We start from the raw sequence: 55,628 nt of genomic DNA on the forward strand, positions 1-55,628 counted from the left end.
CCCAGCGCAGGGTGGGGTGACTGGGCAGGCGCCCACACGGCTGATGCGGAAGCGGCATCATCCCGCCACCGACCCAACGGAGCCCTCCATGGACCGTCGATCCACCTGTCTGGGACTATTGGCCCTTCCGCTGACCTTCCGCTCCGTCCGGGCCGCTGAGGCCAGCGGGGATCAAGAGGTCCTGGCCCTGCTGCGACGCGGCGGCGTCGTGCTGGCGCTTCGCCATGCACGCGCTCCCGGCACCTACGACCCACCGAACTTCCGGCTGGGAGATTGCAGCACCCAACGCAATCTCAACGAGGAGGGCCGTTCGCAAGCGCGGCGGCTGGGCGAGCACCTGCGGGCCCGGCAACTGCGTCCTTCCCGGGTGCGTACCAGCCCCTGGTGCCGCTGCGTGGATACCGCCGAGCTGGCCTTTGGCAGCGCCGAACCCTGGGCCGCCCTGGGCTCACCTGTCATTGGCACCGAGGCCACCAATGCCGCCTCACTCGCCCAGCTGCAGCAGGCGCTGGCCGAGGCGGCGCAGCGGCCCGGACAGTTCGAGGTCTGGGTGACCCACATGTTTGTGCTGGGAGCGCTGGCGGACGGGAATGTGTCGTCCGGCGAAGGCCTGGTACTGGCGCCTGGTGAGCGGGGTCAGACCAAAGTCCTGGGGCGTCTGACCGTGGCTGGGTGACGGATGGCTCCACGCCAGCATTCAGCGCCAAGGGTTCAGCGCCCATGGTTCAGCGCCGACGCTTGAGCCGTAGCGGCCCTGGCGAGCGCTTCGCCACCTCCGGCACAAACAGCTCCATCACCCGCAGCTGCATGCCATGACGGGTGAACACCGAATTGCGCGACCACTGCATCTGCGCTGGGGCCGGTTCCCCGACCGCCGCCAGCCACTGTCGCTGCATCTGTCGCCGTGTAGGACCGTGACGCGTGACACGACGCGGCTGGAGTTCACTGCGGTGGATGCGGGGATCTTCATACAGCAGATGCCCCAACGGACGGCTGCCCAGGCCCTTCACCGCTTTCCAGGGGCCTGCCAGCGCCGCCGCATGCACCGCCGACCGGGCCCACACCAGCGGCAGGCCATCCACCCGCAACAGCACCTCACGCACCACCGTGCAGCCGCGCCGGGGCAGGCCGAGTGCGGCCCGCTCCTGCGGCCGCAGCGGTGCCACGCACTGACGCAGCACCTGCACCTCAAACCGGATGCCGGTGGCGGCCAGACGCTTACTCAGGGAGCCCGGTGCGCGCAGCCACGCGCGCAGGCCCCAACGGTCAGCCAGCCCCATCCTGAGCGAACGTCAAGCGGTTCCCGAGGCGCGACCGAATTCGTCCCCCAGCTCCTGGGCTCGACGATGGGCCGCCAGGACGGCGCGCCGCACCGACTCGCCCACGCCCTCCGCCTCCAGCAAGGAGATGGCCGCATGGGTGGTGCCGCCCTTGGACGTCACCTTCTCCCGCAACTGTGCTGGCGGTTCACCGGCCTGCAGGGCCAGCGCCGCAGCGCCTGCACAGGTGGACAAGGCCAGCTCACGCGCCTGGGCCTCGTCCAGGCCCAGCGACTGAGCAGCCGCCACCATGTGTTCCACGAGATAAAAGAAATAGGCCGGACCGGAGCCCGACAGCGCGGTGACGGTGTCCAGGTCGGATTCCTTCCCGACCCACACGGTGCGGCCCGTGGGCCGCAGCAGCTCGTCCACCACGGCACGGTCCGCTTCGGACACGCCGGGCCCGGCAAACAGGCCGGTGATGCCCGCGCCGATCAGGGCGGGTGTGTTGGGCATGCCGCGCACCACACGCGCCCCTGCGGTGGCGGCGGCAATTGCATCGCTGCGCAGCCCCGCCATGATGGACAGCTGCAAGGCCCCTGCCACATGGGGCGCGACCGGCGAGGCGGCTTCCTGGAAGAGCTGCGGCTTGACCGCCCAGACCACGGTGCGGGCGCGTGCCAACGAGGCATCGGCCACCGGCAGGGCGGAGACACCGAACTCGGCACGGAGGCGGTCCCGCTGGGCGGCCATGGGCTCCACCACCAGCAGATCCTCGGCCGGATGACCCGCGCGGCGCAGGCCGCCCAGAATGGCGCTGGCCATGTTGCCACCACCGATGAATGCGATGCAGGAACTCATGGCCGGCAGTGTAGCCGTCAGGAGGCTCGGTCCATCGTCCGGGACATTGGCCGCGCCTGCAGCGCCGTGGTGAGGCTCACCCGGTGCAGCCCCATCAGCGCGCGCACCGACGGCATGCGGCTGCCCGGCACCATCGTGCCGCTCTGGATGGCATGGCGGTCGTGCGACGCCACTTGCGCATACAAGGGCGGCGCAGAGGTGGAGCCGCTGATCTCGCCGGGGAGCTTGGGAGCGGTGCCGAGGTTCATGCGGACATTCTGCGTCGACCGCGTGACCGGCGGCCGTAACAGGCCCGGCTGAATCGATGCAGAACAGCGCAGCCGATGGCGCTGTTATCAACAACAACAGGCGACGCTGTGCCTGTTCGGTGTTGGGGCCGGTGCCGACACTGGCTCGCATCTTTCAACGACACCGAGATTTCGAATGCGAGCCACCGCCCTGCTGCTGCAACCCTTCACCTGGTGGCGCCATTGGTTCCATACCGGCGTCGGCCGCCCCATGGCGCCAACATCACTGCCCTCGGTGCAGTGCCTGCGCTTGCTACCCGCCCAGGACCAGCTGCTCTGGTTGCCACAAGGGGCGGTGCTGCACCTGCATCACGGCCAGGCGCTGCTGACGGAATCGCCGCAGCGGGGGGACCCCTGGCCTGGCGCCAGACCTGGACGCTTCAGCGCGGCCAGGTCTGGGTGGCGGCACGCCCGGGCTGGCTGCGCCTTACGGCGGGCCCGGGCCGATGCGCGCTCAGTGCACGCCTGCCAGCAGGGCCGCATTGCCGCCCGCCGCTGCGGTATTGATGGTCAAGGTCTGCTCGGCGGCAAAGCGATAGAGCTGCCGCGGCTGACCGGCTTCGGCCGCCGGGATCACCGGCAGGATCGCCCCATCACGGCCCGCCAGCGCCCGCTGCACCGGCGCCAGCAGGGTCGCAGGCGCCACCACACCGGCCAGGCGGGCCGCATGCAGCACGGCCCCCAACTGATCCGCCGGCATCAGCACCACCGTGCCTGCGGCCACACCGCCGCGCAGCAGCGCGTCGCGGACTTCGCGGGCAACATCACCCTCGCCCACCACGGCCACCGCATTGCCGGCCACCAGTGCCGCTGCCAGCGAGCGGGCCAGCTCCACCGGCGACTGGCCCTGGGCCACGACCGCCAACACGCCGCGCCATGCAGGCGCAGTTCATTGCTTTCGCCGGTTGGGCCGGGCAGCGTCTGGTTGGCCAGCGCTGTGCGCGCATGGCGGGCGATGTCGCGCCAGGCATTGGCCACTTCCGGCCCCTGGCCTGCTGCGGCGCGCTCAAGCGCCGCCACACGCTGCTCCAGCGGGCGCGCCGCCCAGCTGTCATGCGCCTGGAACAGTGCTTCCAGATCCGCTCCGGCCGAGGGGGTGGCCAGTGCTGGCGCATCCTCCACCACCGGCGAGGCCACCACCGGCGCGGTGAAACGCATCAGGTAGTGCGGGCCACCGGCCTTGGGACCGGTGCCCGACATGCCTTCGCCGCCAAACGGCTGCACGCCCACCACTGCACCGATGATGTTGCGGTTCACATAGACGTTGCCGATGCGCGCCTCCGAGGCCAGGCGCAGGGCACGGCTGTCGATGCGCGTCTGGATGCCCAGCGTGAGCCCATACCCCAGCGCATTGATCTGGCGGACCACGCCCTCCACATCGCCGCTCCAACGCACCACATGCAGCACCGGACCGAAGATTTCCTTCTTCAGTTCCTGGATGCCCCCCAGTTCCACGGCGATTGGCGGCAGCAGGCGGGCACCGCCGTCGGCCACCGAGGCTTCAGCGATCACGCGGGCCTCGCGCTTGAGGCGCTGCACATCGCTGGAAATCGCCTGGAAGGCGTCCTGGTCGATCAGAGGGCCGACATCGGTGGCCAGATTGGCACTGTGCCCCACCCGCAGTTCCCGCACGGCACCACGCAGCATCTCAATCACACCGTCGGCCACCGCTTCATGCACCGCCAGCAGTCGCAAGGCGGAGCAGCGCTGGCCGGCACTGCGGAAGGCGGACTGCACCACGGCGTCGATCACCTGCTCCGGCAGCGCGGTGGAGTCGACGATCATCGCGTTCAGGCCTCCGGTTTCCGCGATCAGCGGGACAGTGCCGGCCCCGGGCTTGGACGCCAGTTGGCGGTTAATGATCTGCGCTACCTGGGTCGAGCCGGTGAAACAGACACCCGCCGTTGTTGCTGAAGCGACCAGACGCGCGCCCACCGTCTCGCCCTGGCCGTGCAACAGCGCCAGCGCATCGGCCGGCACCCCGGCGGCATGCAGCAGCGCCACGCATTCACGGGCCACCACCGGTGTCTGTTCAGCCGGCTTGGCCGCCACCGCGTTGCCTGCGGCCAGCGCGGCCACCACCTGGCCAGCGAAGATGGCCAGCGGGAAGTTCCACGGAGAGATGCAGACAAAGACCCCACGTCCGTTAAGCGCCACACCCTCAGCCACAAGGCGCTCGGCTTCATCGGCGTAGTAGCGCATGAAGTCGATGGCTTCGCGCACTTCGGAGATGGCATCCCCAAAACTCTTGTGCGCCTCCTTGACCAGCAGCGCGCAATAGGCCGGCAAGGCGGCTTGCAGGGCGTCGGCCGCCCGGCGCAACACAGCCGCGCGCTGGGACACCGGCGTGGCATTCCAGGCGGGGAACCCGCCCTTCAGGCGTTCCATGGCCGCATCCACGTCGGCTTCGGTGGCCTCCGCCATGGCAGGCACTTCGCAGCCCGCCAGCGCATCCAGCAGCGGCTGGCGATGCTGAGGAACGGCCAGGTCCAGACCGGAGGAATTCTCGCGGCCACGGCCGGTATCGTCCCGGTACAGGTCAAGCGGCCGGGGCAGGCTGGAACGCGGTTGGATCAGGGTGAGCGGCGAGGCCAGCAGATCTTCCGGGGCCACCTGCGGGTCGGCCAGCTGATGCACAAACGAGGAGTTGGCGCCGTTTTCCAGCAGACGACGCACCAGATAGGCCAGCAGGTCGCGATGCTCACCCACCGGGGCATACACGCGGCACGGGATGCTGCCGTCCTTCAGGACCTCACGGTACACACCCTCGCCCATGCCGTGCAGGCGCTGCATCTCGAATTTCGCGCCGAGGGCACGGGCCATCTGGAGGATGGCGGCAATGGTGCCGGCGTTGTGGCTGGCGAATTGGGGATAGATGACGTCGTGATGCGCCAGCAGCGCGTGGGCGCAGGCCAGGTAGGAGACATCGGTGTGCGGTTTGTGGGTGAAGACCGGGTAAGTGGGCAGGCCCTGCTCCTGCGCCCGCTTGATCTCGCCGTCCCAATAGGCGCCCTTGACCAGACGGACCATGAAGCGCAGCCCGTGCTTGCGAGCGATGGCGGCGACCTCGTCGACCACGGCACGGGCGCGGGTCTGGTAGGCCTGGACGGCCAGGCCGAAGCCGCGCCAATCGGGGAAATGGCTGGCGATGCGGGCGGCCAGGGCGTCCAGCAGTTCCAGCGACAGTTCCAGCCGGTCGACCTCTTCAGCATCGATGGTCAGGTTGATATTGGCCTGGGCGGCCTTTTCCACCAGTTGCCAGACCCGCGGCAGCAGCTCGGCGTAGACCCGCTCGCGTTGCAGCACTTCATAACGGGAGAACAGGGCCGAGAGCTTGATGGAGATGCCGTCGCTGCCTTCCGGCGACTCGGCACGGCGGCCACTGGCGATGGCGGCAATGGCCGCCAGATAGGACGCCTGATAGCGCTCGGCATCCCGTTCGGTGCGGGCGCCTTCACCCAGCATGTCGTAGGAGAAGCGCAGTTGGCGCTGCACCTTGCGGGCGGCGTCGGCTTCCGCCATGGCCTCCTGGATGTTGCGGCCCAGCACGAACTGGCGACCCAGCAGCTGGATGGCGCGCACGGTGGCGGCCACCACCGTCTGGGCGCCGAGACGCTTGAACAGCCCGCGATCGGATTCGGCATCCGGCAGGAACTTCTTGGACAGCGAGATGGCGCTGGCCGCCAGACCGGCCAGCATCTTGTGAGGACCTTCGGAGCTGCCGTCGAAGTCCGCCCGGCCAAGCTGGTCGGCGGTGAGCGCGATGGCGGTCTCGGCGTCCGGCACCCGCAGCAGCGCTTCGGCCAGACGCATCAGGGCCAGGCCCTCGGCGCTGGTGATGGGATATTCACGCAGCAGCGACTCCATCGCCCAGAACGGAGCCGGGTTGTTGCGAACCTGATGCACCCAGGGGCGCGCCTGATCGATCACCGAGGACCACGGAAGCTGCTGCAACTCGGCGGCCAGGGCGTGGACCAGCGGCAGTTCATCGCGGTAAGGGTCCGGCAGGCGTGAGACTTCCGGCGGCAGGGCAAAGGCGGTCATGAGAGGTCCTCTCGGGAGCGAGACTCGGGCAGATTAGTGAGTGGCGCTACTGTAGGCAGGCTCGGACTGGATTAAATTCGGTTCCACGCCCGCTTCCCCGACATTTATCCACCATGAACCCGCCCAACGACCTGGACAAGATTGACCTGCGCATTCTGCGCGTCCTGCAGCAGGATGGCCGCATCAGCAACCTGAAGCTGGCCGAGGAGGTGCATCTGTCGGCGACGGCGGTGCTGGAACGGGTGAAGCGCCTGACCCGGGAGGGCTACATCCTGGGCTATGAGGCGCGGCTGAATCCGGCCAAGCTGGGGGCGTCGATGCTGGTGTTCATCGAGATCCTGCTGGACCGGACGGTGCATGACGTGATGGACAACTTCCGGGCGGCGGTGCAGTCACGCCCGGAGATCCTGGAATGCCATCTGGTAGCGGGTGGGTTTGACTATCTGCTCAAGACGCGGGTGTCCGACATGGCGGCCTACCGCGAGTTCATCGGCACGTCGATCTGGACCCTTCCGGGGGTGCGGGAGACCCGCACCTATGCGGTGATGGAGGAGGTGAAACATACGACGGCGTTGCCGTTGTAGGGGCGTGCATGGCCCGTGGGTCCGGCGCAGCGCGTGATGTGATGGAAACGCAGGTGGGAGCATGGATATGAAACAGGGACCTCGAGAGGTCCCTGCGTTCAGATCAGCAGCTCATTGAAGAGGGCGGGATGCCGTGGATCGGGGCCCAGCTTTGCGCGCTGCAGCCACCAGCCCGGTCAGCCAGTCTTGGTGGCCATTGATCATGATGTTGGGCTTGCTGCTGGCCAGGGCCTTGGCCGGCTCACCTTTTTGACTCTCCTGCGTCAGGATGCGTACCCGGCCACCTGGCAAATCCTCCACCAGCCAGGCGTGGATCACGTCCAGCCGCTGTGGTGTGCCGGGCTCGCCGGCCCAGCCGTGCCACGCCACCCGTCCCGGTCGGCCCTTGCCCGGTGGCACGTACTCGGTGACCTGCGCCTCCACCGGGAAGCCAAAGGTCTTGAAGAAGAAGCGGTCGCCCTGCGCCAGCACCGGACCCTTGCCATCATAGAAACGCACATCGGCCGAGTTGGCGTAGTAGCTGGGCCAGCGAGTTGCATCCGCCAGCAGCGGCCAGACATCTGCAGCGCTGAGGCCGGCCACGATCACCTCGTTGGTCACGAAGTTGTCCGTCGTGCCAGGCACATAGCCTTCGGGCCACAGGATGGCGCTTTGCAGGTCCTTGGTCGTGTTCGGCTGCGCAGGGTGAGGGGCCACACAGGCGGTCAGCAGCAGTGCGGTCAAACCTGCCAACAGGCCGGAGATGAGTTTTGTAGCGTGTTTCATGGGGTGATTCACCATTCGACGACCAATTTGCCAAAGTGCCCGGCGCTCTCCTGGAAGCGGAAGGCCTGAGCCAGTTGCTCCAACGGGAAGCTGCGATCAATGACCGGACGGATATCGCCCTGCTCCAGCGCAGCGACATAGTCCTGCTGGTCACGGCGGCTGCCCACGATGAGGCCTTGCAGGCGGGCCTGCTTGGCCATCAGCACCGAGGTCGGCACCTCACCCTGGCGGCCGGTCAGCACGCCGATCAGCGCGATGTGTCCGCCCACCCGCACGGCCTGGATGGATTGCGCCAGCGTGCCGGGGCCGCCGATTTCCACCACATGGTCCACACCAACACCGCCGGTCAGCTCCAGCACCCGCTGGCCCCAGGCCGGCTCGCTGCGGTAGTTGATGACTTCATCCGCACCCAGCGCACGGGCACGCGCCAGCTTCTCGTCGGACGACGAGGTCAGGATGACACGGGCGCCCATGGCTTTGGCAATCTGTAGCGCAGCGATGGAGACACCACCAGTGCCCAGCACCAGCACGGTTGAGCCAGCCTTGAGCCCACCGTCCACCACCAGCGCACGCCAGGCGGTCAGCCCGGCGGTGGTGAGGGTGGCGGCTTCCGCATGGCTCCAGCCACGCGGCGCCTTGGTGAAGTCGGTCGCCGGGCGCACCGCCACCTCGGTGGCAAACCCGTCCACACCGTCCCCCGGCGTGCGACGGAAATGGCCCACGTCATGGAAGGGCAGACCGTCCAGCCACTGCGGGAAGAAGCAGGACACCACCGAGTCACCGACCTGGAACTCGGTCACGTCGGCACCCACGGCCTCGACCACGCCAGCAGCGTCCGACATCAGCACGCGGCCATCGTCGGCCGGGATGCTGCCATTGGCCACCAGCAGGTCATGGAAATTGAGCGAGGTGGCATGCACCGCCACCCGAATCTGGCCCGGCCCCGGCTGACCCGGATCGGCCAGCTCACGCAATTCCAGGCGATCCAGGCCGCCCGGCGCACGCACCACCATCGCCTTCATTGCGCACCCTTCTTGGCAGCACGGGCGGCAGCGACCAGGCCGTCCAGCCAGTCCTGGTGGCCGTTGATCATGGGATTGGGCTTGGCGGCATGCAGCGCGGCGGCCGGCTCACCCTTTTGGGTTTCCTGGGTCAGGACGCGCACCCGGCCACCGTCCAGGTCTTCCACCAGCCAGGCGTGATGCACGTCCAGGCGCTCGGCAGTGCCGACTTCGCCCGCCCAGCCATGCCAGGCCAGACGGCCGGGCTGGCCGGCAGCCGGCGCGACGTATTCATTGCACAGCGCCTCGACGGGGAAGCCGAAGGTCTCGAAGTAGAAGCGGTCGCCGTCGGCGAGCTGCGGGCCCTTGCCGTCGTGGAAGCGCACGTTGGCCGAGTTGGCGTAGTAGGTCGGCCAGTGGGCCGGCTGGGCCAGTAGCGGCCACACGTCAGCGGCGCTCAGGCCAGCGACGATGATTTCGTTGGAAGCGAAATTCTCGGTAAAGCCGGGGACATAGCCCTCGGGCCAGATGATGGCGTTCATGGTCATGGACAGACTCCTTGGTTCGCTGTGGCGGACGGATGCACGCGCTCCCATCGGCGGGAGCAAGCGCCGATCTGACGCGGGTCATTCGCAACAGCACAACCGAGATGGTCGGCTCGAGCCAAAAATAAATCCAATCGCGACGCCTTATCCTGCACATCAATCAAATTGATATGAGGAAGTTCGTCCAGCACATTTGAGATGACAGAGCTGGGCCGAGCTGTGTCGACACCGCGCCCAGCCTCCAAACGACAACTGGCTTTTTGACTGGGGTCGCCATAGGACTCGCCCCGATGGGCGGTGGCCGCGAGGCCCCCCGCCATCCGAACGCGCTGTCAGGAGCCCGCAGCGCGCAGCAGTCCTGCGCTCGCTGCCGGAATGAATCCGGGCTGGCGATAGCCGCCGAACTTCGCGCCGATGTCGTCCGCACTGCCGTGGAGCGTCAGATACAGCAGGTAGACCTGGTAATCCAACTGGCTGTTCGTGCTGACCTCCGCGTCCATGGTCGCCTGCGCCCGCGCGATGGCTTGACGTAGTTGCGCATGAAGGGTCGGTGCCACCCAACGCTGCGTGGTGGACACATCCGTCCCGTCGGTGCTGGGAGAGACCTCCGACAGCCACCGCCGAGCCTGCACCAGGGCCTGCGACAGGAAGCGCCGGGCATTGGGCCCGCTGGTCATGCCCACCGGCGCACCCGATGACATCGGGTCGGTGGTGGGCACCAGCCACAGGCTGACCTTCAGACCCTCGGTGTTGCCATTCAGGCCGAAGAACTTCTGCGCATTCACGAACTCGCCCGGGCGGTTGGAGATGAACAGGTTGTCCCGAGAGAAGCGCATCGCGTCCTGATAGGCCGTGCGATCGATGGTGTAGGACTGGTGGTCGCTGCCATCCACAAACACACCGTGCACCTCACGGGCCCGCTGCATCACCCATCCTGACGGCCCCCACCAGAACAAGGCCACATCCCCTGGCTTGATTTGCGGATCGAAGTTGGTCGTGGCAATGCGCTCGCCCGACGTAGCCGTAAAGCGCTGACCGTCAAAAACACGCCCCTCTTCGGCCATGCGCCGGGCGGTGTCGACCTCACCGCGCAGAACGCACACCGCACCGTCCGCGTGCCGGATGATGTCCTGCACCTGGACGCCCTCCTTGTAATCGGCCTCGATGGTGTCGGCAAACCGGTCGCCATCGGTGTCGTACAGGCGGACCTCCAGGCCGGCCACGATGCCCGTGGCGACCTCCAAGGCGGCAGCGTCATAGCTGGCGGCCGTCTTCTGCGCTCGAAAGCCGGCCTTCCAATGCCCCGTTGCAGGGTCATGGCTCAGCCAGTTGATCTGGTTCACCTGGTAGCCGTCGGGGGTGCGCTGCCGGAAGTCGGCTTCAGAGGCCGGAATCGGCAGACCATTGATGCTGAATCTGCCGGCCGCGATCACCGCGGCAACGCCCGCCGATGCCGAGCCTTGCTTGAAGTAGCGGTCGTAGCGGCCATCCGTGATGCGTGCGGCTTCCTGGCCCATATTGAGCACCACCGCGCGCAGCAGCGTGCCACCTGCACTGTCTGGCATGCTGGAAGCAGCCAAGCTGGTCGAGGACAGCCCTGCAGCCACGCACGCCATGGCAGCCCCTGCGAGCCATCTCCGGGTGCCCGACGCTGAGGCTGACGAGGTGTGGGTGTTCTGTTGATCCGGTGATTTCATCGCGCTGGACATCGGTTTCATGCGGACTGGCGAACGGCTGCTTCGGCCCAGTCAAACAAGGCTTCCAGGTCGTAATCGCCACTGTGGGGCCGCCCCCAGGGCAGGGCCAGGTCGACAGCGGCACCGCGTTGCCGGGCGGCGGCGGCCAGCAAGGTCGGCACCGCGAGCGAGGTGTCGCGGTCCACGCTGCCATGGCGGATACGCCAGTGCGATGAGACCTTGGCCCGCGCATCCAGCAGTTGCTGCATCGCGTCCATGGACTTCACCGTGCCGGCATCCGCCCGCGCGGCGCCGCTGACCGTGGAGTGGCGCAGCGAGTAGTCCGTGAAGTGGCGCTTGTCGATGCTCGCATCGCCAAAGAGCTGGTTCTCGCCCGTCTCCAGAGAGAAGCCGTCAAAGGCGGGTTGGGCCTTCATGCGGCCCACTGTCCGGGCGTAAGCACTGAAGTCCACCGACCGCACACGCCCGCCCTGAACCTGGAGCCAGGAGACGTCGGACAAGTCCCGGCCGCCATCCAGGACCTGCTGGGCGGAGGCCTGCAACAGCCCGGCAATGTGCTCGCGCAAGCGCCCCTGGCCATTGGTCTCCAGCGTGAGCGGGCTGCCATCCGGTGCCTTCAGGCCCAGAGCGTTGACATAAGCCACAAAAGCCTGGCGCATCTCGCCGGAGAGGGCCACCTGGGCATCGCTCAGCTGGCCAACCACCTCTTTGCGCTGGACCCTGAAATCCAGCATGGAGATGGCGATGTTGCGGAACTCTCGCAAGCCCTCGAACTGCCACTCGTAAGCCTCGTCCGCATGGGCGAGGTTGGTGATGGGGCAGAAGGCGGAAACGGCAAAGATGTCATCCCGGGTGGGCGCCGCGCCGAGCGCGCGCAGGTCCGCCTCGTAATCCGGGTGGTTGCCGCTGGCGCCCAGCAGGGCCGACAACGCGCCCCCGGCGCTGGTGCCATTAGAGACGATGCGATCGGTGTTGCCGGGCAGACGGTCGGCGTTGTGCCGCAGCCAGCGCACCGCCGCCTTCAGGTCCACGATGGCTGCCGGCGCCTTGCCGGTCCAGCGGCCATCGGCCGCCTGCAGGGTGCGACCTCGCGCGCCCGGCGCGGCCACCACGAAGCCGCGCGTCAAGGCCACGGCACTGGCGCTCGGTGCTGGCGTCTGGCCCGGTGGCCCAGGCATGCGGTTGATCAAGCCGCCCGGCTTGGCGGGCATGTAGCCACCCACGCCGTTGGGCAGGAAGATCGGCGCGGTGCGGGCCGTGAAGCCGCCCACACTGCCGCCCTGGAAGTAGGCCTCCGGAATGTAGAGATTCAGCGCCTGATAGTCAGGCTCAACAGCCTTGGCCACCGTCGGCAGACCCTCGTAGGCACGCACCCGGATGGTGTGCTCACCCACCTTGACCTCCTGGGTGGTGTAGCGCGTCAAGTCTGGGCGCAGGGCATCTTGCGTCGTGCTCGCGGCATGGGCGGTAGGTGCCGCGCTGACGGCCACGCCGGCCAGCAGGCTGAGGTTGAAATCACGACGATTCATCAGGTGTTCTCCCGGGCGCTCGGGCCCAGCTTGAGTTGTTGCATGAAGGTTTTGAAATGCGGGGCGAAGTCGGCAAACAGCGGATGGCCGCAGTGTTGCAGCATGACTTCGCTCCGGCCGGGTGACGTACCGTCTGGCAGGGTCAGATGCTCCGCCGTGATGCGGTAGCGATGCTGCTTCATGCTTTAGCCTCCAGTTGCTGAATGGTCGAGGCGGCATCGTCAATGAGGGCCGCGATGCGGCGGGTCAGCTCCGGGCTGACCTGGCCGTCGGCGAACCGTTGGTGCAAGACGGCTTTGAGGTTGCCCATGGCGCGCTCAATGTCCGGCGAGCGGCGCGCGACCATGCGTTCCCGGCCCTGCTGCAACCGCTCCTTTAGACCCTGCAGTTCCTCGCCCTGCTGGGCCAGTTGAGCCAAGCCCGCCGACGTGATCGTGTACTGCTTGCGACCGCCCTCCCCGTCCTGAATGGTGGCCCAGCCCATGTCGACGAGGTAGGTCAGCGTGGGGTAGATCACGCCCGGGCTTGGGCTGTAGTCCCCCCCCACCAGCGCCTCGATGTGCTTGATCAATTCATAGCCATAGCAGGGGCGCTCGGCCACCAGGCCCAGCGCCAGGAGCTTGATGGCCCCGTGCTCGAACATTCGCCCGCCACGGCCCGAGCCGTCGCCCGGCCCGCCGCCATGGCGGCCGACCCCCGCCGCCCGCGTGATGACCCCGCCCCCCCGGACGGCCACCGGGCAGACCATGCCGGGTCGGGACTTGCCCGTGGCCAGCATCCATCGCGCCACGGTGGCGCCCGGGGAGACCAAGAGAAAAATGCTTGCTGAACATCATGGCATTCAGGCTCGTTGAGATACATCTACGATATATCTCAAGTCTTGGTCTGTCCAAGCTTGAGACTCAAATTTGCCGAGCTTCACGCTCAGCAACGGAGATGTACGCGGTGTTCCCTGCAAGCTTGTTGATGGCCGTGGCGCTGGTCTTGCTGGCAGTTGTTGGGCGCTCGCAGCTCCGCCTGGGCTTGGCGCTCTACAGATGAGGCTGCCGCCTTAGGGTAGCAAGCTCATCGAGCTTCTCATGACGCTCAAGGCCATGAAGACGAAGGCGGTGGAGGTGTTCGGGCCATTCGTCGCACCATTTGACCGGACGCCGTTTCGCATGGAGTGCGCGCCCAGGACACCCACCTCAGCTGCCATGGGCGTCTTGGGCCGCTATCTGGTGCCGTTTCTGTCGACCACACCGAATTGGTTCCCTTCCGGGTCCAGGTAATGGACCCAGCGGGTGCCCAGATAGTCCCCGATTTCGCCGCAGGGCTGAACGCCCTGCTGAAGAAGCGCCGCCATGGCGGGCTCCAGTCGGTCCACGGCGAAGGAAAAACTGCTGGATTGCTGCGCGGGCGTCTTCTTTGTGGTGGAGGCAGAGCCGCCGGACCAGATCTCGAGGAGCGCTCCGCCGCCAATGCTGAAGATGTGACACCCCTCGTGCTTCTCGAGTGCCTGGAGACCGACCTGTCGCTCATAAAAGTTGGAGACGCGGGTGAGGTCTGCAACACGAAGCCCGACGTGGGCAATTCCATTTGGCTGAAGCATGGCGGGGATTGTTGTGCCATGACCGACTTGGGGCAAATCGGGCTGCAAACACAAGACCTCCGTGTGGACTTCAATCGCGCTGTTCACATGGGGGACCCGGAGTCCCTCTTCAGCCCACCCCAGCGAGGGCTGCCTGCGCGGAGCCAGGAAGCAGACAGTTGTGGACCTCAGCCACTGTCCGGCGCCTCTTGCGCCTGTCCACGTCATGCCGTCCCGCTTCTCTGCTCCCAGTCCGCGACGACCCGCCGTCCCGGCGCGTTCCCGTCACCCGGACCCCGCCCCCACGTCGGCCCCCACGCCAGCCCGCAGCACGGCCCCCGTACCGGGTTCGCCCCCGGCCGCTTCCATCCGCTCCGAAGCCCCGGCCCCATCGGACGGCGAATCCGGCAGCCATGGCTGGCTGGACTCCAGCTACCTGCTCCAGCGGGGCCTGGAGGTGCGTGAGATCACAGCACGCGAGTGGCTGACGCTGCTTCGCGCCAGTCCGCCACCGGAGACACCGCCCGGCGGTGCATCTCCTGACGCGTGTAGGGATGCTCCCGGCCCGACAAAGCCAGGCTGAGCGCCGTGACCCATTGGTGGGTGCGCGCCGGTGGCGTGAACCACGGGGCCGCAAACAGCAGGGCCACCATCAGGAGCGACAGGCGGGCGCTGCGACGCAACACACGCACCGAGGTTTCTCCGTCGGTGCCCGGCCGCGCCTCCCAGAGTGCAAACAAGGCCACCGCAGCCCCCAGGTCAAAGCCCAGCAAGGCCTCGGAGGCGGAATGGGCGCCCACCGGAAGCCGGGAATAGGCGATCAGCGCCGCCAGCCCCAGCGCCAGGCATAAGCCCAGCGCCCGCCAGCGTGCCGATCGCACGGCCTGCAGGCCCAACCAGGCCAGCAGCGGAAACACCGCCGAGGCACAGACGGCGTGCCCGGAAAAACCGGTGAAGTCCCAGGCCGCAATGCCCAGTTCCCACCCCATGAATGCGATCTTGGATAACAGCGTCAGGCCGAACACCAGCCCAAAGCCGATGACCCACCGCTTCACCACCACCCGCTGGCGCCGGCAGGCCCAGAGACCCGCCACGGCGACCGCCGCCAGCGGTAGCAGCAACTGGGCCTCACCCAGGCGCGTGAGCCCATGCCAGAACACAAGATTCGAAGAGCTCGCCAACACCATGAAGCGGCAACACCTGAAAGCAGTCAGACAAGACCGGGGGCTGGCGCCTCCCGTCTACGGAAGGCGCAGCTTAGCGCGTGGCGGCAGGTGCCTCCCACCTGATTCCGCACGCTGCCAATCAGGCCAATCAGGCCAATTGCAGCCGTTTCACCGGCGGACGGCGCAGCGCTTCCGGCGGCAGGGTCGGCACAAAACTCTCCGAAGGCATCGGGCGGCCATACAGCCAGCCCTGGGCCCAGTCGCAACCCTCCCGGCGCAACCATTCGGCCTGCTCTTCAGTCTCCACGCCTTCGGCCAGCACGTCCATCTGCAGGCTGCGCGCCAGCACAATGACGGTGCGGGCAATCGCCGCCACGTTGGGGTCGCTGCCCAGCTCGTTCACGAAGCTGCGGTCGATCTTGAGGGTGCTCACCGGCATGCGCTTCAGGTACGCCAGCGAGGAATAGCCGGTGCCGAAGTCATCGATGGCCACCCGCACACCACGGCGGGACAAGCGGCTCAGCAGGCTGATGGCCTGTTCCGCATCTTCCAGCAGCAGGCTTTCGGTCACCTCCAGCTCCAGCGCCTGAGGCGGGCAGCCGGTGTCGGAGAGGATGAAGTCCAGGGTGTCGATGAAATCCGGCTGGCGCAGCTGGCGGGCGGACACATTCACCGCCACCTGTTGCGGTTTGCCTTCCTGGCCCTGCCAACGCGCCACCTGCGCGCAGGCCTGCTCCAGGACCCAGCGGCCAATCGGCACGATCAAGCCGGTTTCTTCGGCCAGCGGGATGAAGTCGGCCGGAGAAATCGGCCCACGGGTCGGATGCCGCCAGCGCAGCAGCGCCTCCGCCCCGATCAGCGAGCCATCCGACAGCCTCACCTGCGGCTGGTACTCCAGGCGGAATTGCGCCGCTTCATTGGCCTGGCGCAGGGCATGGGTCAGTTCAAAGCGTTGCTGAACGGCCTGCGTCAATTCGGGCCGGTAGGACTGCACCGATCCACGTGCCTGCAACTTGGCCCGGCACATCGCCACTTCCGCATTGCGCAGCAGTTCGTCCACCTGGATGCCGTCCGCCGGGAACAGCGCCAGGCCGACGCTGGCACCCACGTTGAAGCGATGGTGGTCGATGAGGATGGGTTCATCCATCGCCTGGATCAGGCGGTCCCCCAGGCGCATGGCGGTTTCTTCATCCACCAGCCCGGACAGCACCACCACAAATTCGTCGGCCCCCACGCGGGCGACCGAGTCGGTCACACGCACCACGTTCACAAAGCGGGCCGCTGCGGTCAGCAACACCTGGTCGCCAGCGGCATGGCCGGCGATGTCGTTCACGTCCCGGAAGCCGTCCAGGTCGATGTAGAGCACCGCCACGCAAGTCTGATCGCGCTGCGCGGTGCCGATCTGGCGGGCAATGCGGTCTCGCAGCAGCGCCGCATTCGGCAGCCCGGTAAGGCTGTCATGCAGCGACTGGTGCAGCAGCTCCGCCTCGGTCATCTTGATCCGCGAGATATCGGTCAGCACACTGAGGTAGCTGAACTGCGAAGCCTGTCCAGGCCCGGCCGCATCCCCCGGCACCTTCACGAAGGTCGCCCACATCGGGATGCTGTCGCCATTGCTGTGCCGTTCGGTGACCTCGCCACTCCACTTGCCGTGCTGCTGCACCTGGGCCCACAGCTCTCGCAGCTTGTCCGGGTCCTGCTCGCCCTCGCGCAGCATCAGTGGGCGCCGGCCCAGCAGTGCCTCACGGGTCTGCCCGGTGATGGCGCACAGGGCGGGGTTCACGTCGCAGATGCGCAGCTCGGCATCCAGCATCATGATGCCCTCGCCGCAGTGTTCGTAGACGGTGGCGGCACGGCGGGCAGCCTCGGTGGCCAGCTGCAGCTCGGTCACATCGCGGGCGATGCCGATCTGGCCCAGCGTCTGCTCCTCGTCCCGTACCTCGGCGCTCAGCACATCCAGGCAGCGCGTATGCCCCTGTTCGTCGACACGCCAGTGGAGGATGCGCCCCGCATCACGATGGCTCTGCCACTGCGGCGGGCGGCGCAATTCTTCATCGCGCCGACCGAGCAATTCACCCTCGGTCATGCCGACCAGGCGCTCAAAGGCCGGGTTGCATCCTTCGTAGGCGCCGTCGGCATCCTTGAAATAGAGAGGGTCGGGGATGGCATTGAGCAGCGCGCCCAGCCGGGCCCTTTCGCGCCGCACCCGACGCAGTTCGTCGCGGCGGCGTTGAAGCCGCTGTCGCTGCTGGAAGAAGAGGCTGACCATCCAACCCAGGGCCACGCCTCCGACCACGCAGGTGGCACCCAGCCAGAATACGGCCCCCTCGGAGGCCAGCGCGGCCTGCACCGACGACAGGGGCGCGGCCATGGCCGGACTGGCCGCCCATGGCAGCAACATGCTCAAGACTGGTACCGGAATGGACACGGACCTGCTTCCCTAACGCTTCAGGCGAATACCCATGGTTCACCCATGTTTTATGAGCGGGAGACGCAGCCACGGCGCCGTCGCCCGCTGGGCTCGCGGGTAGCGGCCCCTCCCTCTTCTCACACGATGCCGAAGTATGGTCGGCGCAACGCGTGCTCTGGAACGCGCCGACGAACGCCGATGCCAGTCCCCGGCACGATTACACGTTTTACGTTTTCTTATGTCCTGCAACAGATCGGTTCCGCTGCCAATTCTGCTAATTGGACTGCGTACGTCGTGGAATGTGCGATTAACGCCCGCCTACTGGAATGCAAAGCTGGCCCCTTTTCTGAGCAGAAACCCGACCTTTACCGGTTCCGACGCAGCTTCATGCATACACTCGCGGTCTGTGTCCAGATTGATCTCGAACTTCACACACCTGTCATGACGCAACAAGCCTTAGCAACATCCCCGTCGTCCAATGCTCCGAACCGGATTTGGAGTAGGACGATGCGAATCAAGACCTGGGCCTGGGGCCTGAGCGTGGCCTCGATGGCCCTGCTGACCGCTTGCGGCGGCGGCGGCAGCAGCAGCGCCGACGTCCGTCTGCTCAACGCCAGCATCAGCTACTCATCGCTGGACATGGCGGTGGGCGAGGACGAGACCGTCGTCAACAGCGCCATCACCTACGCGAACGTGGGCTCGTATGCGAGTGTGAAGACCGACGACGCTGGCACCTACATCCAGAACTCGACCGTCGGCAGCACCCTGTATTCCACGACGCCTTCGCTGTCGTCCGGCACGAAGTACACGATGATCGCCTACGGCACCACTGGCGCCGTCAAGACAACCCTGCTGCAGGAAAACCAGGACGACCCCGATTCCGGCAAGTCCAAGTTCCTGATCCTGAACCTGGCGCCTGACGCCGGCGCACTGGACATCTACGAAACCTCCACGTCGGAAACCACGCTGAGCGATGCGGCCACCGTGGCCAGCAACATCGCCGCGGGCTCCGGCAGCGGCTATGCCTCGCTGAAGTCGGGCACCTACCGCTTCGTGGTGACCGCCGCTGGCGACAAGACCGACATTCGTCTGGAAATCCCGTCTCTGACACTGCCGGATGCCGGCGTGTCCGCCCTGATCCTGACCGGTTCCAACGGCGGCGTGCTGGTGAACGGCATGCAGCTGATCCAGAAGGGTGCTGTGACCAACTACGCCAACAGCACCGCCCGTGTGCGTCTGGTGTCGGGTCTGCCCACTGGCAACGCCATCACCGGCTCCGTGGGTAGCAACGCGCTGCTGAGCAACGCCAGCTCGCCCGCGATCGGTTCGTACGTCAAGGTGGCTTCGGGCTCGCAAGCCGTGGCCTTGTCGGTGAACGGTACTGCCATCGCCAGCAACAACGCCACCATCCAGGCCGGTTACGACTACACCATGCTGGTGTACGGTTCCACCAGCGCCCCGACGGTGACCATGCTGTCTGACGACAACAAGCTGCCCACCACCTCGACCTATGCGAAGGTGCGCCTGATCAACGGTCTGAGCAACAGCACCGCAGGTCTGAACCTGAACATCAACTATGCGGCCTACGCCTCGAACGTGACCGCCGGCGCCTCCTCGACCGCCCAGCAGATTGCTGCGGTCACCGACGCCCTGCTGACCGTGACGACCACGTCCACGACGCTGTTCACGCAGACGGACACCGACATCATCGCCAACAACGTCTACACGGTGTTTGTGCTGGGTGACGGTTCCGGCCAGGTCTCGGCATCGCTGCGCCGCGAGCGCTGATCGCTGAACCCTTAAAAAGATCCTCCCTGTTGGCCACGTCCTCGAAAGAGGCGTGGCCATTTTTTTGCGGGCAAGATGGCGGGATGGATCCGAGCCCGCTGCCGCCCGCGCCACCGCTGCCGCTTCCGACCGCCTTGCAACTGCGCCGTCTGCGCCAGTTGTGGCGGTCGGCCGGCTGGCCGTGCCAGGACATGCTGGAGCTGGAACTGCTGGCCGCCGGCTGGCTGGAACGGCAGCGGGACGGGCACGGGCGGGAGACGCTGCGGCTGACCGATCGCGGCATCACCGTGCTGCATGCGGGCTACCAGAAGAACCGTGCCCTGCGGGACCGGCATGAGACGCTGGTCGAGCGCATGGGGGTGGAACTGCAGCGGGCCGGGCGGATGGTTTGGCGCGGGCTGAGTCTGCGCGCGGGGCTGCCCCGGGAGGACGATCCGGAACGCATGCGCTGGGTCAATGCCATGCCCGACCTGTTTTCCGTCCGGAACACCACCGTCGAGGACTACCTGGAGCCGGCCGTGCATGAGATCAAGGTCAGCCGTGCGGACCTGCTGGGCGAGCTGCGCCGACCGGCCAAGGCGCAGGCCTATCTGGCCCTGAGCAGCCAGTGCTGGTATGTGCTGAAGGCCGGCATTGCGCAGCCGCAGGAGATCCCGGAAGCGTTTGGGGTGCTGCTGGCGCATGACAGCGCCGCCAGCGACGCTCCCCTGCGTGTCGAGCTGGCGCGCCCGGCGCCACGGCGGGCCATGAAGCCCGACTTCGGCACCTGGATGGCGCTGGCAAAGGCCACGCCCCTGGAACCCCCGCTGGACGACGGGCAGGACTGCTTCTGACCCGCCACAAGGGCGGCGCAGGCCCTCCCGGGCCTTGCGCTGACGCTCCGGATCAGCCCTTGTCCATCAGCCCTTCTTGAGCAAGCCTTCGCAGACGGCCTTGTCCGCCCGCTCCGATTGCTTGGCGCAGACGCCGTCGAGCTGGGCGCGCAGCCGCTTGATGCTGTCCGCATGCTGACCCTTGGCATTCCAGGCCGTCAGTTGACTGCCCACCTTCTGCAGGGAGCGCGCGCTGCGTTCATAGAACGCGCCCTTGTCCTTGTCCGCCTCGGCCAGCAGCTGGGAGGCTGCCTTTTCGATACGGGCACTGTCCTGCGGCGCCAGTTCGACCAGAGCGCTCAGATAGTTGGAGCCCCACTGCAGACGGGTCGCCGGGCCTTCGCTGCGGTTGAAGGCTTCTTCATACCAGCGCAGCGCTTCTTCGTTGCGGCCTTGCTTGCGCGCATTGCCGCCGAGATAGCTCATCAGGTAGTACGGGGAGTGGCTCTTGGCCAGGCTGGCCTTGAGCAGTGCGTCGCTGTCGGACCAGAGACCGGCGCGGCCCAGCACATGGGCCGCCGAGGTGATCACCGCCTGGCGCTCATAACCATCGGTGACCTCCTGATCCACCTTGGCGGCTGCAGCCTTCACCTCGGCCAGCAGCGCCGCGTCCAGCTTCGGCTGCAATTCCATCTTCGGCTGGTCCAGACGAGCCAGCTCCACCCGGGCCAGCAGGGCCTGCAGGCGGTCGGCCCGCGACAGCGTGGTGTCGGCCTGGTAGCGCTTGAGTGCCGTATCCAGACGCGCCACCAGGGCCTGGCGATCCGGGCCAGCGGTGGGCGCCAGCGCCAGGGCGATGTCGTCCGCCGAATTGGCCAGCACGTCGACCTGGACACGTGACGCCGCCGGATCCGCCAGCACCTTGTCGACGCGGGCCCGCAGGGCGGCGTCGGCATTTTGTGGCTTCTGCGGCTTGCCGCTTTCCCCGGACGAAGCGAGCGCCTTCAGCCACAGCCGGGTGCTGGTGTCTTCGTCCACCCCCTGGCTGGCTTGCGCCAGGCGCGCCAAGAGGGCGGGACGCTGGTTGGCCGGAACCAGTTGCTGCTCGTCAATCTCCCAGCCGTAGAACCCCAGCAATTTCCATTCGCTGGCCGACAGCTTGCGGCCGGCCTGGGCATCGGCCAGCACCGACTTCACCGGGCGGCCGCCTGCCAGCCCAAGCTGCAGCACCTGCAATACCTGAGCGGCGTCCGCTTCGCCCGGCAGCCGGGTCAGTTCCTGGCCCTGGTTGCTGAAGAGGATCATGGTGGGATAACCCCGCACCTTGAAGCGGGCCCCCAGGCGCTGCGCACCCGGGTTGTCGCCGTCGATGTGTACCGCCACAAACGCGCGGGACTGCTCGATGAAATCGGCCCGATTGAAGAGTGTGGCCTTGAGCTGATTGCAGGGGGGGCACCATTTGGCCCCCCAATACAGCAGCACCGGCTTCTTCTCGGACGTGGCCTGCTGGAAAGCGCGCTCGATGTCCGCGTCCCCCGAGGCTTCCTGCCAGGCGATGGCGGCGGTGGACGGTGCCGAAGCGGCCATGGCGGCCGGCAACAGCCCGGGCGCGGCGCCCAGGGTCGCCACTGCGGTGGCCAGCAAAGTCGCGCGCAGCGCGCGGTGCATCGAAAGCTTGAGGGTCATGGCAGCAGGCGGATCGGACGGATCCGCGGGCAAGGGGAACATGGGGAGCCTCCATTGTGGCCCGACCGGACTTTGGCCGTTATGCGCTGGCCGTGTTAGCACATGCGTCGGGCCTCTGAGGAAGCCAGGACTACTTGAGCAGCCCTTCAGCCTTCATGGCCGCCTGCACGGCCGGACGCTGGGACACACGCTCGCGATAAGCCACCAGATGCGGATAGACACTCACATCCACCCCCACCAGTCGGCCCCAGTTGGTGACGGTGAACAGATAGGCGTCGGCCACGGTGAAGCCGTCACCCATCAGGTACTGGCGCCCCTCCAGCTGGGCATCCACCCACTTCAGGCGTTCATGCAGCTTGGTGCGGGCCAGCGCCTTGGCCTCCTCCGGCATGGCGGGGTGGAACAGCGGGCTGAAACCCTTGTGCAGTTCGCTCGTCAGGAAGTTGAGCCACTCCTGCAGGCGATAGCGCGCCATCGTGCCATTGGCGGGCGCAAGCTGACGGTCCGGCGCCTGGTCGGCCAGGTATTGCACGATGGCCGGACCTTCGCTGAGCCGCTGGCCGTCATCCAGCTCCAGCAGCGGCACATACCCCTTGGCATTGATGCCGTAGAAGTCCGTGCCGTCCTGCAGTTGGTGGGTCTTGGTGCTGGCCAGCACCAGTTCAATGTCCAGGCCCGCTTCACGCGCAACGATGTGGGGCGATAGCGAGCAGGCGCCGGGGCTGTAATAAAGCTTCATGAGGTCTCCTGAGGTGTTGGGGGGGGGCACACCGGCTCAGTCGGGGAGCGCGGGCAAAGCCGGGACGTTACGCGGGCACAGCCCCCTCTGCAATGCCGGTCATCCCCGCCGGGCGGTTCACGCGCAAGCTTGGGGGTGACTGGCGTCCGGCACGTCGGCGCCCCACCACAATCCCGGCACAAGCCCCGGGCTGTCCAGTGGCCACACATGGCCATAATCGGCGCGCATTCTGGAGGGAGGAACGCTTTGATGGTGAGTCTTCAACAAGCCGGGGCGGCCGCAGGTCCGGCCCCGCACAGTGGCAGGGGGACGACCTCTGCGGGACCGGCGCTCAGGCGCCTGACGGTGCTGATGGCAGCAGCCCTGGCGCCCGTCTGGGCTGCGGCACAGGCCTCCAGCCCGGCAGCCGATGGTCCGCTGCTCAAGCCCTGCCGCATTGAAGGGGTATCCACCGAAGTGCAATGCGGCCGCATCAGCCGGCCCTTGGACCCGACCCAGCCGCAAGGCCGCCGCATCGACATCCATGTGGTGGTGGTGCCCGCCCAGGCGCGCAACAAGCAACCCGACCCGGTGGTGATGCTGGCGGGTGGCCCCGGCCAGAGTGCCATCGCACTGGTGGGCGCGGTGCTGCCGCGCCTGTCCCGGCTCAATTACCGCCGCGACCTGGTGTTCATCGACCAGCGCGGTACCGGCCGATCGGCACCGTTGGACTGCCGGGATGACGGCAGCACCAGTCTCAAGGAAACCTTTGAGCGGGACCGCCGGGAACAGTTGCTGGACACGTGCCGTCAGCAGCTCCAGACCCTGCCCTACGGCGATCTGCGCCAGTTCACCACCACGCTGGCGATGCAGGACTTTGATGCCGTGCGCCAGGCGCTGGGGGTGGAGCGATGGAATCTGCTGGGCGCCTCCTATGGCACCCGGGCCGCGCTGGAATACCAGCGGCAATTCCCGGACCGCGTGCGCCGCAGCGTGATCGATGGTGTGGCGCCGCCGGACATGGTGCTGCCGGTCTCCTTCTCGCAGGATGGACAGGCCGCGCTGGAGGCCGTTTTCAGCAACTGTGCCAACGACGCCGCCTGCCAGGCCCGTTACCCCACCCTCCGGGCCGACTGGCAAGCGCTGTTGCGCAGCCTGCCGCGCAAGGTGAGCCTGCAGCACTCGGTGACGCAGCAGACGGAAGAAGTGACGATGACGAGGGAAGCGCTGATGTCAGCGGTGCGGCCGCCGCTGTATGTGCCCACCCTGGCGGCGGCGCTGCCAGCGGCTATCCACGACGCCAGCAGGGGCCAGTTCAACGGTCTGGGTGCCCTGGCGGGCATGTCCGGCAGTGGAGACGGCCCCACGCGCTTGTTCACGGGCATGCATTTCTCGGTGGTCTGCGCCGAGGACGCGCCACGCATCGCTGCGGCCACGGAAACCTCGGGGGAAGACTTCGGCACCATCGACCGCGACCTCTACACGCGGGTGTGCAAAAACTGGCCCCGTGGCAACGTGCCGGAGGCGTTCTACAGCATTCCCACCGCCCGCCAGCCGGTGCTGCTGCTGAGCGGCGGCGCGGACCCGGCGACGCCTCCGCGGCATGGCGAGCGGGTGGCCAAGGCCCTCGGGCCGATGGCACGCCATGTGGTAGTGCCGCAGGCCGGCCACGGCGTGGTGCTCACCCTCAGCTGCATGCGGGACGTGCTGTTCCGCTTCGTGGACGCGCGCGACGATGCCGATGCCCTCAAGGTCGACGCCACCTGCGCCGAGCGTATTCCTCGTCCGCGTGCCTTCCTGCCGCCCACGCCCGAGACGGCGGCGGCAGCAGCTTCCGCCGCCCGGCAGGCTGACCGCCTGCGCGTGCAGCGTGCCCTGTCCCAGTCGTCCCAGTCGTCCCAGTCGTCCCAGTCGCCGGAGACCGCCCGATGATCCGCATCCATGGCCTGCACAAGGCATTCGAGGCCCGCACCGGCGGCGGGCTGTTCAAGCGCGGTGGCAAACGCACCGTGGTGGCCGTTGATCATCTGGACCTGGAGGCGCCGGATGGCGTCATCACCGGGTTGCTGGGCCCCAACGGCGCCGGCAAGACCACCTCGCTGCGCATGCTGGCGGGGCTGTTCAAGCCGGACCAGGGCAGCATCCAGGTGGATGAGGTCGACGTGCTGACGCATCCCCGCCAGGCCCTGGCCCGCATGGGCGTGCTGGGGGATGCCCACGGCCTCTACCCTCGCCTGAGCGCGCGGGAGAACATCGTGTATTACGCCCGTCTGCAGGGCATGGCGCTGGAGCAGGCCCAGGCCCGGGCTGAAGCACTGGCCGACCTGCTGGACATGCGCAGCATCCTGGAACGCCGCGCCGATGGCTTCAGCCAGGGGGAGCGCATGAAAACGGCGCTGGCCCGCGCGCTGGTGCACGACCCCGCCAACATCGTGCTGGACGAGCCCACCAACGGTCTGGACGTGGTGGCGACCCGCGCCTTGCGAGAGGTGCTGCGCCATCTGCGGTCGCCGCAGGGCGGGTCCAAGTGCATCGTCTTCTCGAGCCACATCATGCAGGAGGTGGAGCAGTTGTGCGACCAGGTGGTGGTGATGTCCCAGGGGCGCTCGGTCGCCACCGGAACGGTGCCGGAACTCAAGGCCCGCACCGGGACCGATCGCTTTGAAGATGCCTTTGTGTCGCTGGCCTTTCCCGAGGCCGTATCGGCCGTCGGCCCCAACACCAGCCAGGAGATCCCCGCATGAACAGCGCTACCTTCCGCGCCTTTCTCACGGTCTTTCGCAAGGAGGTGATTGATGCCCTGCGGGACCGCCGCACCCTGCTGCGGTTGATGATTCCGGCCCTGCTCATGGGGCCGCTGATGCTGATGATGATGTCGGGGCTGGTGGCCTCATTTGAAGAGCGGGCCGAGAAGCGCGAGATCCAGGTCGTGGGGATTGAACATGCCCCGACGCTGCGCAACTTCCTCGAACGGCAGACCTACACCATCAAGACGGCGCCCGGGGATTACGAGGCTCAATTGCGGGCCGCGCGCCTGGGCGATCCGGTGCTGGTCATTCCGGAGAACTTCGAAGTGATGCTGGCCGGAGGACGGCCGGTGACCGTGGAGGTGGTCAGTGACAGCGCCAATCAGCGGGCATCCGCGGGTGTGGGCACGATGAACCGGCTGCTGCAGGCCTTCGGGCAGGAGCGCGCCGTCCTGACGCTGGCCTTGCGCGGTGTGGGCACCGAGCAACTGCAGCCGGTGAAGGTGGAAGAGCGCGACCTGGCCAGTGCCCAGGCCCGTGCCACCCGCATTACCGCCATGCTGCCGATGTTCATCATGATGGCCGTCCTGTATGGGGCCCTGACGGCGGCGCTGGACAGTACGGCCGGTGAGCGCGAGCGCGGTTCGCTGGAGCCGTTGCTGGTCAATCCGGCACCGCACGGGGCCATCGTGGCTGGCAAATGGGGGGCCGTGGTGATGATGGGTATGACGGTGGCGTTGTTATCCAACATCAGTTTCCTGCCGGCGCAGCAGCTCATGCGCAGCGACAGCCTGCAAGCGATGTTTCAGTTCGGCTGGCATGAGGCCACCCTGTTCCTGTTGCTGCAGGTGCCGCTGGGGGCGGGGCTGTCGGCGGTGCTGATGGCGCTGGCCATCCGCACCAAGACTTTCAAGGAGGCGCAGGCCAGTGCCACCCTGGTGATGACGGCGGTGTCGCTCACCCCGATGGTGTCCATCATGAATCCCGGCGCCGAAGCCAACTGGCACCTGTGGATTCCCGGGTTGGCGCAGAACGCGTTGATGATGACCGTGCTCAAGGGTGAGCCCTTGACGCTGGTCAAGGTCTTGCCCAGCGTGGTGGTCGGCGCGCTGCTCACGGTGGCGGGCCTGGCCTTTGTGACGCGCTCGATGCGCGCTGCTGTCGCCAGGTGAGTCATCCCTCAATGCCGCATGGCCAAGGCTTCCTGGACATGTTGCTGCCACGGCAGCGTGTGCACAATGCCATTGAGTTGAATCGCGGATTCCAGCGGGGCCAGCACTTCGCCGGCACGGTTCAGGAACTGCAGGTTGGTGACCAGCGCCATGGGATCAACCATGCTGACCATGCCGTACGGCATGCAAACCCAGTCCCAGGCCACGCCTGCAGCCCCCAACTCCGATTCGCCGGACCACAGGGTTTGCCCCATGGCTGGTTGTTCCTCGTCTCCCACGACCAACACGCGCGTGCTCAAATGCGCGAACTGCAAGCGAGGAAGCCGCTGGACATCACACAATATTCGCGGCCATGCGTACACAATCCAGGCTGGAGTCATTGTCAGAATTGTTGAGTTGGAAGTGTTGAGTTGAATTGGCGGGTTGGTGCTCCCTGACCAGCAGTGTGGGCATGAAGCGCCCCCACCGCCAGCTGTAAACCCTAGCAGGGCGTGCATGCGACACACCGCGTCAGGCACACTGCAGGCCAGATACAAGGAACGGCCGTGAAGGCCGGGGCGATCGATGCTGCAAGGCGGATACCAGTCAGTGCTCGAGGCACGCTCACGGGATGAATTCCGGAGCGAGATCACGCGGTTCGCGAATGATCTGGACTTCGAACGTTTTTCGGCCATCCTGGTCGTGGACCGGGCCATGGGAAGTTCAGACTTCATTGCCGTGGAGAACGCGCCTGCGGGCTTCAGCAACATCTTCAACGATCCCCGACTGGGCAAAAAAGACCCGGTCATGCAGCACTGCAAGCGGCAGAGCGTGCCCATCGTCTGGAATCAGCAAACCTACCAGAAGCACGACGCGCCGGAGCTGTGGGAGGCCCAGGCCCCGTTTGGCTACAAGGTCGGCATTTCACTGGCCCTGCATCTGCCCGAAGGCCGGCACTTTGTGCTGGGAGTGAACCGGGAGCAAACGCTTCCGAACAATCCGGTCACCCTGACCCGCATGGTGGCCGATCTGCAGCTGTTCGCCGTGCATGCCGTGGACGCTGCCCTCCGGGTGCTGCTGCCCCACACCCACAGTGCCGTCGAGGCAGATGCGCCGCGGCTGACCCCGCGCGAGCTGCAATGCCTGCACTGGACGATGGAAGGCAAGACGGCGTGGGAGGTGGGCACCATCCTCTCCATCACGGAGAGAACCGCTGTGCTGCACATCAACAATGCCATGCACAAGCTGGGTTGTACCAATAAACATCAGGCGGTCTTAAAAGCCCTGCGGCTGGGCCTGATCCGTTGATCCTGCCTTGTCCCATAGCCCATAAACACTGTAAGAGCTGACAGTTATGCCGGCGCGTGCTGACTGCTTCAATAGGTCCCGTGCACATCAGGAAATGATGCACCCCACCGAATCTGGAGCCTCTCATGCAAGCCCAACAACCTTCTGTCATTGCCAACACCGAAGAACAAGCGCTGGTCGAGCTGGACCTGGAGACCCTGGTCCACGTCGGCGGCGGTACGCCCAAGGGTACTTGGAGCGAAGAGTCGCTGACCGCCTCGATCGAGTCGGTCGACACCAACCCCACCCCCAAAGGCACCTGGTAAGCCCTTCGCGAATCCTCGGATTCGCGACCCGGAGGTAGTGTCGTGGTGGCGCTGTTCCGCGCCGAGGCCCAGGCCGCCCAACAGCAGGCCTGGCTCGGTTCCGTTCAGTTGCATCGCCCCGTCACCCTCCGCTGGTTGAGCGTGCTGGCACTGGGAGGCGTGATCGCCGTCGGTGCCTTCCTGTTCACCACTGAATACACCCGCAAGGCCCGTGTCAACGGTCTGCTGGTGCCAGAGCGTGGTGTGGTGCGCCTGAGCGTTCCACAAAGTGCCACGGTGCTGGCCCGACCCGTCCAGGACGGGCAGCAGGTCCGGGAGGGGGAGGTGCTGTTTGTCCTGTCATTGGACAGCGCGGACCCCACCGGCGACGGACTGTCACAGACCTTGCGGGAGCGTGAGCGCTCGTTGGGTGCCGCACAGGCACAGCAGCGGGAGCTGGCGCAACGCCAGGCCGCTTCCCTCAGGGACCGTCTGGAGACATTGAAAAAGACATTGCAGCAGGCGGATGCCGAGCTGCAGCTGCATCTACAACGCGAATCGCTGTCACAGCTGAGCCTGGGGCGTTTGGAATCGCTGGCAAAAGACCAGTTTGTATCCAGCGCTCAGGTTCAGGCGAAAAGGGAGGAGTTGCTTGGTTTGCAGGCCCAACGGCAGTCTCTGGCGCGCGAGCGTGAGAATCTGCACCGGGAGGCGTTGGGCCTGCAAGCCGAGTTGCTGTCCCTGCCCTTGAAAACCGAGGTCCAACAGGGTGAACTGACCCGGGACCTGGCGGCGCTCAAGGCGCAAGGGATGGAGACCGAGGCGCGAAGACGTCTGGTCATTCGAGCACCGAGCGACGGGCAGGTCAGCACGGTGCTCGCGGCGCCGGGGCAGATGGTGCAAGCGGGCGCGCAGCTCGCTGCACTGTTGCCGGCCCATACCCCCATGCAGGCGCATTTGTATGCGCCATCCAGTGCCGTGGGGTTCTTGCGGCCGCATCAGGCGGTCCGCCTGCGCTACCAGGCCTTCCCCTACCAGAAATTCGGCCAGCAGGAGGGCGAGGTGCTGCAGGTGTCGCGCACCCCGCTGCCGGCCGCCGAGCTGGCCCAGCTGGGCTTGCCTGCCGCCATGGCGCAGGGGGAACCCATGTACCGCATCACCGTGCAGTTGCAACGCCAGTCGGTGGAAGCCTACGGGCAGGACCAGGCACTCAGCCCGGGCATGCTGCTGGAAGCCGACGTGCTGCTGGAGCGGCGGCGCTTGATCGAATGGATCTTCGAACCCCTGTTGAGCCTGGCCCGCCGTGTCTGAGTCGATGGCTTCGCAGATCCTGCAGCGCCTGAACCTGGGCTGGCGGCGCCAGCGCCACATCATCCTGCAGACGGAAGCGGCCGAATGTGGCCTGGCCTGCCTGGCCATGGTGGCCTCCGCGCATGGGCAGCGCTGGACGCTGGCGGAGCTGCGGCAGCGCTTCATGGTGTCGCTCAAGGGCGTGACGATGGCGGAGCTGGTGCGCATGAGCGCACAGCTGGGGCTCACCGCCCGGGCCTTGCGGGCCGAACCCCAGCAGCTCCATCGCCTGCAGACGCCCTGCATCCTCCATTGGGATTTCAATCACTTCGTGGTGCTGGACAAGGTGGTGGGCGATATTGCCGTCATCCTGGATCCGGCCCTGGGCGAGCGGCGGGTGTCGCTGACCGAACTCTCACGGCATTTCACCGGTGTGGCGCTGGAGTTGCGGCCAGGCATGGCGTTCGCGCGCAAGCAAGCCGCTCCGGCACCGCGCTGGTCGCAACTGCTGGGGCATGTCACCGGGCTGAAGCGGTCGCTGGCCCAGGTGCTGCTGCTGGCGCTGGGCTTGGAACTGCTGGGCTTGCTGTCGCCCTTCCTGCTGCAATGGACGGTCGACGGCGTGGTCGTCTCCGCCGATCGTGATCTGCTGGTGACGCTGGGGGTGGGATTCGGGCTGCTGGTGGTGCTGCAGGTGGCGGTCGGCTTCCTGCGGTCCTGGGCGGTGATGATCCTGTCGGCATCGTTGAACCTGCAATGGCTGTCCAATGTGTTTGGCCACCTGCTGCGGCTGCCGCTGGCGTGGTTTGAGAAACGCCATCTGGGAGATATCTGGTCGCGCTTCTCCAGCGTGCAGGACATCCAGAAGACACTGACCGGCAGCTTCATTGAAGCGATGCTGGATGGTGTGATGGTGCTGCTGACGCTGGCCATGATGGCGCTCTACAGCCCTCGGCTCAGCGCCATCGCGCTGGTGGCGGTGCTGGGGTATGCCGCCCTGCGCTGGGCCTTCTACCGGCCACTGCGGGAGGCGCATGAAGAGGCGCTGACCCACGAGGCGCGGCAGAACGGTCACTTCCTGGAGTCCCTGCGAGGTGCGCAGGCGATCAAGCTCTTTAATGCCCAGTCGGACCGCAGCGCCCGCTTTGCCAACCTGGTGGTGGAGCAGATGAATGCCAGCCTCACCGGCCGCAAGCTGGAACTGGGCATGACCCAGGCCAACCGGCTGCTGTTCGGCCTGGAGCGGGTGGTCATCGTGGCCCTGGGCGCCATGCTGGTGTTGGACAAGGAGCTCTCGGTCGGCATGTTGTTCGCGTTCCTGGCCTACAAGGACCAGTTCAGCCAACGCATCGGTGCCCTGATCGACAAGGCGGTGGCCCTCAAGATGCTGCGCTTGCAAGGCGAGCGGCTGGGCGACATCGTGCTGACCGCACCAGAGGCTGAGCTGGAGGCGCCTGGCAAGGGGGTGCCGGCGCAGGCCGCGCTGGAGCTGGATGGCTTGCGCTTCCGGTATGCCGATGGCGAACCCGAGGTGATTGCCGGCTGCACGCTCACCATCGGACCTGGCGAATCGGTGGCCATCGTGGGGCCGTCGGGCTGCGGCAAGACCACGCTGATGAAGCTGATGCTGGGCATCCATGCACCGCAGCAGGGAGAGATCCGCATTGGTGGGGTGGCCTTGTCGCAACTGGGCGCGCATGCGTGGCGCAGCCGCATCGGCACGGTCATGCAGGATGACCAGCTATTTGCCGGCAGCATCGCCGACAACATCAGCTTTTTCGATCAGCAGGCGGACCCCGACTGGATCCGTGAATGCGCCCGGCTGGCCTGTGTCCTGGAGGATATCGAGGCCATGCCGATGGGCCTGCAGACCCTGATCGGGGACATGGGGTCGAGCCTGTCCGGCGGGCAGCGGCAGCGTTTGCTGCTGGCGCGAGCGCTCTACAAGCGGCCGCAGTTCCTGTTTCTGGATGAGGCCACCAGTGCGCTGGATGTGGAGCGCGAGCGGCAGGTGAATGCGAGCCTGCGGTCCCTGTCGCTGACGCGGATCGTGATTGCACACCGTCCGGAGACGATTGCGGCGGCGCAGCGGGTGGTCAGCCTGCAGGGCGGGCGTGTGGTGCAGGATCTGCGCAGCGTGCATCAGGCCTGATCTGGGCTGCGGCGGGCGCGGTGTCGACGTCCCCTACGCGCTCACCCCCTCTCCCTATGATCGTCATGTGCACTGCCAATTGGCCCACCTGGCCCCCAGAAATTTAGTATCTCCCTATTGGGAACAAAGATACTTAGGGGAACTTAATGGCCAAAACCGCGACCTTTGGTGTGCTTCACCTCGGGACCTCCTTCGGCGTGACCTTTGCGCTGACCGGCAACCTCGCGGTTGCGGGTGCGGTGACTTTCATTGAGCCGCTGGTCAACACGGTCATGCATCACTTCTTCGACAAGTACTGGGGCCACCCATCCCTGAAGCAATGGTGGGCTGAACGTCGGTCCGGTCGTGCTCGCCAGGAGGCGGCGGAGACGATGGCGCGGGTCAATCCCGCCTGATGGGTCGGATCCGGCCAAGCGTTGGCACGACGGACGCTGGAGCAGTTTCTTCTTCCATCCAGCCCAACCAGCGCATGGCCTGTTCTCGGCTGTTGCCGCACATGTCCGGGCTGGGCATCAGGGAACCGCAGACCTCGGGACGGTCGGGATGACCGAAGATGCGGCAGCGGTTCAACTCGTCCAGCTGCACGCACGGCACCCCGGCCGGCTTGCCGTGCGGCATGCCGGGGATAGCGCTGCTGATCGACGGCGCGATGCAGCAGGCGGCACAAAGAGGACGACATTCCATGGCGGCAATTGTCGCCGTCCGGGCCCCCGGTGATGCCCTTTCCGCTGTGACTTATCCACAGCCCCGCGTAAAATCGGCGCCCTTCCCTCCAGCCCACTTCACCTGGTGCCGATGGGTGCGAAACGGCACCCGGTCGATGTCACCAGGGCCTGCGCCATGCTTTATCCCAAAGAGTTCGATGTGATCGTCGTTGGTGGCGGCCATGCCGGCACCGAGGCCGCCCTGGCCGCTGCCCGCATGGGCGTCAGCACGCTGCTGCTGACCCACAACATCGAGACGCTGGGCCAGATGAGCTGCAACCCGTCCATTGGCGGCATTGGCAAAGGCCATCTCGTGAAAGAGGTCGACGCCCTGGGCGGTGCCATGGCGGCAGCCACCGACGAAGGCGGCATTCAGTTCCGCATTCTGAATGGCTCCAAGGGCCCGGCGGTTCGCGCCACCCGCGCTCAGGCCGATCGCATCCTCTACAAGGCCGCCATCCGTCGCCGGCTGGAGAACCAGCCCCAGCTGATGCTGTTCCAGCAGGCGGTGGACGACCTGATGGTGGAGGGAGATCGTGTGGTGGGCGCGGTCACCCAATCGGGCTTGCGTTTCCGGGCCCGCGCCGTGGTACTGACGGCCGGAACCTTCCTGGACGGTCGTATTCACATCGGGATGGAGAACTACTCCGCAGGCCGGGCAGGTGATCCACCGGCCGTGTCGCTGTCCGGTCGCTTGAAGGAACTCAAGCTGCCGCAGGGCCGTCTGAAGACGGGCACCCCACCTCGCCTGGACGGTCGCACCATCGACTTCTCCCAATGCACCGAGCAGCCTGGTGACCTGGACCCGGTGCCGGTGTTCAGCTTCATGGGTCATGCCGGCCAGCATCCGCAGCAGTTGCCTTGCTGGATCACCCACACCAACGAACGCACCCACGAGATCATCCGCTCCGGCTTTGACCGCAGCCCGATGTTCACGGGTGTGATCGAAGGCGTGGGGCCGCGCTACTGCCCGTCCATCGAAGACAAGATCAATCGCTTTGCCGACAAGAACTCCCACCAGATCTTCCTGGAGCCGGAAGGTCTGACCACCCACGAGTTCTATCCGAATGGCATCTCCACCTCCCTGCCCTTCGACATCCAGCTGGCGGCGGTCCAGTCCATTCCCGGACTGGAAAACGCGCACATCCTGCGCCCCGGCTACGCCATCGAATATGACTACTTCGATCCGCGTGAGCTGAAGTCCACCTTCGAAACCCGCGCCATCCACGGGCTGTTCTTTGCCGGACAGATCAATGGCACAACGGGTTATGAGGAAGCCGCAGCGCAGGGTCTTTTTGCGGGTCTGAATGCCGCGCTTCAGGTTCAAGGCAAGGACGGCTGGGTGCCCACCCGCGACCAGGCCTATCTGGGCGTGCTGGTGGATGACTTGATCACCAAGGGCGTGACCGAGCCCTACCGCATGTTCACCAGCCGCGCCGAGTTCCGCCTGCAGCTTCGGGAAGACAACGCCGACCTCCGACTGACGGAAATGGGCCGTGAATTGGGCCTGGTGGATGACGAACGTTGGGCGGCCTTCAACCGGAAGCGGGATGCTGTTTCACGTGAAACAGAGCGGCTGAAGTCGACCTGGGTGAATCCCAACATCCTGCCCGCGGCTGATGCGGAGCGTTTGGTCGGCAAGGCGCTGGAGCGGGAATACACACTGGTCGATCTGCTGCGCCGGCCTGGCGTCACCTTCGACACCTTGGTGGAAGTGGCTGGCATTGCCCGCCCCCAGGCGGGTGTCTCGCGCACAGCGCTGTCTGAGGAGTTGGGGCATACGCTGGCCGATGCGGTGGTGGAACAGGTGGAGATCAGCGTCAAGTACGCCGGCTACATCAGCAAGCAGCAGGACGATGTGGCCCGAGCCTCGGCCTATGAACATCTGCGCCTGCCGGAAGATCTGGACTATGGCCTCGTCACCGCTCTTTCCTTCGAGGCAAGGCAGAAGCTGAATAAGCATCGCCCGGAGACCCTGGGCCAAGCATCGCGTCTCTCCGGCATCACACCGGCGGCCATCTCATTGCTGCTGATCCACCTTCGGAAAGGTCGCTTCAAGGGATTCACCGACAACGACACCCGCGACCAGGACACCGCGACCCAAGCCGCGTGACCCAGCGCCAGGGCATCACACAAGCTCCTGCCCCGACCCTGGGTGGGAGCATCGAACCTCTTGGGGCTCTCGCCCCACGTCAATCTCCATGACCGACCTCGATCTCCGATCCCGCCTGGCCGATGCCTCCCAAGCGCTCCCGCTGACGCTCACGGATGCTCAGCTCGACCAGCTTCTGGCTTATCTGGCACTGCTGTCCAAGTGGAACAAGGTCTACAACCTCACTGCTGTTCGCGACCCTGCCGCGATGCTGACCCAGCATCTGATTGACAGCCTGAGCCTGCTCCCGGCCCTGCAACGGCATGCAGCCGGTCGCCCGCTGCGGCTGATGGATGTCGGCAGTGGTGGTGGATTGCCCGGTGTGGTCATTGCGATCGTCGACCCCAGCATCGATGTGACCTGCGTGGATGCGGTCGGCAAGAAGGCGTTTTTCATTGCACAAGTCGCTGCGGAATTGGGCCTGCCCAACCTCCACGGTGAACATGCTCGCGTTGAGCAACTGAAGGCGCCCCCCTTTGATGTCATCACCTCCCGCGCCTTCGCATCGCTGGCTGACTTCACCGACTGGAGCGCCATGCATCTGAAACCGGAGGGGGTGTGGGCGGCGATGAAGGGCCAACACCCCGCCGAGGAACTCGCCGAACTCCAGCAACGGGCGCCGAACCGGGAGGTGTTTCACGTGGAACAACTCGCGGTTCCCGGACTCGACGCACAACGCTGCCTGCTCTGGATCCGTCCCTCCCCCGCCGCCGTCGCATGAACAAACGACGTTTCAGCGACACAGAACGCTGCACAGCGCGCAGGGCCCAGGCTTCTTCTCTGAACAGAGCGGGTCTTAGCGGTTAAGCTTCCCGCCCTGCCTTTTCCCAGACCGATCGTGTCCATGGCCAAGATTTTCTGCGTTGCAAATCAAAAGGGTGGTGTCGGCAAGACCACCACGACCGTGAACCTGGCCGCTGGCCTGGCGAAGATCGGCCAGCGCGTGCTGGTGGTGGACCTGGACCCCCAAGGCAATGCCACCATGGGTTCCGGCATCGACAAGCGGGCGCTCACGGCGAGCGTCTACGACGTGCTGCTGGAGTCCACGACCGTCGCAGAAGCGCGTCAACGTGCGGAAGCTTCGGGCTATGACGTGCTGGGGGCCAACCGGGAACTGGCCGGCGCCGAAGTGGAGCTGGTGGAGTTGGAGCGCCGCGAGCAGCGCTTGAAGACTGCCTTGGCCGCCGTCGACAAGGATTACGACTTCATCCTGATCGACTGCCCCCCCTCCCTCTCCATGCTGACCCTCAACGGGCTGTGCTCAGCCCACGGCGTGGTGGTGCCAATGCAGTGCGAGTACTTTGCACTGGAAGGCCTGACCGACCTGGTGAACACCATCAAGCAGATCCACGCGAACCTGAATGCTGATCTGCAAATCATCGGGCTGCTCCGCGTGATGTTTGACCCGCGCATCACCCTGCAGCAGCAGGTCAGCGAACAGCTGAAGGCCCACTTTGGCGAGAAGGTGTTCGACACCGTCATTCCGCGCAATGTGCGGCTGGCTGAAGCCCCAAGTTATGGCATGCCCGGTGTGGTGTTCGATGGGGCATCCAAGGGGGCGCAGGCCTTCATCGACTTCGCCAAGGAAATGGTGCAGCGTGTGGGGTCGATGCGGTGAATCCCACGGTAGCCACGCCCCCGGGTCTCGATCTCTCCGCCCCCGCCGCAGCGCTGCGTGACCTCGCATGGCGTGCGGAACAAGCTGGGCTTAATGCCGCCGCTTCTCCACGTGAAACATTGATCGAAGGATGGTTGCTGCGCCTGTCCCCCGGCAAGGCACGCCGCTCCCGTTGCATCAACGCCCTGGGGACCACCGGCCAACTCCCCATCGATGAATTGCTGGCGCGAAGCCGCCGCAGCTTTGAGCAAGCCGGCTTGCCCGTCCTGATGCGTATGACGCCCTTCAGCCAGCCCCCCGAGCTGGACGCGTGGCTGGCATCGCGAGGGTGGAAGGCATTTGATCCTTCCGACGTGAAGGTGATGCCCAGCCTGGAGCTGTTGGACACTTCCGACGGCCAGGAAGCGTCGCCGCTGATGGCCCTGACGAGGGAAGCCTATGCGGACCAGGTGGGACGGCTGCGCGGGTCGACGCCGGAAGAGATCCACGGCCATGCCGAACGCCTGCGGACAGCGCCGGTGCCTCATCAGGCCTTCTGCCTGCAGGCAGACGATGGCAGCCCGCTGGCCTATGGGCAGATCGCCGTCGACGGGTCCATCGTGGGTCTCTTCGACATCATGACTTCGCCCGAGCATCGCGGTCAGGGCCATGGGTATCGGCTCTGCGCGGCGCTGCTGAGGACCGCCCGCCAGCAGGGTGCAAGCGAAGCCTATCTGCAGGTGGCGGCCGACAACACCCCGGCTCAGTCCCTGTACGCGCGGCTGGGCTTCCAGCATGCCTACCGTTATCACTACCGCAGCGACGATCCGCGCGCGTGGCCCTGAACCGGGCGCACGCATTCAATCGCGCGGCGTCCAGACCTTCAGCATGATGTGGCGGGTGAAGCCCGGCACATAGTCATGGACATGGGCCATGCAGACATAACCCAGGTGCTCCAGCAGCTCGGACACATCATCCAGCAGCGTTTCCACCAGAGCGTCGACACAGCCCCGGCGCAAGGCTTGTGCTTCCAGCTGGCGCAGACAGTCGCCGCCCAGCCCCTGCCCTCGAAGGTCCTCCCGGACCCAGAGATAGCTCACATACAGCCGCTGGAACTCGGTGCGGCCCCAACCGCCCGCCAGCAACTCGCCGTCCTGGAACAGCGCCACCGCGATGTCCCGGGCATCACTGCCCTGCGCCTGCTGACGTCCATGCAGCAACACACCGTGCCGGATGTCCTCCAGGACGGCGGCCGGGACGTCCTCATCCCGGCGCCAATGCCGCTCCACCGTCACACCAATGCAGTGGCTTCGTCCACACCCAGGTGAACGTTCATCGACTGAACAGCGGCACCACTGGCGCCCTTGCCGAGGTTGTCCAGACGAGCCATGACCAGAATCTGTTGGTCATGGCCAAACACGAAGAGGTCGACATCATTGGTGTCGTTGTTGGCCTGGACATCAAAAAAGCCGTGCGCCAGGGTGTCCGGATCACGCAGCGGCCTCACCCGAACAAAGCGCTCACCTTCGTAATGAGCCGCCAGGGCATCACGCACCTGCTGCGGCGTGGTGCCGGCGCGCAGGTCGCTGAGATGCAGCGGCACGGTCACCGCCAGGCCCTTGTAGAAGTTGCCCACGATGGGCATGAACACCGGCGCCACCGCCAGCCCGGTATGCGCCATCATTTCCGGGATGTGCTTGTGGGCCAGGCCCAGCGCGTATGGCCGGGGCGACGTCAGCTTGGCATTGCCGCCGGCCTCGTACTCCGCAATCATGCTCTTGCCGCCACCGGAATAACCGGTGATGGAGGTGGCGGTGACGTGCGCATGCTTCGGCAGCAGGCCGGCATCCACCAGCGGACGCACCGCCAGGATGAAGGCCGTGGCATGGCAGCCGGGGTTGGCAATGCGCTTGGCCTGGCGGATGGCGTCACGCTGGCCGCGAGCCAGCTCTGGCAGACCAAACACCCAGCCAGGCGCTGTGCGATGCGCCGTGCTGGCATCGATCAGGCAGGTCTTGGGATTGGTGACCATGGCGGCCGCCTCCCGCGAGGCCGAATCCGGCAGGCACAAGAAGGCCACATCGGCGGCATTCAGCAGGCGTGCCCGCTCGGCGGGGTCCTTGCGCTTGTCCGCATCGATGCGCAGCAGCTCAACGTCATTCCGGCGTGCCAGATATTCATTGATGCGCAGGCCCGTTGTGCCTTCCTGTCCATCCACATACACCGCGTACTTCATCGCCGCCGCTCCTGCAAAATCCGCTGCTTGTTCAGAAAACGCGAAGCATAAGGCCAATAGATGACCGCCACCCCGCGTGCGCCCGATCTCCACACCGAAGCAACACCCGACAGGGCCGCAGAACGGCCGGGGGGAAGTGCGCCGGTCTACCTGCTGCCCGGCTGGCTCAATTCCGACCCGGACCATTGGCAGAGCCAGTGGGAACGTCGCTGGGGCGATGTCCGGGTGGAGCAGGCCGACTGGCAATGGCCCCGCCGGGGCGACTGGATGGCCCGGCTGGATGAGGTGCTGCAGCAAGACCCACGCCTGGACCAGCAGCCAGCCCTGTTGGTGGCCCACAGCCTGGGTTGCCAGTTGGTAGCCTCCTGGGCCGACCATTCGCAGCACACCGCACGGGTGGCCGCTGCGCTGCTGGTGGCCCCTCCAGACACCGAGCGGGACGACATGCCCCCCCAACTGCACAACTGGAAGCCCATCCGGCGCAGCCGCCTGCCCTTCCCCACGCTGGTGGTGGTGTCCTCCGACGACCCCTACTGCAGCCTGGAGCGCGCCAGCGGCATGGCGGCCGATTGGGGGGCCCAGATGGTGATGGCCGGGGCCCTGGGTCACATGAATGCGGCCAGCGGACTGGGCGAGTGGCCGCAAGGCCGCTCGCTGCTCCATAGGATCGCGGACAATCGCGCCCCATGGTGACCAAGAAACCCAAGGGCCTCGGTATGGGCCTCGAGGCCCTGCTCGGGCCCAAAGTCAGCGATGCCCCCGCCCTGCGCGAGGGCGAACCCGGCGTGCTGCCTCTGACGCAGATGCAAGCCGGCAAGTATCAGCCGCGCACCCGCATGGATGAGGGCTCCTTGTACGAGCTGGCTGAGAGCATCAAGGCCCAGGGCATCATGCAGCCCATCCTGGTGCGGCCGATCACGCCCAGCGGGGCGGTCCGCTACGAAATCATCGCCGGTGAACGCCGCTTCCGGGCCGCCAAACTGGCCGGCCTCGCCGAGGTGCCGGTGTTGGTCAAGGCGGTGCCGGATGAGTCCGCCGCTGCCATGGCGCTGATCGAAAACATCCAGCGCGAAGACCTCAACCCGCTGGAAGAAGCCCAGGGCTTGCGCCGCCTGGTGGAAGAGTTTGGGCTCACCCACGAGCAGGCCGCCCAGGCGGTGGGACGCTCCCGGAGCGCGGCCAGCAACCTGCTGCGACTGCTCAACCTGGCCGACCCCGTACAGAACATGCTCATGGCCGGCGACCTGGACATGGGCCATGCCCGCGCCCTGCTGTCGCTGGATGGAGCCCACCAGATCACCAGCGCCACCGAAATCGCGGCCAAGAAGCTGAGCGTGCGCGAGGCTGAGAAGCTGGTGCAGCGCCAGCAGGCGTCCGCCGGACGTCAGGCGCCGCTGCTGCGGGTGAAGAGTGACAAGAGCCGGGACGTCCTCCGCCTTGAGGAGGAACTGTCGGACCTGCTCACCGCGCAAGTGGAAATCCGCGTCAAGAAAAAGACCAAGCGCGGAGAACAAGGCGAGGTGGCCATCAGCTTCGGTTCACTCGACGAGTTGAACGGCTTGCTGCAAAAGCTGCGGGGCGACACCGCCGACAGCTGAACCCCGGACGGGGATTTACCCCAGGAAGAAGCCGTCAACGCGCAGTAATCCACGCCGTTATAGAAGGGTCACGTCTTGCTATCGCGCATCGGTTCCGATGGGCGTAGCATGGACCAACAAAGCCTCGACGGCAGCACTGGCATCATCCGCTTTGCGCTGCAGGTTATGCGGCTTTGGTTCAGCATAGGCCGTTCGTTTGCTAGTACCGTAGAACCCCCACTGAAATCCTGCTGGGCTCGAATCCAGCTTTCAGGTAGTGTTCACCTCAGCAGCGGCCGGCATGAACTGGACCGTGGGACGCTGTTGAATGTGGGTCACTGTGTGGCTCACCATGTAGGTCACGATGTAGATCACCGGCGGGTGGGTGGCATTGACCACATGTTGAAGCGCAATGGATGCTTGCATCCATGCCCACCTTGGGTTGAAGTTGAGCTTGAGATTGGTGTTGAGTTCCTCCTAAGTTTCGTTCGTTGAGTACACGTTGAGTACACGTTGAGTACGCGCTGAGCTCGGAAAGCTCTGATGACGCCTTGAGTCATGGACGTCGCCAGAACTTCCTGGACGATGCGGGCCCTCGTCGGGCCACGCCTCGCCTCCCAAACGACTAACTGTTGGAGGTCAGCATGGATGTGATCAGCCATTTCGCGGCACGGTACGAACGAAGCAAGGTCGAGGAGCTCACGCTGGAGGAATACCTCCAGGAATGCAAGCGCAACACCCTCGCCTACGCCACCGCCGCCGAGCGCATGCTCAAGGCCATCGGTGAGCCGCAGATGCTGGATACGCGCAACGACCACCGTCTGTCCCGCATCTTCCAGAACAAGGTCATCAAGATCTACCCCGCCTTCGCCGAGTTCTTCGGCATGGAAGACGCCATCGAGCAGGTGGTGAGTTATTTCCGCCATGCGGCGCAAGGCCTGGAAGAAAAGAAGCAAATCCTCTATCTGCTGGGCCCTGTGGGCGGTGGCAAGAGCTCCATTGCGGAACGGCTCAAGCAGCTGATGGAGCATGTGCCCTTCTACGCACTGAAGGATTCCCCGGTCAATGAATCCCCATTGGGCCTGTTCGACCCGGTGGAAGATGGCCCATTGCTGGAGCGCGAGTATGGGATTCCCCGCCGCTACCTGAACCGGATCCTCAGCCCGTGGGCGGTCAAACGCCTGGATGAATTCGGCGGTGATATCCGCAAGTTCAAGGTGGTGAAGCGTCACCCTAGCGTGCTCAAGCAGATTGGTGTGGCCAAGACCGAGCCGGGTGATGAAAACAACCAGGACATCAGCTCCCTGGTCGGCAAGGTCGACATCCGCAAGCTGGAGACCTATGCGCAGGACGATCCCGATGCCTACAGCTATTCCGGCGGCCTGTGCCTGGCCAACCAGGGGCTGCTGGAATTCGTGGAAATGTTCAAGGCGCCCATCAAGGTGCTGCATCCGCTGCTGACCGCCACGCAGGAGGGCAACTTCAAAGGCACCGAAGGCTTCGGGGCCATTCCCTTCGACGGCATCGTGCTGGCGCACAGCAACGAGAGCGAATGGAAGAGCTTCCGCAACAACAAGAACAACGAGGCCTTCCTCGACCGCATCTACATCGTCAAGGTGCCCTACTGCCTGCGTGTGAGCGAGGAGGTGAAGATCTACGAGAAGCTGATCCGCAACTCGTCACTGGCCGAGGCCAAATGTGCCCCCGGCACGCTGAAGATGATGGCCCAGTTCGCGGTGCTCACCCGCCTGAAGGAGCCGGAGAACTCCAGCATCTTCAGCAAGATGCAGATCTACGACGGTGACAACCTCAAGGACACCGACCCGAAGGCCAAGTCGTTGCAGGAATATCGCGACTATGCCGGTGTGGATGAAGGCATGTCCGGCATCTCCACCCGCTTCGCCTACAAGATCCTCTCCAAGGTCTTCAACTTCGATTCCACCGAAGTTGCGGCCAACCCCGTGCATCTGATGTATGTGCTGGAGCAGCAGATCGAGCGCGAGCAATTCACGCAGGACGCCGAGCAGAAGTTCATCGGCTTCATCAAGGAAGTGCTGGCACCGCGTTATGCCGAGTTCATCGGCAAGGAAATCCAGACCGCTTATCTGGAGAGCTACAGCGAATACGGCCAGAACATCTTTGACCGCTATGTGACCTACGCGGATTACTGGATCCAGGACCAGGAATATCGGGACACCGACACCGGCGAGGTGTTTGACCGCTCGGCCCTGAATGCGGAGCTTGAGAAGATCGAGAAGCCCGCAGGCATCAGCAATCCCAAGGATTTCCGCAACGAGATCGTGAACTTCGTGCTGCGGGCGCGCGCCAACCATGCCGGCAAGAACCCGGCATGGACCAGCTATGAAAAGCTGCGCACGGTGATCGAGAAGAAGATGTTCTCCAACACCGAGGAGCTGCTGCCGGTCATCAGCTTCAATGCCAAGGCCAGTGCGGACGAAGCCAAGAAGCACGAGAACTTTGTGCAACGCATGGTGGACAAGGGCTACACGCCCAAGCAGGTGCGACTGCTTTGCGAGTGGTACTTGCGGGTGCGCAAATCAAGTTGAATAGGCCCCCCCCCTACTCGCTTCGCGAGCCCCCCCAGGGGGGCGCGCACGGCGGACTGGCGGAGCCAGATCCGCGTGCACCGCTGGGTCAATGCAGAACTGGTGGGCGGGGGATCTGAGGCTCACCTGAGGTTGTTTTATGACGCTGCAACAGATCATTGATCGACGGCTTTCGGGGAAGAACAAATCGATTGGGAATCGGGAGCGCTTCCTGCGCCGGTATCGCGATCAGATTCGCGATGCGGTGCGGCGCGCAGTGGATCAGCGCGGCATTCGGGATATGGAGCGGGGGGAAGATGTCCACATCCCCAAGCGCGATCTCAAGGAGCCTGTGTTCAGTCATGGCGACGGTGGCACCCGTGAGGTGGTGCGGCCCGGCAACAGTGAACACATCAAGGGTGATCGCGTGCCGAAGCCGCAAGGCGGTGGACAAGGTCAGGGCGGGGCCCAGGCCAGCGACTCCGGAGAAGGAGACGACGATTTTGTCTTCCACTTGAGCAAGGAAGAGTTCATGCAGGTCTTCTTTGAAGATCTGGCGCTTCCGAATCTCGCCCGCACCACCCTCGCCGAAACCCCGGAATACAAGACCGTGCGCGCCGGGTATGTCACCGACGGCACCCCCACCAACTTGCATGTGGTGCGGTCGATGCGCGGCGCCCTCGGCCGCCGGATCGCCCTGGGCATGGACAAGCGCCGCGAGCTGCACGAGCTGGAAGCCCGGCTGGAAATGCTGCAGCACGAGGACGCGACCAAACCCGACGTGAAAGCCCTGCTGGCCGACACCGAGGCGCGCATCGTGTTGCTGCGCCAGCGAATCGCCGCCATCCCCTTCCTCGACCCCATCGACCTGCGTTTTCGCAATCGCGTCAAGGTGCCTCAGCCCACCACCCGGGCGGTGATGTTCTGCCTGATGGATGTGTCGGGCTCCATGGATGAAAGCCGCAAAGACCTGGCCAAGCGCTTTTTCATCCTGCTCTACCTGTTCCTCACCCGGCACTACGAAAAGATCGATGTGGTGTTCATCCGTCACCACACCCAGGCCCAGGAGGTCGACGAGCAAAACTTCTTCCATGCCACCGAAACGGGCGGCACCGTGGTGTCCTCAGCCCTGGTCATGATGGAAGAGATCATCCGCGCCCGTTACCCCGCCAACGAATGGAACATCTACGGCGCCCAGGCCAGCGACGGCGACAACTGGCATCACGACAGTGGCCGCTGCAGGGAGTTGCTGGCAGACAAGATCCTGCCCCTGTGCCGTTATTACGCCTATGTGCAGGTGGCCGAAGCCGAGCAGAACCTCTGGGAGGAATACGCCCGGCTGGCCGAGGAGGTGCCCCACTTCGCCATGCGCAAGGCGGTGGAGGTGGCACAGATCTACCCCGTCTTCCGTGATCTGTTCAAGAAGGAAGGCGTCAGTGCATGACAGGCCTTGGAGGGTGAACCATGAGCAGTCTAGAGAATCGCCGTATGGTCAGCGCAGGTCTCAATGAAGCCGAATATGGAGGGCGCCGGACCAAGGCGCCTCTGACAAAGATGAAACCGTTGGCACGACGTCCGGACCAACCGCTGCCCTCCCCCAGCGATTGGACCTTCGAGCTGATCGAGCAATACCACGACGTCATCCGCCAGACCGCGGAACGATATGGGCTCGACACCTATGCCAACCAGCTGGAGGTGATCACCGCCGAGCAGATGATGGATGCCTATGCGTCGGTCGGCATGCCGGTGAACTACCGTCACTGGAGTTACGGCAAGGAGTTCATCGCCACCGAGCGCCACTACAAGCGCGGCCAGATGGGCCTGGCCTATGAAATCGTCATCAACTCCGATCCCTGCATCGCCTACCTGATGGAGGAAAACACGCTGGCCATGCAGGCGCTGGTGATTGCCCATGCCTGCTACGGACACAACAGCTTCTTCAAGAACAACTATCTGTTCCGGATGTGGACAGATGCGTCCTCCATCATCGACTACCTGGTGTATGCCAAGAACTATGTGGCGGACTGCGAGCAGCGCCATGGGCTGGACGCCGTGGAGGCCACCCTCGATTCCTGCCATGCGCTGATGAACCACGGCGTCGACCGCTATCGACGGCCGGCCAAGCTGTCGCTGGCGCAGGAACAGGCCATGCGCAAGGACCGCGAGGCCTATGCCCAGCGCCAGATCAACGATCTGTGGCGCACCCTGCCCCGCCGGCAGGAAGACGAGGCCAAGGCGGAAGAAAAGCGGCGCTTCCCCGATGAGCCACAGGAAAACCTGCTGTACTTCATCGAGAAGAATGCCCCGCTGCTGGAACCGTGGCAGCGGGAGATCGTGCGGATCGTGCGCAAGATCGCGCAGTACTTCTATCCACAGCGTCAGACCCAGGTGATGAATGAAGGATGGGCCACCTTCTGGCACCACCGCCTGCTCAACACCATGTATGACGACGGGTATCTGTCGGACGGCATGATGATCGAATGGCTGAAGTCCCACACCAATGTGGTGGCGCAGCCGCCGATGTCCCAGATCAATCCCTACGCGCTGGGCTTCGCGATGTATACCGACCTCAAGCGCATCTGCGAGCAGCCCACACCCGAAGATCGGGAATGGTTCCCCAGCATCGCCGGCACCGACTGGTTACCGACGCTGGACCACGCCATGCGCAACTTCAAGGATGAGAGCTTCGTCGCCCAATACCTCAGCCCCAAGCTGATGCGGGACTTCCGCTTCTTCTCCATCCTGGACGATGAAAAGCAGTCGGAGTATGAGATCTCGGCCATCCACGATGACGCGGGTTACCAGTACGTGCGGCAGGCCTTGTCACGCCAGTACGACCTTTCCACCCGCGAGCCCAACATCCAGGTCTGGAATGTGAACCTGCGCGGCGACCGGTCACTGACGCTGCGCCATACCCAGCATCTGGACCGCCCGTTGCATGACGAGGCGCAGGAGGTGCTCAAGCATGTGGCACGGCTGTGGGGCTTTGGCGTGCAGTTGGAGAGCGTCAACGGCCGCGGGGATGTCACCCGGCGCTGGAGCGTGCCGGCACCGCAGCATTGACTCAACGGAAGGGAAAGATCTTTCCCGGATTCATGATGTTATGAGGGTCGAGCGCCGACTTCAGCGCTCGCATCTGATCCACTGCCCCCGACCCGGCTTCTTCCAGCAGGAAGCCCTGCTTGTGCAAGCCAATGCCATGCTCCCCGGTGCAGGTCCCTTCCAGTTGCAAGGCGCGCGTCACCATCTGGGCGCTCAGGTGTTCGGCAAGCTCCCGCTCCTGAGGCTGATCCGGATCGATGAGATAGCCCATGTGGAAGTTGCCGTCGCCCACATGCCCCACGACAAAATATGGCAACCCGCTGGCCTCGACCTCGGCCACCGACGCATTGATCGACTCCGCCAGACGCGAAATCGGCACGCAGGTGTCTGTGGTCACGCAGCGGCAGCCGGGCCGCATCTGCAAGGCCGAGAGATAGGCGTGATGGCGCGCGGTCCACAGGCGGGTGCGCGCTTCTGGTGTGGTGGCCCATTCAAAGTCGGTCCCTGCCATGTCGCGGGCCAACGCCTGCACCGTCGCGGCCTGTTCTTCCACACTGGCCGCTGAGCCATGGAACTCCATCAGCAGCATCGGGGCTTCGGGCAGGTTCAGCTTGTCATGGCGATTCACCGCCCGCACCGCATGGGCATCCAGCAGTTCGCAGCGGGCAATGGGCACACCCATCTGGATGATGGCGATGGTGGTCCGGACGGCGGCATCGATGCTGGGGAAGGAACACACCGCCGCAGAGACTGCTTCTGGCAGCGGATACAGGCGCAGCGTGACGTCACAAATCACCCCCAGCGTGCCTTCACTGCCCACATACAGCCGGGTGAGGTCATACCCCGCGCTGCTTTTGCGGGCCCGTGAGCCGGTGCGGATGAGCCGCCCATGCGCAGTGGCCACCGTCAGCCCCAGGACGTTCTCCCGCATGGTGCCGTAGCGAACCGCGTTGGTGCCGCTGGCCCGGGTGGCGCACATGCCGCCCAGCGAAGCATCCGCCCCTGGATCGATGGGGAAAAACAGACCCAGGTGACGCAAGGCTGCATTCAGCTGATTCCGGGTCACCCCCGCCTCGACGGTGACCGTCAGGTCGTCGGCATGGATCTGCAGAATGCGGTTCATCCGGGAAAGATCCAGGCTCACGCCCCCCTGTACCGCCAGCAGATGGCCCTCCAACGACGTACCGGCGCCATAGGGAATCACCGGCACACGGTGCTCATCCGCCAGCGCCAGCACGGCGGCCACCTCGTCCGAAGTCTCGGCAAAAACCACCACCTCGGGCGGTGCCACATCAAAGGGGGATTCGTCCCGGCCATGTTGCTCGCGGATGGCAATGGCCGTACTGCATCGGCTGCCAAAGCGCTCCAGCAAGGCCTCCAGCATGGCGGCAGGCACTGGGCGAGGAGCCAGTGCTCCCCAAGGCTCTCGTGGCGCATTCATCCGGATCTCCTGCGGCCTGGAGGCCGAACGGGACATTGTAGGAAGCCCGCCCTCCGTCAGCTCCTGGATGGGCCTTTGACCTGCATCAGACCGCAGGCTTGCAAGTCGGCAGTCGCAGTGCCAGTATCAGCCTGACGGGACGTCCACCGATCCTGTTGGTGGCAGGCCCTTGGCAAGCTTCGCAAAGAGTTGGAAAGGAGTCCACATGTCCTCCTCCCTTGCAGTTACACACTCGTCCGCGCAGGCCAGTGCCTCGCTGCCAGCTTTCTGGATGTCGCCCGATCTGGTCTGGACGGTATTCCTGCTGCTGCTCGGCATGTCGCTGCTGGTCTCCCTGCGATATGACTGGCTCAAGATCTGGTGGCAGGACCAGCTCAGGCGCATGACCGGCGCCCAGGCCGCCGAAGACGATCTGAGCGCCTCCTTCGCCCTGCCTGAACCCACCCGGCCTCGCAGCCGCCCGCAGCCAGCGCCCCCCATCCACGCGACGCGCACTGGGCCCACGCCGCCCGTGCAACACACCCCGCCAACGGACTCCCCAGCCGCACCGTCCACCCCGCCCGAGCTCCCGCCCACCGGGCCGATCGCACCGAGCGCCACGACCGTAGCGGGCCCCATGCCCTGACACCTCATGCTGGGGTGCAACGCACGCTGTTCCATCGGAGCGGTCGCCGACATTGAGTGAGGGGAAGCGATCTGCGGCAAGATGCCGGGTTTTCCAGCCTCTGACGCAGACGCATTCATGGCCAATCGACTTTCTCAGATCGCCACCCGCACCGGCGACGACGGCACCACCGGGCTGGGCGACGGCACCCGGGTTCCCAAGGACCACCTGCGCGTCCAGGCCATGGGCGACGTGGACGAACTCAACTCCCAGATCGGCGTGCTGCTGGCTGAACCGCTGCCCGAGGATGTCCGTGACCTGCTGGTGACCATCCAGCATGAACTGTTCAACCTGGGGGGCGAACTCTGCATGCCGGGCTACAGCCTGCTGAAGGATGCAGCCGTGCTGCACCTGGACCAGGCCCTTGCGGACTACAACGCCACCCTGCCCCGACTCGCCGAGTTCATCCTGCCGGCAGGCACTCGCAGTGCCGCCATCGCCCATGTCTGCCGGACGGTGGCACGCCGCGCCGAACGGGCCGTGGTGACACTGGCGCATCATGAAACCCTGAATTCAGCGCCTCGGCACTATCTGAACCGGTTGTCCGACCTCTTGTTTGTGCTGGCACGAGTGCTCAATCGGGCCAACCTGGACGGCCAGGGCGGGGATGACGTCTATTGGAAGAGTGAACGGATGGCGCGGTATGCGGCGGAGGGTTCGTCGGAAGCCGGGGCTCCCTCCGAGCAGTCCGACTCCGCTGATGGGCACTGATTGCGCTGATTGCGCTGATGCGAATGGTCTCTGTCGGGGGCCAAGCCCGACTCAGCCTTTGTCCAACAACGCCACCGCGCTCCGCAAGCGCTGGGCATAGGCGTCCTTCAGCCCTGGCGGCGACACCACTTCCACCTGGCCTGCATGCCGCAGCAGGTCCATCAGCAGCTCGGTGGCATCCACAAACGGGATTTCCAGCCGCCAGCGGCCATCCGGCAGCCACTCGCTGCGCTGCGACGGATGCCACTCCTCGCTGGCCACCCATGGCGCGGCGCTGTCGCTGAAGATCAGCGTGGCCCACTGCGGATCTCCCCCGGCAAAGATGCCATAACCCTGGTCCAGCTCATCCTCCAGCTGCCGCAGGGACAGGCTGTGCAGCGGCGCTCCGTCCACCGGCTCGGCCGCTTCCATCGCATCCAGCGCAAAACGACGCATGCCCTGGCTGCCATGGCACCAGGCATCGAGGTACCAGGTGTTGCGGTAGTGAACCAGCCGCTGCGGCGACACCTCGCGCTCGCTCACCGCCCCGCCCCCCTGGCCGCGCTTTCGGTACCGGATCCGCAAGCGCTGCCGTTTCACCACCGCGCTGCCCACCGTCTCGAAAAACTCCGACGCCACCCGACGCCGAGCGGTTGAAATCAACTTGATCCGGCGCGTCATCTCCTGCGCCTGCTGGCCCTCCCCGCCCAACATGCCAATCAGCTTGTCCAGCATGGGCTGCAGATGCCGATTCAGCAGACCGTTTTCATCCAGGCTGGCCATCAGCTGATGCATGGTCAGCAGCGCATGCAGCTCCTTTTCGCTGAACCACACGCCCGGCAGCTCATGCCGCTGCCCCCGCCACTGCTCGCCAAAGCGGTAGCCGTTCTCGGCGGCGTCGTATTCGATCGGGGCATCCATCCGCTCCCGCAGATATTGGAGATCCCGCTTCAAGGTGGCCGGGGACACCTCCAGCGCCTCCCGCAGCTCGGCGAAGCTCACGCAGCCAAGGCTGCGGATCATCATTTCGATCTTGTAGAAGCGCTCGGTTCGATCCACAGCCCACCCCTTGTCGCCTTCGAGATGCCCACAGCCTGGCCGAAGGGCCCACCTCAACTTTTTTTTTCAGAAAGTTGAGGCCCTGCCATAGGTGGCTCATTCTATGAGCTACCTGACGCTCACACTGGAGCCCAAGCCTGAACCACTTGCCTTTCAAGGAGCGTCCCATGGTTGCCACTGTTCAACGATCCCCGCATGACATTTCCGTCCAGCAGCTGCCGTTGCCCATGGCTACCGACGCCATGGGCACACCGCCAGCCATGTCCAGCCACGAGCGGCTGGGTTTCGAGCTGGGCTGGGACTATGCCCATCACGGCCTGACTCCGCCGGTGGAACAGCTGTTCCGCCAGTCGCCGCTGCAGCAGGGCTGGCAGCTCGGCCGTGCCACCTTTGGTGGCCGCACGCTGCGCACCCATCGCCACACCCAACTGTGGCTGTCCCTGCGCCTGCATGCCTGGCAACGCGGCCGCCAGTTTGAAACGCTGCTGGTCACACCCAACTATCTGCAGCAGCTGGACACCACCCACTGCCCCATCAATCGCCTGCCGCTGAATGACCTGGCGCTGGATCCGCAACAACGCAGCGTCGACCGGGTACGGAACGATGGCGGATATGCCGCAGGCAACCTGGCCGTGATCAGCCGCGCCGCCAATGCCGCCAAGGCGGACCGCAGCTGGCAACAAGCCTGGGCGATGGCCCAAAGTCTGCGCCAAGGCCCCATGACCCTGGCTGGCGGTGTGGATGCCGCCGCCTGGGAGCGCATGGCGCTGATGAGCAGCTATGTCTCGGAAGTGCCGCACGACCTGGCCGCTCAACTGCCGATGCTGGTGCTGCCGCCCAACCGCCTGCGTCTGTTCAATCCCATCCAGGCTTTGCAGGCGCTGGTCACCCGCCAACTGGCCACACCGGGCTGGAGCCAGCGCCTCACCCGCCTGGAAGCGCTGCTCAGCGATGAAGCCCGTGCCGACTTCGCCCGCTTTGTCATGGCCCTGGTGCCCCGTGTGCTGCCCTCACAGTCGCTGAGCGACCCCATGGCCATCCGCTGGGCCCTGGAAGATGCCTGGCGCGACCCGCTGCTTCAAAAGCGCTGGACCCGCTTTGCCCAACGCCTCACGCCGCAGCAGGCGGAACACCTGGTGCAACGCGCAGCGCACAAGCGCCTGAGCACGGTGCGGGTACAAAGCCATGGCGCCGCCGCCACCGACGGGTGGGCCTTGGAACGCCAGGGTTATCGGGATGCAGCCTGATGCAGCTCAGCTGGGCAGACCGGGGTTGATCTTCTCCAGCGAACCGGTCTGGTCCTGCAGCGCAACGTGATAACCACGCTCGCAGAACCAATGGGCCCAGTTGGTTGCCAGATGTTTTTCTGGCAACCAGGGGCCTGTGCGGTCGACATGAACACGGTTGCCGCGGCGTTCATAGAACACCACGCGCCACATGTTGGTCGGACTGCGATTTTGAAAGCTGCTGCTCATAAACGAGCGCGCAATTTAACAAAGCAGTTGATCGCGCTGGCCTGGGGTCAACACCCGGTACCACGATGAAACATCGACAACCGTGCACTGCTCGCGCAGCGCGCGCTGTGCGCGCCCCGGACGGCTCGACCAATCGAGCAAGTCCTGGCACCCGGTGATGATCCAACGCGCGTTGCCCTGAAGCCCCAATTGCAGCAGCAGCGCCTGAGATTTCTCCAGTGCTGTCGCGACAGGGCGAACTGCAGACTCCAGCTTCACGGCGTCGACGTAGGGCAAATAGTCCGCCAACAGCTCTTCGCGTTCGTCGGTGGACAACTTCAGTGGGGGATAAGCCAAGGCTCGCACCAGTTGGGCGGCGCTCTCCGCACTCACCAGCGGACACAGCACGCCTTGCTGCCAGGCCCGGCGCAGCAGGCGTGACGAATCATCCGAACACAGCAAGGCCTGCAGCACCAGCGACGGGTCCAGCACCACCCGCGCCGCCAGAGAAGATCGCGAACGGGTCATGCGGCGCGACGTCGACGGGTCGTTCCTTCTGCCTGCGCCGGGGCGCCAGCCGAGGCCTCCACGGGCCCTTGAGGCTTCTGCGCCGAGGTCCCCCTGCTGCGCTTGCCAGCGGCGGTCGCAACAGCCGTCCGGGTGGCCGGCGTCGGCTTGCTGCCTTTGGCGGCCAGGGTCGGTTTGGCGGGCTTGCTGGCCTTGTTGGCCTTGCTGACCATGCCCTTCTGGGTTGACTCACCCGTCCCGGTCGACGCGCCCACCTTCGCCATCTTTGAAGCCTTTGCCGCCGTCGCACTCTTCGCGTCGACGCGTTTCTTGCGTCCACCCGTCCGAGCCAGCGTCGCCCCGGACCTGGAGGGACCGTCGACCGCCCAGGCCAGCGCCTGTGCGAACAACTCGTCCCCCAGATCCAGTTCCGCCAGCTTGGCGCGCACCGCGTCACCGCGCTGGATGCGCACTGGGGTCAACACCACCTGGCCGGACTGAACCTGAACTTCAAAGTACTGCACCGGGCCGAGGCTGTCTGTGACGCTCTTGGGCAGCGTCAATTGATTCTTGGAAGTGAGCTTGGCCAGCACGGCAACTACCAAAGTTGAAGGCGAGCCTGTCTGCACCCCAACGGGGTCCAGCATGGGCTCGCCATGAGATCAGACAACGAAGAGGCGTCGGCTCAGATGAGCGAACGATGCAGACGCATCTGCTCCAGCGGCTTGCCTTCGACGTCGACCGCCTTGACGCTGTCGGCCTCCTGGCGGAAGCCGGCGATCTCGAAGAAACGCATCGCGCGGGTGTTGTTCCTGTAGGTCCACAAAGTGACGCGGGTGCATCCCTCTTCCTGCAGACCTTCCTGGGCGGCTTCCACCAGGGCCTGACCCACACCCTTGTCCCAGTGGGCAGGTGCGGCGTACATGGCCCAGATCTCGCCGGTCGTGGAAGGGGTACCCTTGTCACGAGAGCGATCGAAACCGACAAAACCCATCACTTCATTGTCCAAATGCGCAACCAACACTTGTGGCTCGCACATGTTGATGGCTTCGCGCCAATACGCTTGCCGCTGGGCAACGGACAAACCATTCAAGGCAGCATCTGGCCAGAAGTCCTTGTAAGCGTCCTGCGCAGAGGCAACCTGGATCTGGGCGATGGCCTTGGCATCACGCAACGTGGCCGGGCGAACCTGAATACTCGACATACCTGAGAACAAACGCAAATCGGGGAAAGCGCAAGATTCTCCCAGCCTATGAGGCCAAACAGGCATCTTGACAGCAAATGATTTGCTGACCTGCTTTTGAGAGCTTCCTTGGCAGGAGTTCATCAGCAGACCAGCGCGCACATCAGCGACATTCAGTACCGCAACGGTGACGCAACACTCACGCTACAGGTACGGGGCAAAACTGAGGCCCTGGCCAAGCGGCCCGGGCACGTGCAGCAATTTCACACCAGCGACTTCACACCAGCGACTCCTGCTGATGCCGACGCACATCCCGCACATAACCCGTCACTGCCTTAGGCCACAACGGGCGAGCCACCGCCTGTAGCCTCAGCATCAGCTCATGGCTCACGTTCAGTTCCTCAAGCGCCTCGGAGAGTTCCGCCGCGATGTCGCGCTGCATGCGCTGCACCAGTTGAGCGGTGGTCATGGCATCGGCGAGTGCGCGGTGAGCACGGCCGTTGTTGGGGAGCTGGTGGTACTGCGCCAGTGTGCCCAGCTTGCAGTTGGGCGACTCCGGATAAAGGCGCCGCGCCATCTTCACGGTACACACAAACTCGGGCGCAAACTTCGCAGCCATCGGGTCGACGGCTTCATGCGCACGCGCCAGCTCTGCCATCCAGAACCCTCGGTCGAATGACGCGTTGTGCGCCACGAAACCGCAGCCCCGGGTGAACTCCGCCACTTCGCGCATCACCACCGCTGCGTCGGGCGCCTGCTCCAGCATCTCGTTGCTGATGCCGGTGAGGCGTTCAATCATCGGCGGGATCCATGCGCCTGTCTGCATCAGGCTCTGGTAGTGCCCCACGATCTCGCCGTCCTTCAGCAGCACAGCCGCGACTTCAGTGGCCCGACCACCTCCTTGCGGCGAGTGCCCGGTGGTTTCGAAGTCGATGACGGCAATGGTCCTGTTCATGCGGGGTGTGAAGGGTCGACGTCGTCAGGCAGATGGCGCCGAAGCGGGTGAAGCGGCGGGCGGTGCGGGGTACTTCACCGCATTGAGTCCAAGCTTTCGTTCCACGGCACGGGCCACGTCGACCCCGCTGCGGTCGGCAATCTGCAGCAGGTACATCAACACGTCGGAGATTTCCTCACCGAGATGTTCCTGCGTGGCGGCATCCAGCGACATCGACTCCTCCGCCGTCTTCCACTGGAAGATTTCCACCAGCTCGGCCGCTTCCACCACCAGCGCCATGGCCAGGTTCTTGGGCGTAAGGTAAGGCTCCCAGTCTCGGGCTTGGGCAAAAGCCCTCAGGCGCTGTTGCAGGTCGACGATGTCCATGGCTTCGCAGTGTGCAAGGCCCGAGGGTGGGCAACAAGCGCCAAGCGGTCGACAGGGGCGTTGCAGCAACGTCGCACAGAAAGTTCTCGCCTCTCTTTTCAACATCAAGGTTTTATATATCTCTCTGGTCGTCTTAGTAGAGGGCACCACTTTTTGTGGATAACCCTCAAAACTCCAAGACATTCAACAACTTACCGGAGGATAAACGCTGTGTGCGGAGGGCCTGTTTGCAGCTGCATGAACAGACAACAGTTGCGCTGAAACCGTGTGGGCTGTGGACAAGCAGGCAGTTGCCAGAAACTTTTCCACAGCCTTGTTGGCTTTACAGGTCGACCGCTTTCAGTCTATGCCCACCACTTTGTGCATCTGGATGGACAGCCGCCACTGTGGATGGTCCATGCAATAGGCCACGGCGGCCCGCGTGTTCTGCTTCTGCAGCACCGAATCCATGGGCTGCAGGAAGAAGTGGTCAAAGGCCAGGCCGGCGAAGCGTTCAGGGGGCGCCAGGGGCTGGGGATACACCAGCTTCAGCTCATGGCCGCGGGTCAGCACCAGTTCGGCATCGGCCTTGGGGCTGACGCAGATCCAGTCCAGGCCTTCCGGCGCCGGCTGTGTGCCGTTGGTTTCCACGGCCACCTCAAAGCCCCGCTGGTGCAGGGCGTCGATCAGCGGCGTGTCCAGCTGCAGCAGCGGCTCACCGCCGGTACAGACCACATACGGCTGGCCCGCAGTGCCGGCCGGCCATTTGGCCAGGATGGCATCCGCCAACGCAGCCGGGGTGGCGAACTTGCCGCCGCCTTGACCGTCCGTGCCGACGAAGTCGGTATCGCAGAAGGTGCAGACGGCGTCGGTACGGTCCTGCTCCCGTCCTGACCACAGGTTGCAGCCCGCAAAGCGGCAGAACACGGCGGCCCGCCCGGCCTGCGCGCCCTCCCCTTGCAGGGTGTAGAACATTTCCTTGACGGCGTAGGTCATACCGGAATCAGCTCCTCGAAGGGCACCAGGCTCACGATGGCACCGCTCCCGCGGGTCTCGTAGAGGTCGACCCGTTCCAGCGGCGGCAACTGTGCCCGCGACTGCGCCAGGATCCAGGCGGCCAGTGTGGCCGTGTCGGTATCGGCCAGGCCGGGGATTTCGTGCAGCGGGTGGTGGTCCAGCGACTTGAAGATCGGATCAAACAGCCGCTTCACATCGCCGAAATCCATGGCCCAGCCGTAGACCTCGTCCAGCAGGGCGCTCAGGTGCAAGCGAAGCGTGAAGGTGTGACCGTGGATGCCCGCCAGCGGATGGTCACCTGGCGCCCGGCGCAGCTTCACCGCGCTGTCCAGGGTGAACTCCTTCCAGATGCGATAGCGCTCGCCGTCGAAGTTGGCGCCGCTGGAGCCCGTCTCGTAAACCGTCACCCAGCTCAGCTCCGGCAGCTGCGGCTTGATGCGCGCCCACAACCAGGAGGAAATGATCTCGCTGGTCGGGTTGGACAGGCCTTCGATCTCGTTGAGGCATTGGTAGTTGAGCAGCACATGGAACGGTGCCCAGATCTCATCGAGTCGGTCGTAGTCGATGCTCAGGTCGCGCTCGCCGAGGTCCTGGTTGGCATGCAGGATCAGCTCGAAGCCGTGTCCGTGCATACGTCCACACTTGTGGCCCATCGGCACGTTGGGCAGCTGGTGGGCGGCCTGGAACCGATAACGGCGCCAGACATGGGCCTGGCCTTCCGCATCCAGGTCGACGCCGCAGTGGGTGGTGCTCTGAATGCCGACCTGGCTGATCCCGGGCACACCGAACTCGGTCACCAGGCGGT

General features: G+C 65.3%; 55 protein-coding genes and 1 pseudogene (1 of these 56 cut by a window edge). 24 read left to right on the forward strand and 32 right to left on the reverse strand.

All coding sequences use genetic code 11. The annotated features are described in order from the left end of the window. The first annotated feature begins 88 nt into the window (after window positions 1-88). Complete coding sequence (locus tag OU995_RS04695; protein ID WP_267834333.1) at window positions 89-676, forward strand: histidine phosphatase family protein; 588 nt, start codon at window positions 89-91, stop codon at window positions 674-676. A 49-nt stretch (window positions 677-725) separates the two neighbouring features. Here OU995_RS04695 and OU995_RS04700 read toward each other — a convergent pair whose 3' ends face one another. From OU995_RS04700 to OU995_RS04720, 5 genes and pseudogenes are all read right to left on the reverse strand, one after another. Continuing rightward, window positions 726-1,280: a chorismate--pyruvate lyase family protein gene (locus OU995_RS04700; RefSeq protein WP_267834335.1), complete on the reverse strand. Its 555-nt coding sequence runs from the start codon at window positions 1,278-1,280 to the stop codon at window positions 726-728. A gap of 12 nt (window positions 1,281-1,292) precedes the next feature. Further along, window positions 1,293-2,120: a pyrroline-5-carboxylate reductase gene (proC, locus tag OU995_RS04705; protein WP_267834337.1), complete on the reverse strand. Its 828-nt coding sequence runs from the start codon at window positions 2,118-2,120 to the stop codon at window positions 1,293-1,295. Window positions 2,121-2,173: 53 nt separating this feature from the next. Then, window positions 2,174-2,368: pseudogene (locus tag OU995_RS04710) on the reverse strand (hypothetical protein); the annotation flags it as partial. A 493-nt stretch (window positions 2,369-2,861) separates the two neighbouring features. Beyond that, window positions 2,862-3,209: a hypothetical protein gene (locus tag OU995_RS04715; RefSeq protein ID WP_267834339.1), complete on the reverse strand. Its 348-nt coding sequence runs from the start codon at window positions 3,207-3,209 to the stop codon at window positions 2,862-2,864. Next, window positions 3,107-6,451, reverse strand: coding sequence for an L-glutamate gamma-semialdehyde dehydrogenase (locus OU995_RS04720; RefSeq protein ID WP_267834340.1), 3,345 nt, complete (start codon window positions 6,449-6,451; stop codon window positions 3,107-3,109). Before OU995_RS04720 ends, OU995_RS04715 begins: the two co-directional genes overlap by 103 nt. Before the next feature lie 113 nt (window positions 6,452-6,564). On the opposite strand from OU995_RS04720, the gene OU995_RS04725 reads away from it, so the two are divergent. Next, window positions 6,565-7,035 carry an Lrp/AsnC ligand binding domain-containing protein gene (locus OU995_RS04725; protein ID WP_267834341.1) on the forward strand — a complete coding sequence of 157 codons (471 nt, stop codon included), beginning with the start codon at window positions 6,565-6,567 and terminating at the stop codon, window positions 7,033-7,035. Window positions 7,036-7,146: 111 nt separating this feature from the next. Here OU995_RS04725 and OU995_RS04730 read toward each other — a convergent pair whose 3' ends face one another. The 10 genes from OU995_RS04730 to OU995_RS04775 form a co-directional block, all read right to left on the reverse strand. Next, entirely contained in the window at window positions 7,147-7,800 is a 654-nt protein-coding gene (locus OU995_RS04730) for an SRPBCC domain-containing protein (protein WP_267834343.1), read from the reverse strand. Between the two features lie 8 nt (window positions 7,801-7,808). Further along, the gene (locus OU995_RS04735; RefSeq protein WP_267834344.1) at window positions 7,809-8,822 is read right to left on the reverse strand and encodes a zinc-dependent alcohol dehydrogenase family protein; all 1,014 of its coding nucleotides are present in this window, start codon (window positions 8,820-8,822) and stop codon (window positions 7,809-7,811) included. Beyond that, a complete protein-coding gene (locus OU995_RS04740; RefSeq protein WP_267836179.1) occupies window positions 8,819-9,355 on the reverse strand; it encodes an SRPBCC domain-containing protein in 537 nt (178 codons plus the stop codon). The genes OU995_RS04735 and OU995_RS04740 overlap by 4 nt, the downstream gene beginning before the upstream one ends. Window positions 9,356-9,678: 323 nt before the next feature. After that, window positions 9,679-10,911, reverse strand: coding sequence for a hypothetical protein (locus OU995_RS04745; protein WP_267834345.1), 1,233 nt, complete (start codon window positions 10,909-10,911; stop codon window positions 9,679-9,681). 149 nt (window positions 10,912-11,060) lie between these two features. Continuing rightward, window positions 11,061-12,572, reverse strand: coding sequence for a subtype B tannase (locus OU995_RS04750; RefSeq protein WP_267834347.1), 1,512 nt, complete (start codon window positions 12,570-12,572; stop codon window positions 11,061-11,063). After that, a complete protein-coding gene (locus OU995_RS04755) occupies window positions 12,572-12,754 on the reverse strand; it encodes a DUF3861 family protein (protein ID WP_267834349.1) in 183 nt (60 codons plus the stop codon). Before OU995_RS04755 ends, OU995_RS04750 begins: the two co-directional genes overlap by 1 nt. After that, complete coding sequence (locus OU995_RS04760) at window positions 12,751-13,383, reverse strand: PadR family transcriptional regulator (RefSeq protein WP_267834350.1); 633 nt, start codon at window positions 13,381-13,383, stop codon at window positions 12,751-12,753. The genes OU995_RS04755 and OU995_RS04760 overlap by 4 nt, the downstream gene beginning before the upstream one ends. 402 nt (window positions 13,384-13,785) lie before the next feature. Beyond that, a complete protein-coding gene (locus tag OU995_RS04765) occupies window positions 13,786-14,250 on the reverse strand; it encodes a VOC family protein (RefSeq protein ID WP_267834351.1) in 465 nt (154 codons plus the stop codon). 359 nt (window positions 14,251-14,609) lie between these two features. Further along, entirely contained in the window at window positions 14,610-15,329 is a 720-nt protein-coding gene (locus tag OU995_RS04770; RefSeq protein ID WP_267834352.1) for a phosphatase PAP2 family protein, read from the reverse strand. A 127-nt stretch (window positions 15,330-15,456) separates the two neighbouring features. Beyond that, the gene (locus tag OU995_RS04775) at window positions 15,457-17,709 is read right to left on the reverse strand and encodes a putative bifunctional diguanylate cyclase/phosphodiesterase (protein WP_267834354.1); all 2,253 of its coding nucleotides are present in this window, start codon (window positions 17,707-17,709) and stop codon (window positions 15,457-15,459) included. Between the two features lie 516 nt (window positions 17,710-18,225). Between OU995_RS04775 and OU995_RS04780 the strand changes: the two genes are divergently transcribed. Then, window positions 18,226-19,506, forward strand: coding sequence for a DUF4397 domain-containing protein (locus OU995_RS04780; RefSeq protein WP_267834356.1), 1,281 nt, complete (start codon window positions 18,226-18,228; stop codon window positions 19,504-19,506). 83 nt (window positions 19,507-19,589) lie between these two features. After that, entirely contained in the window at window positions 19,590-20,339 is a 750-nt protein-coding gene (locus tag OU995_RS04785) for a hypothetical protein (protein WP_267834357.1), read from the forward strand. Window positions 20,340-20,405: 66 nt separating this feature from the next. Here the strand turns inward: OU995_RS04785 and OU995_RS04790 are convergent, their stop codons facing one another. Together OU995_RS04790 and gstA are read right to left on the reverse strand one after the other, a co-directional pair. After that, window positions 20,406-22,046 (reverse strand): thioredoxin family protein, encoded by a 1,641-nt coding sequence (locus OU995_RS04790; RefSeq protein WP_267834358.1) that lies wholly within the window; start codon window positions 22,044-22,046, stop codon window positions 20,406-20,408. Between the two features lie 88 nt (window positions 22,047-22,134). Next, entirely contained in the window at window positions 22,135-22,743 is a 609-nt protein-coding gene (gene gstA, locus OU995_RS04795; RefSeq protein WP_267834359.1) for a glutathione transferase GstA, read from the reverse strand. A 351-nt stretch (window positions 22,744-23,094) separates the two neighbouring features. On the opposite strand from gstA, the gene OU995_RS04800 reads away from it, so the two are divergent. From OU995_RS04800 to OU995_RS04810, 3 genes are read left to right on the forward strand one after another with little or no spacing between them, the layout of a single operon-like run. Further along, window positions 23,095-24,654, forward strand: a complete 1,560-nt coding sequence (locus tag OU995_RS04800) for an alpha/beta hydrolase (RefSeq protein ID WP_267834361.1) — start codon at window positions 23,095-23,097, stop codon at window positions 24,652-24,654. Continuing rightward, window positions 24,651-25,466, forward strand: coding sequence for an ATP-binding cassette domain-containing protein (locus OU995_RS04805; RefSeq protein WP_267834362.1), 816 nt, complete (start codon window positions 24,651-24,653; stop codon window positions 25,464-25,466). Before OU995_RS04800 ends, OU995_RS04805 begins: the two co-directional genes overlap by 4 nt. Then, on the forward strand, window positions 25,463-26,641 hold the full coding sequence (locus tag OU995_RS04810) for an ABC transporter permease (protein WP_267834363.1): 1,179 nt from the start codon (window positions 25,463-25,465) through the stop codon (window positions 26,639-26,641). Before OU995_RS04805 ends, OU995_RS04810 begins: the two co-directional genes overlap by 4 nt. Window positions 26,642-26,649: 8 nt before the next feature. On the opposite strand, the gene OU995_RS04815 is transcribed toward OU995_RS04810, so the two are convergent. Continuing rightward, window positions 26,650-26,895 carry a hypothetical protein gene (locus tag OU995_RS04815; RefSeq protein WP_267834364.1) on the reverse strand — a complete coding sequence of 82 codons (246 nt, stop codon included), beginning with the start codon at window positions 26,893-26,895 and terminating at the stop codon, window positions 26,650-26,652. 334 nt (window positions 26,896-27,229) lie between these two features. Between OU995_RS04815 and OU995_RS04820 the strand changes: the two genes are divergently transcribed. From OU995_RS04820 to OU995_RS04840, 5 genes are all read left to right on the forward strand, one after another. Then, window positions 27,230-27,928, forward strand: a complete 699-nt coding sequence (locus OU995_RS04820; protein ID WP_267834366.1) for a helix-turn-helix transcriptional regulator — start codon at window positions 27,230-27,232, stop codon at window positions 27,926-27,928. Between the two features lie 125 nt (window positions 27,929-28,053). Next, complete coding sequence (locus tag OU995_RS04825) at window positions 28,054-28,233, forward strand: hypothetical protein (RefSeq protein WP_267834368.1); 180 nt, start codon at window positions 28,054-28,056, stop codon at window positions 28,231-28,233. A 42-nt stretch (window positions 28,234-28,275) separates the two neighbouring features. Beyond that, complete coding sequence (locus tag OU995_RS04830) at window positions 28,276-29,523, forward strand: HlyD family secretion protein (RefSeq protein ID WP_267834369.1); 1,248 nt, start codon at window positions 28,276-28,278, stop codon at window positions 29,521-29,523. Between the two features lie 4 nt (window positions 29,524-29,527). Beyond that, entirely contained in the window at window positions 29,528-31,654 is a 2,127-nt protein-coding gene (locus tag OU995_RS04835; RefSeq protein WP_267834370.1) for a peptidase domain-containing ABC transporter, read from the forward strand. A 146-nt stretch (window positions 31,655-31,800) separates the two neighbouring features. Next, window positions 31,801-32,049 carry a DUF2061 domain-containing protein gene (locus tag OU995_RS04840; RefSeq protein ID WP_267834372.1) on the forward strand — a complete coding sequence of 83 codons (249 nt, stop codon included), beginning with the start codon at window positions 31,801-31,803 and terminating at the stop codon, window positions 32,047-32,049. On the opposite strand, the gene OU995_RS04845 is transcribed toward OU995_RS04840, so the two are convergent. Then, entirely contained in the window at window positions 32,036-32,338 is a 303-nt protein-coding gene (locus OU995_RS04845; RefSeq protein ID WP_267834373.1) for a YkgJ family cysteine cluster protein, read from the reverse strand. The genes OU995_RS04840 and OU995_RS04845 overlap by 14 nt on opposite strands. A gap of 156 nt (window positions 32,339-32,494) precedes the next feature. On the opposite strand from OU995_RS04845, the gene mnmG reads away from it, so the two are divergent. The 4 genes from mnmG to OU995_RS04865 all read left to right on the forward strand — a co-directional run bounded on the left by mnmG (window position 32,495) and on the right by OU995_RS04865 (window position 36,952). After that, window positions 32,495-34,471 carry a tRNA uridine-5-carboxymethylaminomethyl(34) synthesis enzyme MnmG gene (gene mnmG / locus OU995_RS04850; RefSeq protein WP_267834374.1) on the forward strand — a complete coding sequence of 659 codons (1,977 nt, stop codon included), beginning with the start codon at window positions 32,495-32,497 and terminating at the stop codon, window positions 34,469-34,471. Between the two features lie 88 nt (window positions 34,472-34,559). Beyond that, entirely contained in the window at window positions 34,560-35,231 is a 672-nt protein-coding gene (gene rsmG, locus OU995_RS04855; RefSeq protein ID WP_267834375.1) for a 16S rRNA (guanine(527)-N(7))-methyltransferase RsmG, read from the forward strand. Window positions 35,232-35,354: 123 nt separating this feature from the next. After that, the gene (locus OU995_RS04860) at window positions 35,355-36,128 is read left to right on the forward strand and encodes a ParA family protein (RefSeq protein ID WP_267834377.1); all 774 of its coding nucleotides are present in this window, start codon (window positions 35,355-35,357) and stop codon (window positions 36,126-36,128) included. Continuing rightward, window positions 36,125-36,952, forward strand: a complete 828-nt coding sequence (locus OU995_RS04865; RefSeq protein WP_267834378.1) for a GNAT family N-acetyltransferase — start codon at window positions 36,125-36,127, stop codon at window positions 36,950-36,952. Before OU995_RS04860 ends, OU995_RS04865 begins: the two co-directional genes overlap by 4 nt. Before the next feature lie 15 nt (window positions 36,953-36,967). On the opposite strand, the gene OU995_RS04870 is transcribed toward OU995_RS04865, so the two are convergent. Together OU995_RS04870 and argC are read right to left on the reverse strand one after the other, a co-directional pair. Beyond that, the gene (locus OU995_RS04870; protein ID WP_267834379.1) at window positions 36,968-37,402 is read right to left on the reverse strand and encodes a GNAT family N-acetyltransferase; all 435 of its coding nucleotides are present in this window, start codon (window positions 37,400-37,402) and stop codon (window positions 36,968-36,970) included. Further along, window positions 37,399-38,343, reverse strand: a complete 945-nt coding sequence (argC, locus tag OU995_RS04875; RefSeq protein WP_267834381.1) for an N-acetyl-gamma-glutamyl-phosphate reductase — start codon at window positions 38,341-38,343, stop codon at window positions 37,399-37,401. Before argC ends, OU995_RS04870 begins: the two co-directional genes overlap by 4 nt. A 60-nt stretch (window positions 38,344-38,403) precedes the next feature. Here argC and OU995_RS04880 point away from each other — a divergent pair, with 60 nt between their 5' ends. Continuing rightward, window positions 38,404-39,036, forward strand: a complete 633-nt coding sequence (locus OU995_RS04880; protein ID WP_267834383.1) for an RBBP9/YdeN family alpha/beta hydrolase — start codon at window positions 38,404-38,406, stop codon at window positions 39,034-39,036. Next, window positions 39,030-39,941 carry a ParB/RepB/Spo0J family partition protein gene (locus OU995_RS04885; protein WP_267834385.1) on the forward strand — a complete coding sequence of 304 codons (912 nt, stop codon included), beginning with the start codon at window positions 39,030-39,032 and terminating at the stop codon, window positions 39,939-39,941. Before OU995_RS04880 ends, OU995_RS04885 begins: the two co-directional genes overlap by 7 nt. 249 nt (window positions 39,942-40,190) lie before the next feature. On the opposite strand, the gene OU995_RS04890 is transcribed toward OU995_RS04885, so the two are convergent. Beyond that, complete coding sequence (locus OU995_RS04890) at window positions 40,191-40,346, reverse strand: hypothetical protein (RefSeq protein WP_267834387.1); 156 nt, start codon at window positions 40,344-40,346, stop codon at window positions 40,191-40,193. 218 nt (window positions 40,347-40,564) lie between these two features. Here OU995_RS04890 and OU995_RS04895 point away from each other — a divergent pair, with 218 nt between their 5' ends. From OU995_RS04895 to OU995_RS04905, 3 genes are all read left to right on the forward strand, one after another. Beyond that, window positions 40,565-42,487, forward strand: a complete 1,923-nt coding sequence (locus OU995_RS04895) for a PrkA family serine protein kinase (RefSeq protein ID WP_267834388.1) — start codon at window positions 40,565-40,567, stop codon at window positions 42,485-42,487. Between the two features lie 139 nt (window positions 42,488-42,626). Then, window positions 42,627-43,910: a YeaH/YhbH family protein gene (locus OU995_RS04900; RefSeq protein WP_267834390.1), complete on the forward strand. Its 1,284-nt coding sequence runs from the start codon at window positions 42,627-42,629 to the stop codon at window positions 43,908-43,910. A 110-nt stretch (window positions 43,911-44,020) separates the two neighbouring features. Beyond that, entirely contained in the window at window positions 44,021-45,529 is a 1,509-nt protein-coding gene (locus OU995_RS04905) for a SpoVR family protein (protein ID WP_267836180.1), read from the forward strand. Between the two features lies 1 nt (window position 45,530). Here OU995_RS04905 and OU995_RS04910 read toward each other — a convergent pair whose 3' ends face one another. Continuing rightward, a complete protein-coding gene (locus OU995_RS04910; protein ID WP_267834391.1) occupies window positions 45,531-46,949 on the reverse strand; it encodes an FAD-binding oxidoreductase in 1,419 nt (472 codons plus the stop codon). A gap of 205 nt (window positions 46,950-47,154) precedes the next feature. Between OU995_RS04910 and OU995_RS04915 the strand changes: the two genes are divergently transcribed. Both OU995_RS04915 and OU995_RS04920 read left to right on the forward strand, forming a co-directional pair. Continuing rightward, window positions 47,155-47,574, forward strand: coding sequence for a hypothetical protein (locus OU995_RS04915; protein WP_267834392.1), 420 nt, complete (start codon window positions 47,155-47,157; stop codon window positions 47,572-47,574). A 117-nt stretch (window positions 47,575-47,691) separates the two neighbouring features. Further along, window positions 47,692-48,324 carry a cob(I)yrinic acid a,c-diamide adenosyltransferase gene (locus OU995_RS04920; protein WP_267834393.1) on the forward strand — a complete coding sequence of 211 codons (633 nt, stop codon included), beginning with the start codon at window positions 47,692-47,694 and terminating at the stop codon, window positions 48,322-48,324. A gap of 51 nt (window positions 48,325-48,375) precedes the next feature. Here OU995_RS04920 and OU995_RS04925 read toward each other — a convergent pair whose 3' ends face one another. After that, entirely contained in the window at window positions 48,376-49,362 is a 987-nt protein-coding gene (locus OU995_RS04925) for a helix-turn-helix transcriptional regulator (RefSeq protein ID WP_267834394.1), read from the reverse strand. Between the two features lie 167 nt (window positions 49,363-49,529). On the opposite strand from OU995_RS04925, the gene OU995_RS04930 reads away from it, so the two are divergent. Beyond that, a complete protein-coding gene (locus tag OU995_RS04930) occupies window positions 49,530-50,609 on the forward strand; it encodes a hypothetical protein (RefSeq protein ID WP_267834395.1) in 1,080 nt (359 codons plus the stop codon). A gap of 6 nt (window positions 50,610-50,615) precedes the next feature. On the opposite strand, the gene OU995_RS04935 is transcribed toward OU995_RS04930, so the two are convergent. The 8 genes from OU995_RS04935 to OU995_RS04970 form a co-directional block, all read right to left on the reverse strand. Then, window positions 50,616-50,837 carry a hypothetical protein gene (locus tag OU995_RS04935; RefSeq protein WP_267834397.1) on the reverse strand — a complete coding sequence of 74 codons (222 nt, stop codon included), beginning with the start codon at window positions 50,835-50,837 and terminating at the stop codon, window positions 50,616-50,618. 15 nt (window positions 50,838-50,852) lie between these two features. Then, window positions 50,853-51,344, reverse strand: coding sequence for a PIN domain-containing protein (locus OU995_RS04940; protein ID WP_267834399.1), 492 nt, complete (start codon window positions 51,342-51,344; stop codon window positions 50,853-50,855). After that, window positions 51,341-51,970: a hypothetical protein gene (locus OU995_RS04945; RefSeq protein ID WP_267834401.1), complete on the reverse strand. Its 630-nt coding sequence runs from the start codon at window positions 51,968-51,970 to the stop codon at window positions 51,341-51,343. Before OU995_RS04945 ends, OU995_RS04940 begins: the two co-directional genes overlap by 4 nt. 38 nt (window positions 51,971-52,008) lie before the next feature. Then, on the reverse strand, window positions 52,009-52,650 hold the full coding sequence (locus OU995_RS04950; RefSeq protein ID WP_324288707.1) for a GNAT family N-acetyltransferase: 642 nt from the start codon (window positions 52,648-52,650) through the stop codon (window positions 52,009-52,011). Between the two features lie 133 nt (window positions 52,651-52,783). After that, window positions 52,784-53,461: a PolC-type DNA polymerase III gene (locus OU995_RS04955; protein ID WP_267834402.1), complete on the reverse strand. Its 678-nt coding sequence runs from the start codon at window positions 53,459-53,461 to the stop codon at window positions 52,784-52,786. 24 nt (window positions 53,462-53,485) lie between these two features. Continuing rightward, window positions 53,486-53,827, reverse strand: a complete 342-nt coding sequence (locus OU995_RS04960) for a nucleotide pyrophosphohydrolase (RefSeq protein WP_267834403.1) — start codon at window positions 53,825-53,827, stop codon at window positions 53,486-53,488. A gap of 339 nt (window positions 53,828-54,166) precedes the next feature. After that, window positions 54,167-54,802, reverse strand: a complete 636-nt coding sequence (queE, locus tag OU995_RS04965) for a 7-carboxy-7-deazaguanine synthase (protein ID WP_267834404.1) — start codon at window positions 54,800-54,802, stop codon at window positions 54,167-54,169. Beyond that, window positions 54,799-55,628 carry the 3' portion of a 6-pyruvoyl trahydropterin synthase family protein gene (locus OU995_RS04970; protein WP_267834405.1) on the reverse strand. The gene runs 283 nt beyond the window's last position, so only the last 830 of its 1,113 coding nucleotides appear in the window; its start codon lies beyond the right edge, outside the window; it ends in the stop codon at window positions 54,799-54,801. Before OU995_RS04970 ends, queE begins: the two co-directional genes overlap by 4 nt.

The organism is Roseateles sp. SL47, assembly GCF_026625885.1.
Taxonomy (GTDB): Bacteria; Pseudomonadota; Gammaproteobacteria; order Burkholderiales; family Burkholderiaceae_C; genus Roseateles.

Excerpts from the sequence above, each read along its gene's own strand:
- OU995_RS04695 (WP_267834333.1), top strand. The coding sequence starts at position 89 with ATGGACCGTCGATCCACCTGTCTGGGACTATTGGCCCTTCCGCTGACC.
- OU995_RS04700 (WP_267834335.1), bottom strand. The coding sequence starts at position 1,280 with ATGGGGCTGGCTGACCGTTGGGGCCTGCGCGCGTGGCTGCGCGCACCG.
- proC (WP_267834337.1), bottom strand. The coding sequence starts at position 2,120 with ATGAGTTCCTGCATCGCATTCATCGGTGGTGGCAACATGGCCAGCGCC.
- OU995_RS04720 (WP_267834340.1), bottom strand. The coding sequence starts at position 6,451 with ATGACCGCCTTTGCCCTGCCGCCGGAAGTCTCACGCCTGCCGGACCCT.
- OU995_RS04725 (WP_267834341.1), top strand. The coding sequence starts at position 6,565 with ATGAACCCGCCCAACGACCTGGACAAGATTGACCTGCGCATTCTGCGC.
- OU995_RS04730 (WP_267834343.1), bottom strand. The coding sequence starts at position 7,800 with ATGAAACACGCTACAAAACTCATCTCCGGCCTGTTGGCAGGTTTGACC.
- OU995_RS04735 (WP_267834344.1), bottom strand. The coding sequence starts at position 8,822 with ATGAAGGCGATGGTGGTGCGTGCGCCGGGCGGCCTGGATCGCCTGGAA.
- OU995_RS04745 (WP_267834345.1), bottom strand. The coding sequence starts at position 10,911 with ATGCCAGACAGTGCAGGTGGCACGCTGCTGCGCGCGGTGGTGCTCAAT.
- OU995_RS04750 (WP_267834347.1), bottom strand. The coding sequence starts at position 12,572 with ATGAATCGTCGTGATTTCAACCTCAGCCTGCTGGCCGGCGTGGCCGTC.
- OU995_RS04755 (WP_267834349.1), bottom strand. The coding sequence starts at position 12,754 with ATGAAGCAGCATCGCTACCGCATCACGGCGGAGCATCTGACCCTGCCA.
- OU995_RS04770 (WP_267834352.1), bottom strand. The coding sequence starts at position 15,329 with ATGGTGTTGGCGAGCTCTTCGAATCTTGTGTTCTGGCATGGGCTCACG.
- OU995_RS04775 (WP_267834354.1), bottom strand. The coding sequence starts at position 17,709 with ATGTTGCTGCCATGGGCGGCCAGTCCGGCCATGGCCGCGCCCCTGTCG.
- OU995_RS04780 (WP_267834356.1), top strand. The coding sequence starts at position 18,226 with ATGCGAATCAAGACCTGGGCCTGGGGCCTGAGCGTGGCCTCGATGGCC.
- OU995_RS04785 (WP_267834357.1), top strand. The coding sequence starts at position 19,590 with ATGGATCCGAGCCCGCTGCCGCCCGCGCCACCGCTGCCGCTTCCGACC.
- OU995_RS04790 (WP_267834358.1), bottom strand. The coding sequence starts at position 22,046 with ATGTTCCCCTTGCCCGCGGATCCGTCCGATCCGCCTGCTGCCATGACC.
- gstA (WP_267834359.1), bottom strand. The coding sequence starts at position 22,743 with ATGAAGCTTTATTACAGCCCCGGCGCCTGCTCGCTATCGCCCCACATC.
- OU995_RS04800 (WP_267834361.1), top strand. The coding sequence starts at position 23,095 with ATGGCAGCAGCCCTGGCGCCCGTCTGGGCTGCGGCACAGGCCTCCAGC.
- OU995_RS04805 (WP_267834362.1), top strand. The coding sequence starts at position 24,651 with ATGATCCGCATCCATGGCCTGCACAAGGCATTCGAGGCCCGCACCGGC.
- OU995_RS04810 (WP_267834363.1), top strand. The coding sequence starts at position 25,463 with ATGAACAGCGCTACCTTCCGCGCCTTTCTCACGGTCTTTCGCAAGGAG.
- OU995_RS04815 (WP_267834364.1), bottom strand. The coding sequence starts at position 26,895 with ATGGGGCAAACCCTGTGGTCCGGCGAATCGGAGTTGGGGGCTGCAGGC.
- OU995_RS04825 (WP_267834368.1), top strand. The coding sequence starts at position 28,054 with ATGCAAGCCCAACAACCTTCTGTCATTGCCAACACCGAAGAACAAGCG.
- OU995_RS04835 (WP_267834370.1), top strand. The coding sequence starts at position 29,528 with ATGGCTTCGCAGATCCTGCAGCGCCTGAACCTGGGCTGGCGGCGCCAG.
- OU995_RS04840 (WP_267834372.1), top strand. The coding sequence starts at position 31,801 with ATGGCCAAAACCGCGACCTTTGGTGTGCTTCACCTCGGGACCTCCTTC.
- OU995_RS04845 (WP_267834373.1), bottom strand. The coding sequence starts at position 32,338 with ATGGAATGTCGTCCTCTTTGTGCCGCCTGCTGCATCGCGCCGTCGATC.
- mnmG (WP_267834374.1), top strand. The coding sequence starts at position 32,495 with ATGCTTTATCCCAAAGAGTTCGATGTGATCGTCGTTGGTGGCGGCCAT.
- rsmG (WP_267834375.1), top strand. The coding sequence starts at position 34,560 with ATGACCGACCTCGATCTCCGATCCCGCCTGGCCGATGCCTCCCAAGCG.
- OU995_RS04860 (WP_267834377.1), top strand. The coding sequence starts at position 35,355 with ATGGCCAAGATTTTCTGCGTTGCAAATCAAAAGGGTGGTGTCGGCAAG.
- argC (WP_267834381.1), bottom strand. The coding sequence starts at position 38,343 with ATGAAGTACGCGGTGTATGTGGATGGACAGGAAGGCACAACGGGCCTG.
- OU995_RS04880 (WP_267834383.1), top strand. The coding sequence starts at position 38,404 with ATGACCGCCACCCCGCGTGCGCCCGATCTCCACACCGAAGCAACACCC.
- OU995_RS04885 (WP_267834385.1), top strand. The coding sequence starts at position 39,030 with ATGGTGACCAAGAAACCCAAGGGCCTCGGTATGGGCCTCGAGGCCCTG.
- OU995_RS04890 (WP_267834387.1), bottom strand. The coding sequence starts at position 40,346 with ATGCAAGCATCCATTGCGCTTCAACATGTGGTCAATGCCACCCACCCG.
- OU995_RS04895 (WP_267834388.1), top strand. The coding sequence starts at position 40,565 with ATGGATGTGATCAGCCATTTCGCGGCACGGTACGAACGAAGCAAGGTC.
- OU995_RS04900 (WP_267834390.1), top strand. The coding sequence starts at position 42,627 with ATGACGCTGCAACAGATCATTGATCGACGGCTTTCGGGGAAGAACAAA.
- OU995_RS04905 (WP_267836180.1), top strand. The coding sequence starts at position 44,021 with ATGAAACCGTTGGCACGACGTCCGGACCAACCGCTGCCCTCCCCCAGC.
- OU995_RS04910 (WP_267834391.1), bottom strand. The coding sequence starts at position 46,949 with ATGAATGCGCCACGAGAGCCTTGGGGAGCACTGGCTCCTCGCCCAGTG.
- OU995_RS04915 (WP_267834392.1), top strand. The coding sequence starts at position 47,155 with ATGTCCTCCTCCCTTGCAGTTACACACTCGTCCGCGCAGGCCAGTGCC.
- OU995_RS04920 (WP_267834393.1), top strand. The coding sequence starts at position 47,692 with ATGGCCAATCGACTTTCTCAGATCGCCACCCGCACCGGCGACGACGGC.
- OU995_RS04930 (WP_267834395.1), top strand. The coding sequence starts at position 49,530 with ATGGTTGCCACTGTTCAACGATCCCCGCATGACATTTCCGTCCAGCAG.
- OU995_RS04935 (WP_267834397.1), bottom strand. The coding sequence starts at position 50,837 with ATGAGCAGCAGCTTTCAAAATCGCAGTCCGACCAACATGTGGCGCGTG.
- OU995_RS04940 (WP_267834399.1), bottom strand. The coding sequence starts at position 51,344 with ATGACCCGTTCGCGATCTTCTCTGGCGGCGCGGGTGGTGCTGGACCCG.
- OU995_RS04945 (WP_267834401.1), bottom strand. The coding sequence starts at position 51,970 with ATGCTGGACCCCGTTGGGGTGCAGACAGGCTCGCCTTCAACTTTGGTA.
- OU995_RS04950 (WP_324288707.1), bottom strand. The coding sequence starts at position 52,650 with ATGAACTCCTGCCAAGGAAGCTCTCAAAAGCAGGTCAGCAAATCATTT.
- OU995_RS04955 (WP_267834402.1), bottom strand. The coding sequence starts at position 53,461 with ATGAACAGGACCATTGCCGTCATCGACTTCGAAACCACCGGGCACTCG.
- OU995_RS04960 (WP_267834403.1), bottom strand. The coding sequence starts at position 53,827 with ATGGACATCGTCGACCTGCAACAGCGCCTGAGGGCTTTTGCCCAAGCC.
- queE (WP_267834404.1), bottom strand. The coding sequence starts at position 54,802 with ATGACCTACGCCGTCAAGGAAATGTTCTACACCCTGCAAGGGGAGGGC.